The sequence below is a fragment of the Microbacterium sp. ARD31 genome, from assembly GCF_031844425.1.
The window spans coordinates 1-57,289 of sequence record NZ_JAUZVE010000033.1 but is presented as its reverse complement, the minus strand read 5'-3'; the positions used below and the strand labels follow the sequence as shown (position 1 = coordinate 57,289).

The 57,289-nt window shown below is 69.5% G+C and carries 46 protein-coding genes and 2 pseudogenes (1 of these 48 cut by a window edge); 25 read left to right on the top strand and 23 right to left on the bottom strand.

Annotated features, from left to right (window positions below; translation table 11 throughout):
* A protein-coding gene (gene speB / locus Q9S36_RS38275) for an agmatinase (protein ID WP_311290004.1) crosses the window boundary here: on the bottom strand, positions 1-40 show its 5' end (the start). Its footprint begins 932 nt before the window's first position; only the first 40 of its 972 coding nucleotides appear in the window; the start codon lies at positions 38-40; its stop codon lies beyond the left edge, outside the window.
* 100 nt (positions 41-140) lie between these two features.
* Here speB and Q9S36_RS38270 point away from each other — a divergent pair, with 100 nt between their 5' ends.
* Positions 141-1,514: an NAD-dependent succinate-semialdehyde dehydrogenase gene (locus tag Q9S36_RS38270; protein WP_311290003.1), complete on the top strand. Its 1,374-nt coding sequence runs from the start codon at positions 141-143 to the stop codon at positions 1,512-1,514.
* Positions 1,515-1,555: 41 nt separating this feature from the next.
* Here Q9S36_RS38270 and Q9S36_RS38265 read toward each other — a convergent pair whose 3' ends face one another.
* Together Q9S36_RS38265 and Q9S36_RS38260 are read right to left on the bottom strand one after the other, a co-directional pair.
* The gene (locus Q9S36_RS38265; protein ID WP_311290002.1) at positions 1,556-2,245 is read right to left on the bottom strand and encodes a TetR/AcrR family transcriptional regulator; all 690 of its coding nucleotides are present in this window, start codon (positions 2,243-2,245) and stop codon (positions 1,556-1,558) included.
* Between the two features lie 45 nt (positions 2,246-2,290).
* The gene (locus tag Q9S36_RS38260; protein ID WP_311290001.1) at positions 2,291-2,653 is read right to left on the bottom strand and encodes a cupin domain-containing protein; all 363 of its coding nucleotides are present in this window, start codon (positions 2,651-2,653) and stop codon (positions 2,291-2,293) included.
* Positions 2,654-2,715: 62 nt separating this feature from the next.
* Between Q9S36_RS38260 and Q9S36_RS38255 the strand changes: the two genes are divergently transcribed.
* Positions 2,716-4,167 carry an amidase gene (locus Q9S36_RS38255; protein ID WP_311290000.1) on the top strand — a complete coding sequence of 484 codons (1,452 nt, stop codon included), beginning with the start codon at positions 2,716-2,718 and terminating at the stop codon, positions 4,165-4,167.
* 17 nt (positions 4,168-4,184) lie between these two features.
* Positions 4,185-6,710 (top strand): CehA/McbA family metallohydrolase, encoded by a 2,526-nt coding sequence (locus Q9S36_RS38250; protein ID WP_311289999.1) that lies wholly within the window; start codon positions 4,185-4,187, stop codon positions 6,708-6,710.
* 17 nt (positions 6,711-6,727) lie between these two features.
* On the opposite strand, the gene Q9S36_RS38245 is transcribed toward Q9S36_RS38250, so the two are convergent.
* A complete protein-coding gene (locus Q9S36_RS38245; RefSeq protein ID WP_311289998.1) occupies positions 6,728-8,308 on the bottom strand; it encodes a thiamine pyrophosphate-binding protein in 1,581 nt (526 codons plus the stop codon).
* Between the two features lie 148 nt (positions 8,309-8,456).
* On the opposite strand from Q9S36_RS38245, the gene Q9S36_RS38240 reads away from it, so the two are divergent.
* Genes Q9S36_RS38240 through Q9S36_RS38225 form a run of 4 tightly spaced genes read left to right on the top strand, consistent with a single transcriptional unit; the run spans position 8,457 to position 13,344 of the window.
* Positions 8,457-9,950 (top strand): ABC transporter substrate-binding protein, encoded by a 1,494-nt coding sequence (locus tag Q9S36_RS38240; RefSeq protein WP_311289997.1) that lies wholly within the window; start codon positions 8,457-8,459, stop codon positions 9,948-9,950.
* A gap of 6 nt (positions 9,951-9,956) precedes the next feature.
* Positions 9,957-10,895 carry an ABC transporter permease gene (locus tag Q9S36_RS38235; RefSeq protein ID WP_311289996.1) on the top strand — a complete coding sequence of 313 codons (939 nt, stop codon included), beginning with the start codon at positions 9,957-9,959 and terminating at the stop codon, positions 10,893-10,895.
* Positions 10,892-11,722: an ABC transporter permease gene (locus Q9S36_RS38230; RefSeq protein ID WP_311289995.1), complete on the top strand. Its 831-nt coding sequence runs from the start codon at positions 10,892-10,894 to the stop codon at positions 11,720-11,722. The genes Q9S36_RS38235 and Q9S36_RS38230 overlap by 4 nt, the downstream gene beginning before the upstream one ends.
* The gene (locus Q9S36_RS38225; protein WP_311289994.1) at positions 11,719-13,344 is read left to right on the top strand and encodes an ABC transporter ATP-binding protein; all 1,626 of its coding nucleotides are present in this window, start codon (positions 11,719-11,721) and stop codon (positions 13,342-13,344) included. Before Q9S36_RS38230 ends, Q9S36_RS38225 begins: the two co-directional genes overlap by 4 nt.
* Positions 13,345-13,800: 456 nt before the next feature.
* On the opposite strand, the gene Q9S36_RS38220 is transcribed toward Q9S36_RS38225, so the two are convergent.
* The 6 genes and pseudogenes from Q9S36_RS38220 to Q9S36_RS38195 form a co-directional block, all read right to left on the bottom strand.
* Positions 13,801-14,982, bottom strand: coding sequence for a site-specific integrase (locus tag Q9S36_RS38220; RefSeq protein ID WP_311289993.1), 1,182 nt, complete (start codon positions 14,980-14,982; stop codon positions 13,801-13,803).
* Positions 14,983-15,236: 254 nt separating this feature from the next.
* Positions 15,237-15,635, bottom strand: a complete 399-nt coding sequence (locus tag Q9S36_RS38215; RefSeq protein WP_311289992.1) for a VOC family protein — start codon at positions 15,633-15,635, stop codon at positions 15,237-15,239.
* 544 nt (positions 15,636-16,179) lie between these two features.
* Positions 16,180-16,335 (bottom strand): hypothetical protein, encoded by a 156-nt coding sequence (locus tag Q9S36_RS38210; protein ID WP_311289991.1) that lies wholly within the window; start codon positions 16,333-16,335, stop codon positions 16,180-16,182.
* A 23-nt stretch (positions 16,336-16,358) separates the two neighbouring features.
* Positions 16,359-17,491: pseudogene (locus Q9S36_RS38205) on the bottom strand (heavy metal translocating P-type ATPase); the annotation flags it as partial.
* 89 nt (positions 17,492-17,580) lie between these two features.
* Positions 17,581-17,742 (bottom strand): annotated as a pseudogene (locus tag Q9S36_RS38200) (aldo/keto reductase family oxidoreductase); the annotation flags it as partial.
* 38 nt (positions 17,743-17,780) lie between these two features.
* Entirely contained in the window at positions 17,781-19,061 is a 1,281-nt protein-coding gene (locus Q9S36_RS38195) for a multidrug effflux MFS transporter (protein ID WP_311289990.1), read from the bottom strand.
* Positions 19,062-19,163: 102 nt separating this feature from the next.
* On the opposite strand from Q9S36_RS38195, the gene Q9S36_RS38190 reads away from it, so the two are divergent.
* The 3 genes from Q9S36_RS38190 to Q9S36_RS38180 all read left to right on the top strand — a co-directional run bounded on the left by Q9S36_RS38190 (position 19,164) and on the right by Q9S36_RS38180 (position 20,814).
* Positions 19,164-20,045, top strand: coding sequence for a helix-turn-helix transcriptional regulator (locus Q9S36_RS38190; protein WP_311289989.1), 882 nt, complete (start codon positions 19,164-19,166; stop codon positions 20,043-20,045).
* A gap of 91 nt (positions 20,046-20,136) precedes the next feature.
* The gene (locus Q9S36_RS38185) at positions 20,137-20,427 is read left to right on the top strand and encodes a hypothetical protein (RefSeq protein WP_311289988.1); all 291 of its coding nucleotides are present in this window, start codon (positions 20,137-20,139) and stop codon (positions 20,425-20,427) included.
* 93 nt (positions 20,428-20,520) lie between these two features.
* Positions 20,521-20,814 (top strand): Dabb family protein, encoded by a 294-nt coding sequence (locus Q9S36_RS38180; RefSeq protein WP_311289987.1) that lies wholly within the window; start codon positions 20,521-20,523, stop codon positions 20,812-20,814.
* A 28-nt stretch (positions 20,815-20,842) separates the two neighbouring features.
* Here the strand turns inward: Q9S36_RS38180 and Q9S36_RS38175 are convergent, their stop codons facing one another.
* Genes Q9S36_RS38175 through Q9S36_RS38165 form a run of 3 tightly spaced genes read right to left on the bottom strand, consistent with a single transcriptional unit; the run spans position 20,843 to position 27,683 of the window.
* Positions 20,843-23,101, bottom strand: coding sequence for a beta-galactosidase (locus Q9S36_RS38175; RefSeq protein ID WP_311289986.1), 2,259 nt, complete (start codon positions 23,099-23,101; stop codon positions 20,843-20,845).
* The gene (locus Q9S36_RS38170) at positions 23,098-24,411 is read right to left on the bottom strand and encodes a cellulase-like family protein (RefSeq protein WP_311289985.1); all 1,314 of its coding nucleotides are present in this window, start codon (positions 24,409-24,411) and stop codon (positions 23,098-23,100) included. The genes Q9S36_RS38175 and Q9S36_RS38170 overlap by 4 nt, the downstream gene beginning before the upstream one ends.
* Positions 24,408-27,683: a DUF5107 domain-containing protein gene (locus tag Q9S36_RS38165; protein WP_311289984.1), complete on the bottom strand. Its 3,276-nt coding sequence runs from the start codon at positions 27,681-27,683 to the stop codon at positions 24,408-24,410. Before Q9S36_RS38165 ends, Q9S36_RS38170 begins: the two co-directional genes overlap by 4 nt.
* Positions 27,684-27,788: 105 nt before the next feature.
* Here Q9S36_RS38165 and Q9S36_RS38160 point away from each other — a divergent pair, with 105 nt between their 5' ends.
* On the top strand, positions 27,789-28,652 hold the full coding sequence (locus tag Q9S36_RS38160; protein ID WP_311289983.1) for an AraC family transcriptional regulator: 864 nt from the start codon (positions 27,789-27,791) through the stop codon (positions 28,650-28,652).
* Positions 28,653-28,666: 14 nt separating this feature from the next.
* Here Q9S36_RS38160 and uidA read toward each other — a convergent pair whose 3' ends face one another.
* Positions 28,667-30,487 (bottom strand): beta-glucuronidase, encoded by a 1,821-nt coding sequence (uidA, locus tag Q9S36_RS38155; protein ID WP_311289982.1) that lies wholly within the window; start codon positions 30,485-30,487, stop codon positions 28,667-28,669.
* 203 nt (positions 30,488-30,690) lie between these two features.
* Here uidA and uxaC point away from each other — a divergent pair, with 203 nt between their 5' ends.
* Genes uxaC through Q9S36_RS38130 form a run of 5 tightly spaced genes read left to right on the top strand, consistent with a single transcriptional unit; the run spans position 30,691 to position 35,913 of the window.
* Positions 30,691-32,091, top strand: a complete 1,401-nt coding sequence (uxaC, locus tag Q9S36_RS38150) for a glucuronate isomerase (protein WP_311289981.1) — start codon at positions 30,691-30,693, stop codon at positions 32,089-32,091.
* Positions 32,088-33,497 carry a mannitol dehydrogenase family protein gene (locus Q9S36_RS38145; RefSeq protein ID WP_311289980.1) on the top strand — a complete coding sequence of 470 codons (1,410 nt, stop codon included), beginning with the start codon at positions 32,088-32,090 and terminating at the stop codon, positions 33,495-33,497. Before uxaC ends, Q9S36_RS38145 begins: the two co-directional genes overlap by 4 nt.
* Positions 33,494-34,732 carry a D-mannonate dehydratase ManD gene (manD, locus tag Q9S36_RS38140; RefSeq protein WP_311289979.1) on the top strand — a complete coding sequence of 413 codons (1,239 nt, stop codon included), beginning with the start codon at positions 33,494-33,496 and terminating at the stop codon, positions 34,730-34,732. Before Q9S36_RS38145 ends, manD begins: the two co-directional genes overlap by 4 nt.
* Positions 34,722-34,853, top strand: coding sequence for a hypothetical protein (locus Q9S36_RS38135; RefSeq protein WP_311289978.1), 132 nt, complete (start codon positions 34,722-34,724; stop codon positions 34,851-34,853). Before manD ends, Q9S36_RS38135 begins: the two co-directional genes overlap by 11 nt.
* The gene (locus Q9S36_RS38130) at positions 34,846-35,913 is read left to right on the top strand and encodes a LacI family DNA-binding transcriptional regulator (RefSeq protein WP_311289977.1); all 1,068 of its coding nucleotides are present in this window, start codon (positions 34,846-34,848) and stop codon (positions 35,911-35,913) included. Before Q9S36_RS38135 ends, Q9S36_RS38130 begins: the two co-directional genes overlap by 8 nt.
* 88 nt (positions 35,914-36,001) lie before the next feature.
* Here Q9S36_RS38130 and Q9S36_RS38125 read toward each other — a convergent pair whose 3' ends face one another.
* A complete protein-coding gene (locus Q9S36_RS38125) occupies positions 36,002-36,571 on the bottom strand; it encodes an NADPH-dependent FMN reductase (RefSeq protein WP_251453802.1) in 570 nt (189 codons plus the stop codon).
* A 142-nt stretch (positions 36,572-36,713) separates the two neighbouring features.
* Here Q9S36_RS38125 and Q9S36_RS38120 point away from each other — a divergent pair, with 142 nt between their 5' ends.
* Both Q9S36_RS38120 and Q9S36_RS38115 read left to right on the top strand, forming a co-directional pair.
* Positions 36,714-36,941: a hypothetical protein gene (locus Q9S36_RS38120; protein WP_311289976.1), complete on the top strand. Its 228-nt coding sequence runs from the start codon at positions 36,714-36,716 to the stop codon at positions 36,939-36,941.
* Positions 36,941-37,363: a TA system VapC family ribonuclease toxin gene (locus tag Q9S36_RS38115; protein WP_311289975.1), complete on the top strand. Its 423-nt coding sequence runs from the start codon at positions 36,941-36,943 to the stop codon at positions 37,361-37,363. Before Q9S36_RS38120 ends, Q9S36_RS38115 begins: the two co-directional genes overlap by 1 nt.
* 57 nt (positions 37,364-37,420) lie before the next feature.
* Here the strand turns inward: Q9S36_RS38115 and Q9S36_RS38110 are convergent, their stop codons facing one another.
* Positions 37,421-38,965, bottom strand: a complete 1,545-nt coding sequence (locus Q9S36_RS38110) for an amino acid permease (protein ID WP_311289974.1) — start codon at positions 38,963-38,965, stop codon at positions 37,421-37,423.
* Between the two features lie 163 nt (positions 38,966-39,128).
* On the opposite strand from Q9S36_RS38110, the gene Q9S36_RS38105 reads away from it, so the two are divergent.
* The 5 genes from Q9S36_RS38105 to Q9S36_RS38085 are packed head-to-tail and all read left to right on the top strand — an operon-like array spanning position 39,129 to position 44,133.
* Positions 39,129-40,484, top strand: coding sequence for a glutamine synthetase family protein (locus tag Q9S36_RS38105; RefSeq protein ID WP_251453798.1), 1,356 nt, complete (start codon positions 39,129-39,131; stop codon positions 40,482-40,484).
* Positions 40,465-41,226: a gamma-glutamyl-gamma-aminobutyrate hydrolase family protein gene (locus Q9S36_RS38100; RefSeq protein ID WP_311289973.1), complete on the top strand. Its 762-nt coding sequence runs from the start codon at positions 40,465-40,467 to the stop codon at positions 41,224-41,226. Before Q9S36_RS38105 ends, Q9S36_RS38100 begins: the two co-directional genes overlap by 20 nt.
* Positions 41,223-42,575: an aldehyde dehydrogenase family protein gene (locus Q9S36_RS38095; protein WP_311289972.1), complete on the top strand. Its 1,353-nt coding sequence runs from the start codon at positions 41,223-41,225 to the stop codon at positions 42,573-42,575. Before Q9S36_RS38100 ends, Q9S36_RS38095 begins: the two co-directional genes overlap by 4 nt.
* A gap of 47 nt (positions 42,576-42,622) precedes the next feature.
* Positions 42,623-43,402: a 3-oxoacyl-ACP reductase gene (locus Q9S36_RS38090; protein ID WP_311289971.1), complete on the top strand. Its 780-nt coding sequence runs from the start codon at positions 42,623-42,625 to the stop codon at positions 43,400-43,402.
* An 11-nt stretch (positions 43,403-43,413) separates the two neighbouring features.
* On the top strand, positions 43,414-44,133 hold the full coding sequence (locus Q9S36_RS38085; protein ID WP_311289970.1) for a GntR family transcriptional regulator: 720 nt from the start codon (positions 43,414-43,416) through the stop codon (positions 44,131-44,133).
* Between the two features lie 74 nt (positions 44,134-44,207).
* Here Q9S36_RS38085 and Q9S36_RS38080 read toward each other — a convergent pair whose 3' ends face one another.
* The gene (locus tag Q9S36_RS38080) at positions 44,208-44,840 is read right to left on the bottom strand and encodes a DUF1349 domain-containing protein (protein WP_311289969.1); all 633 of its coding nucleotides are present in this window, start codon (positions 44,838-44,840) and stop codon (positions 44,208-44,210) included.
* 83 nt (positions 44,841-44,923) lie between these two features.
* Between Q9S36_RS38080 and Q9S36_RS38075 the strand changes: the two genes are divergently transcribed.
* Positions 44,924-47,650, top strand: a complete 2,727-nt coding sequence (locus Q9S36_RS38075) for a cation-transporting P-type ATPase (RefSeq protein ID WP_311289968.1) — start codon at positions 44,924-44,926, stop codon at positions 47,648-47,650.
* A 28-nt stretch (positions 47,651-47,678) separates the two neighbouring features.
* The gene (locus tag Q9S36_RS38070; protein WP_311289967.1) at positions 47,679-48,218 is read left to right on the top strand and encodes a YaeQ family protein; all 540 of its coding nucleotides are present in this window, start codon (positions 47,679-47,681) and stop codon (positions 48,216-48,218) included.
* 3 nt (positions 48,219-48,221) lie between these two features.
* On the opposite strand, the gene Q9S36_RS38065 is transcribed toward Q9S36_RS38070, so the two are convergent.
* The 6 genes from Q9S36_RS38065 to Q9S36_RS38040 all read right to left on the bottom strand — a co-directional run.
* The gene (locus tag Q9S36_RS38065) at positions 48,222-48,917 is read right to left on the bottom strand and encodes an ABC transporter ATP-binding protein (protein WP_311289966.1); all 696 of its coding nucleotides are present in this window, start codon (positions 48,915-48,917) and stop codon (positions 48,222-48,224) included.
* On the bottom strand, positions 48,914-49,843 hold the full coding sequence (locus Q9S36_RS38060) for an ABC transporter ATP-binding protein (protein WP_311290022.1): 930 nt from the start codon (positions 49,841-49,843) through the stop codon (positions 48,914-48,916). The genes Q9S36_RS38065 and Q9S36_RS38060 overlap by 4 nt, the downstream gene beginning before the upstream one ends.
* Positions 49,844-49,854: 11 nt before the next feature.
* Positions 49,855-52,545, bottom strand: coding sequence for an FtsX-like permease family protein (locus Q9S36_RS38055; protein ID WP_311289965.1), 2,691 nt, complete (start codon positions 52,543-52,545; stop codon positions 49,855-49,857).
* Positions 52,542-54,899 carry an FtsX-like permease family protein gene (locus tag Q9S36_RS38050; RefSeq protein WP_311289964.1) on the bottom strand — a complete coding sequence of 786 codons (2,358 nt, stop codon included), beginning with the start codon at positions 54,897-54,899 and terminating at the stop codon, positions 52,542-52,544. Before Q9S36_RS38050 ends, Q9S36_RS38055 begins: the two co-directional genes overlap by 4 nt.
* Positions 54,893-56,221: a nitrate/nitrite transporter gene (locus tag Q9S36_RS38045; RefSeq protein ID WP_251453764.1), complete on the bottom strand. Its 1,329-nt coding sequence runs from the start codon at positions 56,219-56,221 to the stop codon at positions 54,893-54,895. The genes Q9S36_RS38050 and Q9S36_RS38045 overlap by 7 nt, the downstream gene beginning before the upstream one ends.
* A 54-nt stretch (positions 56,222-56,275) precedes the next feature.
* The coding region (locus Q9S36_RS38040) for an NAD(P)-dependent alcohol dehydrogenase (RefSeq protein WP_311289963.1) at positions 56,276-57,289 on the bottom strand (1,014 nt) is incomplete at its 5' end.

The window sequence follows — 57,289 nt, the reverse complement described above, 5'->3', positions numbered from 1 at the left end:
TCTTCGAGCTGTCGATCGGTCCAACGGGCTGCTGGGGCAATGTCGGTCCTCGATTCAGGTGGCGTACGGAAGCTGAGTGCCTGCACCAGCCTATCGAATGATAGGCTGGTGCGCACCACGCGACAGAAGGATGGGATCGGATGACCTACGCGATTGTCGACCCGACAAGCGGCGCGCAGGGCGACACCTACGCGACGGCGACGGGGGCGGACATCGAGAACGCGCTCGCGCTCGCCAGTGCGGCGCACAGGCTCTGGTGGAAATCGGGGTCGGTCGGAGGGCGTGCGGCTCTTCTTCGCAGGATCGCGGAGTTGCATCGCGAGAGGGCGGAATCGCTCGCGGCGATCATCACGCGCGAGATGGGCAAGCCGATCATCGAGGCGCTCGACGAAGTCGACTTCAGCGCGCGGATCTACGAGTACTACGCCGACAACGCCGCGGACATGCTTCAGGACGAACCGATCGAGCCGCGCGAGGCTGGCCGCGACGCCTTCGTCAGGTACGAGTCCCTAGGCGTCATCCTCGGGATCATGCCCTGGAACTTTCCGATCTACCAGGTCGCGCGCTTCGCAGCCCCCAACCTGGCGCTCGGCAACGTGATTCTTCTCAAGCACGCTCCACAGTGCCCGAGCTCCGCGACCGCCATCGAGGAGATATTCCGGGATGCCGGCGCGCCCGACGGCGCATATGTCAACGTTTTCCTGAGCAACGCGCAGGTCGTCGACGTGATCGCTGATGAAAGGGTGCAGGGCGTCTCACTGACCGGGTCGGAGCGCGCAGGCGCGGCTGTGGCGGCCGTCGCGGGCCAGCACCTGAAGAAGGTGGTGCTCGAACTCGGCGGATCCGATCCCTTCATCGTGCTATCCACAGATGATCTCGACGCCGTGGTCGACGACGCCGTCGGCGCGCGGCTCTACAACAACGGACAAGCCTGCAACGCCGCGAAGCGGTTCATCATCGTCGATGACCTGTACGAGGCCTTCCTCGAGCGGTTCACCGCCGCGATGCAACGCGCGACACCCGGCGATCCCGCGCGGGCAGAGACTGAACTCGGACCGCTCGCGTCGACGGCTGCGCGCGAGCGCCTCGAAGCACAGGTCGACCGAGCTCTCATTGAGGGTGCGCGGCGGCTGACGGGCGGTCGCACCGAGGGCAACTGGTTCGATCCCACAGTGCTCGTCGATGTCGGCGCTGACTCGGCCGCTTTCTCCGAGGAGTTTTTCGGTCCGGTTGCGACTGTCGCCCGCGCCGCGGACGAAGAGGATGCGATTCGCTTGGCCAACAACAGCCCCTACGGACTGGGCTCGTACGTCTTTACAGTCGATGCTGACCAGGCGATCCGTGTCGCGAATCAACTGGAGGCCGGCATGGTGTTCGTGAATACGATCGGTGAAGCGGCGCCGGAACTGCCGTTCGGTGGCCGCAAGCGGTCCGGATTCGGGCGCGAACTGGGGCGCCACGGCGCATACGAGTTCGCCAACCGAAAGCTCATCTACATCGCCCTGACGGCCTGACTCGCTGGTTCTGCTCGGGCCAACGAGTCCCGCGCTGGGGATCAGCGTGCGTGCCTGTGCAGCCTTGTCCAAAGCGCCTGACCACGGCGTCGCACGTCGGCGAGATCTGACTGGTCGGCAAGAATCGCGCGGACGACGAACGTCGCCATGTCGGCGGGCTTCGTCCGCGGCTCGCCATTGATCTTGCTCTGCGCTGCGCTCAAGGTGAGCGCGGTGATCGTCTGCCGCACAAATCGCGGGCTCGTGTCGTCTGAGAACTCGCCGGTCGCGAGGCCTGCGCGGATGAGTGCCTCGGTCTGCCGATGAAGTCGCTTGCGGAGGGACCTCTGAGTCGCGAACTCAGGCTCCGCCAGGATATGCCCGTCGTACAGGCCGACGATCGTGGTCGACACGTCCGAGATGGCGCGGGCATCCATCAGCAGGTAGGCGAAGAGTTGCGCAGCGATCGGCTCATCCCCATCGGCCGTGACGGACTGGATCTGCAGGAGCGCGAGCTCGAGGTCTCGGGAGACGAGCTCGGCGAAGATCTCGGCCTTGTTCGCGAAGTGGTAGAAGAGCGACGGCTGACGGATACCGACAGCGGTCGCGATGTCACGAGTGCTGGTGTCGACATACCCCTTGTTGGCGAACAACCGCGACGCCTCGATGAGGATGCGATCGCGGGTCGTGACCTCCGATCCTTCGTGCGCTGCATCCGTGACGCTCGCCGCGCCGCCGTCGTTCGTGGCCATCTGACGAGCGTAGCGACCGCGCGCGGTGGGCGTCATCGACTTTTACTACTCGTCAATATTCGTCACACCGACGAAGTATTTGGTGGTCGGCTCGAGGGTGTGCCAGCGACCGCGAAAGCCCTGCGGAACGACGAACGCGCTCCCCTCCGCGAACTCTCGGCGGTCGCCATGCTCATCCTCGATGGCGACGCGCCCGCGGATGATCACGCAGATCTCCGTGTAGGGCCATGCATCGAACGCGACCCAGCCCGGCTGACCTTCCCAGTAGCCGACGATGGGGTTGCTCGCGCTCGCATCGGTGCGGTACTCCGCTTCGGTCCAACCTTCAGACGCGGCGGAGTAGTCGCTGAGACCAGGGACCAACCCCTCCCCGGACTTCGAGATCGCTTTCACCAGGTGCAGACTCATCGACTTCCTCCCTATCACTTGATAGGGTACTCCTGGTCACGCCCCTTGTCGATCGGAGAGCCATGTCTTCAGCTGGAATCGCGTACTTGTCGGCCGCAGAGGCGATCTCCCAATTCGAGTCCGGCGCGTTGCGCCCGACCGAACTGCTCGAGGCGATCATCCAGCGCGTCGAGGTTGCGAACCCGCGGGTCAACGCGTTCACCGAGCTTTGGCTCGCTGAGGCGCGGGATGCGGCGGCGCACGCGGACGCGCGTTATGAGCGAGGCGACGCCCGACCGCTCGAGGGAGTCGTGCTCGCCGTCAAAGACAGCACTCCCCTCGCGGGCAAGGTGCACACGATGGGCTCGGCGCTTCTTGCCGGCAACGTCGCCGACCGGACTCATCCCGGGCTGCAGCGCCTGATCGACGCCGGAGTCGTCATGATCGGCCGCACAACGATGCCCGAGTTCGGGGAGGCCGGCAACTGCTACACCCCGCTCTGGGGTGTCACCCGGAATCCGTGGAACCTGGACTACGGCCCCGGCGGATCGTCGAGCGGTGCGGCGGCCGCGCTCGCCGCGGGCATGGCGACGATCGCCGACGGCTCCGACATCGGGGGCTCGAGCCGTATTCCCGCGTCCTGCTGCGGCGTGTACGGGTACAAACCGCCCTACGGCCGCAATCCCAACACCTACGAGGGCAGCTTCGACTCCTACCTGCAGTACGGCCCGCTTGCCCGCACAGCTGCCGACATCGCCCTGATGCAGGAGATCATCGCCGGTGTCAGCGTGGAAGACATCGGAACCCTGCGCGACACCGTCGTGCTGCCGCGCCGTTCGTCGGATCCGGCAGGGTGGCGGATCGCGTACTCCGCCGATCTCGGCTACTTCAACGTCGACGTCGAGGTGCGCGCCGCATTCGTGAGCACACTCGACCGACTCCGTGCGCTGGGCTGCGAACTGGTCGAGGTCACTCTGCCGTGGACCGAGGCCGCCTATGACGCGTGGGCGGTCATGAACTCCATCAAGGGCACTGCCGCGCGACGCGTCGCCGCCATCCCTGACGCGGACCTCACCCTGCTCTCGGACTATGCCGCAGACATGATCCGACGCGGCACCGAGTCAGATCCCGAGGATGTCGCCCGCGCGATCGAGCTGCACGTCGCGATGTACCAGGATCTCGGTCCGATCCTCGAGTCGTCGAAGGTATTCCTGTGCCCGACGACGGCGGTTCCCTCCATCCCGGCGACCCAGTCGCCGCTCTACACCGACTGGAGCATCAACGGGGTGCCGGTCACTCCGATCGAGGCCGAGGCCTGGTTCATGACGTACCCGTTCAACATGCTCAGCCAGCTGCCCGTACTGAGCATGCCGATCGGGCAGGCGAGCAACGGAGTACCCATCGGCATGCAAGTGGTGGGGCGGTCGTATCAGGACGCTGATGTCTTCGAGGTCGCGTATGCGCTCGAGGACCAGGAGCGCGAGTGGCCCCTCGCGCTCCCCGCCGACGCCGCAATGGAAGCGGCACACCCGTGACCGACTATCCGTCACCCATGACAGGGTACGAGGCGCTGGACCTCACCGAGCTCGCGAACGCCCCGGCATCGCTCCTTCAAGACCCCGACACACTCGAAATCGGCGCCACGACCCGCTTCGGACTGCCTTTCAGGCTGGGCACCGGTGGCGATCCCGAGAGAGTATTCCTCGCGGTCACGCCAGACTCTTCGGCTCGTCTCGGGGTGTCGGCCTCCGCGGAGTGGATCATCTTCGCACACGCGCTTGTGGACACCGATCTGTTCGAGGGGCGCGACCTGGGTCGCACCGCGGCCGACTACGAGATCGTCTACGACGACGGCGCCGTCGTGTCGCTGCCGATCCGCGAGCGCTTCGAGATCGCCGCGAGCCCGCGCGACCGGTTCGACCGACCCATCCCTCTCGACTGGGGGCAGAGCCCATTTCTGGCGATCCCCGAGCTCGAGCACGTGACCCCGCACCGCACGCACGGCCGCTTCGACCATGCGGGCGGTCGTGCCAAGGAGGTGCTCGATCCGTCCACGAAGCTGCCGTACACGCTTCCCTACCGGTGGTACCTCTGGCCATGGCGCAACCCGCGTCCGGATGCGGCGATCGCCGGCATCCGGTTCTCCTCCCTCGGGCCGACCGTCCTCGTCGCGGGCGTCACGCTGGGTCATCTCGACGAGGATCCGTTCGAGCGCACGACCAACCGAGACGTCCTGATCACGCTGCCCTTCGGAGCGACGAACCACGACATCGAGAAGCTCGACGTGTCGGTCGACAGGGGCACGGCGTCATTCCCCTACTGGGTGGTGACCGACGAGGCCGCGCTCGCCGAGGCGCCTGTCACGCCCGCGTGGGGGCAGTCGTGGGATTCCGAGAGCCCGCGCGTCGCCCACGTGCGGCTCACCGGCACACCCAGCGCGACCGTCACCGTCCGGTTCGATGGCGACCTCGTGGGGGCGGCCAACTGGGGCGAGCTCGTCGAGCACGGTGCGATCGCCGGCGCCGGCGCGGGATTTCGGATCGTCAATGAAGCGCGCACATGGGTGCGAACGACCGTCGTCGACGCTGACAGCGGCGAGCCGATCCCGTGCCGCGTGCACTTCCGGTCGAAAGACGGTGTGAGCTATCCACCCCATGGCCACCCGCCGCACATCAACGGCGAGCTGGCGACCTTCGCGTTCGACCTCGGCGGCGACGTGCGCTTGGGGAACAAGTCCTATGCATACATCGACGGCACATGCGAAGGCTGGCTCCCAGTAGGCCCGGTCACCGTCGAACTTGCCCAGGGATTCGAGTACGATCCGCGGCGGGTCGACCTCGAGATCGTCCAGGGCCAGGCGACTCTCGAGCTTGCGCTGCAGCGCTTCTCGCGCATCCGCGATCGCGGCTATGTGTCGGGTGACACTCACGGTCACTTCGTCTCGGCGCGGGGCGCGCAGTTCGAGGGGGCCGGCGAGGGACTCGACATCGTCAACCTGCAGCGAACACAGGGCGGAGAGCTGTTCACCGTGACCGAGGAGGTGAGGACGGGCCCGCTCACGGGGAGCGCCGGTTCGCCGATCGTGTTCGTGGGGCAGGAGAACCGCACCGGAATGTTCGGGCACGTCAACCTCCTCGGGGTGCGCACCCCCGTCATGCCGATCTCGACCGGCGGTCCCGACGAATCCGAGATCGGCACGGGGCTCGAGACCACGCTCTCGCGCTGGGCGGACGAGACCAGGGCGCAGGGCGGGATCACGGTGCTCGCGCACTTCCCGGTACCCAACGGCGAGGCCGCGACGCTCATCGCGACGAAGCGGATCGATGCCATCGAGATGATCGCGTACGACGACTACAACGTCAGGGAGTACTACCGCTATCTCAACGACGGCTACCAGGTGCCGATCGTCGGCGGCTCCGACAAGATGACGGCGGATGTTCCGCTGGGCATCGTGCGCACGTATGCGGGCGGGATGCCTGGCACCGAGGTGGACTACTTCTCCTGGCTCGCCGCCGTTCAGCGCGGCGATACCTTCGCTTCGAGCGGACCTCTCGTGGTGCTGGAGGTGGAGGGCGCGCGACCGGGATCTGTCCTGACGGGGGTCGACCTCGCACGCGTGAACGTTCGCGTCGACGTGTCGTCGGTGTTCACGCTCGATCACCTCGAGATCGTCGGCAGGGACGGCGTGCTCGCATCTGTGGATCTCGACGGTCGGCGAAGCGCCGAGGAAGAGTTCGTGCTCCCGCTGCCGCGCGACACCTGGATCTGCGCCCGCGCGTTTGCGAGCGGCGTCACTGCCGGCCGTCACCACGACGTCTATACCCGGCGGGTGGCCGCCCACACCTCGCCTGTGTACGTGTCGGGAGGTGTCGAGTATGCCATCCGCGACGCCGACACCCAGCGGTACATGGCCACGCTGATCGACGGTGCGATGGATCATATCCGGCACGTCGCCCGGCGATTCTGGCCCGGTCATGTCGGTCATCGACACGGACGCGAGGACCACCTCGCCTACTTGCTCGAGCCCTTCGAAGAGGCCCGTGACATCGTCCGGAGGCGCCTCGACCAGTGGTCGTGACGCCACCGGCGGCATCTTCAGGAGTTCATGCGGTAGCTGATCAGACGAGGAGCCTGCGAGGCTGTCGCGGCCCTGACGGCCTCCGTCAGGTCGTCGAGGCTCGTGCACAACACCGACTCGATACCGAAAGCCCGGCCGAGCGCCGCGAAGTCGGGGTTGGTGAACCGCACGCCGATCGGCGGAATGCCACGCGCGACCTCCTGCGCTTCGATCTCGGCGTATCCGCCGTTGTCGACGATCACGACGGTCACCGCCAGCTGCTCCTCGGCGACGGTCGCCAGTTCCTGGCATGAGAAGAGGAAGGCTCCGTCGCCGGCGACGGCGACGATAGGACGGTCCGAGTAGGCGACGGCGGCCCCGATCGCGGCCGGCAGGGCGTAGCCGAGCGTCGCAGACCGTGACATGTAGACGAACTGGTCAGGGCGTGCGCAGAACGCCTCGAAAGCGAGACCGGCATAGACAACCTGCGACGAATCGGCCGTCAGGATCGCGTCGCCTGGGAGGCCGGCGATGATCGCGTGGGCGGTCTCTGCATCCTCTCCGAGCTCGCCGGCGATACCCGCGCGCAGTGCCGCGACCCGGTGCCCCGCCTCCGCGCGACGCGCGGGACCGACGTCCTCGATCAGTGGCAGGAGCGCATCGATGACGCGGCCGGCGTCGCCGCGCAATCGCACTGCGGGGGAGGCGTTCCTGTCGAGCTGATTCTGCTCGATATCCACCCGGATGAGGTGTGATGCGGTGACGCGCTGCGGCCCCAGGTCGGACTCGGCGAGCTCGGTGCCGATCGCGAGGACCGCGTCACTCGCGTTGACGACATCCATCACCGAAGGCGAAGAGATGGATGACCCGACCGAAAGGGGATGAGTCTCTGCGAGCGCGCCCTTGCCGTTCATCGTGGTGACCACGACGGCGCCGAGGGCTTCTACCAGCTGCCGCAGGCCAGACAGTCCAGTCGCGCCTCCACCGGCGATGATCACGGGTTTGCTGGCAGCTCCGAGGAGCGCGGCCGCGCGCGCCAGTGAGTCCTGATCGAGCGGCGGGGTGGAGGTGCGCGCAGCCGCTCGCGAACCGGCATGTGCGGCGGGCTGGTCGAGAAGATCGAGCGGGACCTCGATGAAGACCGGTCGTCGGCGCCCCGCCCGCACGCGCCTGAGTGCTTCGGCGACGACGACCGGCACTTCCTCGGCTTCGACGATCCGGTGGCTCCAGGCCGTCATCGCGTCCCCTGCGGCGTAGACATCGCCCAGCTCGTGCAGTTCCCCCGCGTCCTTCGCCGCGCCAGAGGGGCGACCTGGGGCGATCAGGATCAACGGACGCGACTCCGCGTACGCCGTCCCTACGCCGACGAGGGCGTTCAGCACAGCGGGCCCGCTCGTGGCGATCACCAACGCGGGCTCTCCCGTCGTCTTGGCATACGCGTCAGCGGCATATGCGGCGCTCTGCTCGTGTCGCGTCGTCACGGTTCGGATGTTGCTGCGCGACAGGCCTCGGTAGAGCTCCAAGTTGTGCGTGCCTGGAATGCCGAATGCGGCGCGAATACCGGCTGCTTCGAAGAGCAGGACGAGCTGTGATCCGACTGTCTCATGGGCAGTTGTCATGCGCGGAGACTATCAGTTGATAGACAAACTGGTTACGATCGTGTTTCGAAGCTGGCGATACGCTCAAGCCCGCGCTAGCTTGGCCTTACCTATCGAGTGATAGGTCTAGTGACAAGAAGGAAGTTCGATGAAGAACAAGCGTTCGGTGATGATCATCGGCGCGGTCGCAGCTGTCGCCCTGCTGACCTCTTGCGCTGGTGGGGGAGGGACCGCGACCGATGCCGAGCAGCTCACCGTCGGTCGGGTCAAGTCGCTCGATGGGATCAGCGGTGACTCGTGCGTCGGCGGCGCATCCATCCAGACGATGCCGATGCTCTACGGTCAGATCCTCCGCCCGGCGGAGGACGGCAGTGGGCTTGCCGGCGCGATTGTGGACGACTGGGAGTACGACGAGACGGCGCTCACCTATTCGCTGACCGTGTCCGACGAGGCGATGTTCAGCGATGGTGCCGCGGTGACGGCAGAAGATCTCGCCTTCTCGATCCAGCAGTGGCGCGACGGTCAGAACAGCGGGGCGTACTACTCGTCGATCGCCGACCAGCGAGTCGTCGATGACCAGACCGTTGAGGTGCAGCTGGCGTTCGCCGACACCTTCCTGCCCGATCTGCTCTCGTGGTGCACGTCGACGCTGTACCCCGCCGACTTCGGCGGCAAGTCCGCCGACGAGTACTTTGAGGCTCCCGTCGGTGCGGGTCCGTACGTGCTCGACGAGTGGCAGAATCCCGGCCCTTCCGAGGTGCTCGAGCTCTCCGCCAACCCGCACGGCTACCTCGGTGACACCGGCCTCATCGAGCACGTCACGATCAAGACTTCGAGCGATGTCGCGCAGCAGCTGCTCGCGTTCAGAGCGGGTGACCTCGACATCATCGAGGACATCGGCTCAGATGACGTCGCTCAGCTCGATCCCGAGAACGTGATAGCCTCCGAGCCCTCCTATGCGATGGACCTGATGCTCAACGCCGCCGACCCGACCCTGGCTGATCCCCGCGTGCGGCAGGCGATCTCGCTGGGAATCGACCGAGACGAGCTCGTGTCGGCGCTTTACGAAGACGTCACTCCTGCGGTGGGTATCATCCCGACGAACATCCCAAATTCCGTGCCCGGCAGCGAGCCCCTATCGTATGATCCCGATCGGGCCACCGAGTTGCTGGCCGAGGCTGGCGTCACCGAAATTTCGGTCGAGATCGGCTATGAGAGCGGGCAGTCCAGCACCTCGAACGTCGCCAGTCTCCTCGAGCGGCAGCTGTCACAGATCGGCGTGACCGTCGTGTTGAAGCCCATCGACCAGGCAACCTCATACGCGCTTGCAGGCGCGGGCGATTTTCAGGGCCTCATGTCGGGCGTGGCCGCGATTTCGCCCAGCGCCTTCGACCCGATCGGATTCCTCATGTTCGCGTGGTACCCGTGGACAGCGTCAGACACAGCCGTGATCGAGCAGCAGTACGGGATCGGCACGTCGACGTTCGACAACACCGTGCGAGACGAAGCGGTCGCCACCGTGCAAGACGACGCATTCGCACAGTCGACCGTGATCGGGCTCTACAACCAGCCCAGCATCTTCGCCGTCTCGGATCGGGTCACCGGGTTCATCGCCACCCCGTACCGCTACTGGGAATCGTCGACGGTCCGTCTCGACGGGTAGGTAACAGTGACGCGATATCTGTTCATCCTGCGGCGAGCGGGCCAGGCGCTTGTTGTGCTGCTGGTGATCCTGATCGCGGTATTCCTGATGTTGAAGTTCGTGCCCGGCGACCCGGCTCGCCAGGTCGCCGGGCCACGAGCGAGCGAAGAGACCGTGGCAACGGTGCGAGAGGCCCTGGGACTCGACCAGCCTCTGCCCGTCCAGTTCGGTCTCTACCTCGAACGACTCGTGCACGGTGATCTCGGGGCGACGATCAACAGCGGCGTTCCGGTCGTCGATCTGATCGCGAACGCGGCGCCGGTCACGTTCAGTGTGGTTGCGCTCGCGGTCGCGATCACCGTTCTTATCGCGTCGGGGCTGACAGGGCTCAGCACGCGGCGCCCCGGCTCGACGACAGACCGCGCCACGCAGTTCCTCGCGACGGTCGGCGTCGGCGTTCCCTCCTTCCTGATGGGCATTCTGCTTTTGATGTTGTTCGCCGTCGTACTCGGCTGGTTCCCCGTCGGCGGGTGGAGCCGAGATCCGCTCGGTCAACTCCAGTCCGCATTCCTCCCCGCCCTCACACTCGCCCTTGCTGTCGCCCCTGTGCTCTACGCGAGCATGCGCTCGGCGATTCTCGGTGTGCGTCGAATGGATTATGTGGATGCTGCCCGATCCGTAGGGCTTAGGGGATGGAGCCTCTCCCGGCACTTTGAGTTCCGCAACGCGGCGATTCCTCCGGTCGCGTTGCTCACCTCAATGGCGTCGATCATGCTCTCTGGCGCCGTCGTGGTCGAGGCCACCTTCGGGCTGCCAGGCCTGGGGCTGGCTCTCGTCGAGGGCGCGCGGATGAGGGATTTCAACGTGGTGCAGGGTCTCACATTGGTGTTCGCGCTTGCGGTCCTCTGCATCAATGTGCTGGGCGACGTACTTCTCGTCGTGCTCGATCCGAGGGTTGACCTGTGACCGCCGCCATCGCCACCGCTCGCAGCCAGCGCATTCGCCTGCCTCTCTCCGCGATCATCGCCGGCGCGTTCCTGGTGATCCTGCTCGCCACCTCGATCGGCCTGGCGTTCTGGGGGCCCGACCCGAACGCCTATGACCTCACGGAGAAGTTCCAGCCGCCGTCGCTCGAGCACCTGCTCGGCACTGACCAGTTCGGACGCGATGTCCTCCTCCGCGTCCTGAGTGCGGCGAAACTCGACCTGCTGCTCGCGGCGCTGGGCACGGTCATCCCGGCCGTGATAGGAACCGTGCTGGGAGCGGTCGCCGGCTACCGCGGCGGTGCGCTCGATTCGTCGGTCATGCGCATCGCGGATATCATCCAGGCATTCCCGCAGTACATCCTGCTCGTCGCGCTGACCTTGATGCTCGGCGCGGGCTGGCAGGCGTTCATCGTCGGCGCGGCGATCGCGGCATGGGTGACGTATGCCCGTCTGGTGCGCGGGGTGGTCCTGCAGCTCAAGAAGCACGAGTTCATCGAGTCTGCACGCGCCGGAGGCCTGAGCGGCACACGAGTCCTGTTCCGGCACGTCATCCCCAACGCGGTTCCGCAGGCCGTGACATTCGCCGCGAGCGACTTCGTCCTGGCACTCGCCTTCCTCTGCTCACTCGGATACCTGGGGCTCGGGGTGCAGCCGCCCAGCATCGAATGGGGCCAGATGATCGCGGAAGGACAGAGCTTCCTCCAGATCTACTGGTGGATCGCTCTCGGGCCCGGCCTCGCGATTCTGGCGGTGGGCATCTCGATGCGCGCGATCGCCACTGCTGCAGAGGGGGTGCTGGCGAAATGATGATCGACGCTCAGACTGTGCTCGACGTGCAACGACTCAGAATCCGTCGCCAGTCCGCGGACAACAGCGCGACCCTTGTCACAGACGTGTCCTTGCAGCTGCGCGCGGGCGAGATCTTCGGCGTCGTCGGAGAATCGGGCTCCGGCAAGAGCCTGACTCTGCGGGCCATCGCAGGGCTGTTGCGCCCCGGCCTCGAGGTCGACGGATCCATCGACCTGCATGGTCACCGGGTCGGCATGGTGTTCCAGGAGCCGATGACCGCGTTGAACCCGACCATGCGTGTCTGGGATCTCATCACGCTCGCGCCGAGAAAGCGTCACGGCTGGTCCAAGAGTCGCGCTCGCCAAGAAGCGGAGCGTCTGTTGCGCGAAGTCGGAATCCAGGATGCGGAGACCAAAGCAGACTCGTGGCCGCACCAGCTCTCGGGTGGCCTCCGGCAGCGCGTGCTGATCGCCATGGCGCTCGCGAACGAGCCAGACATCCTGCTCTGCGACGAGCCGACGACCGCTGTCGACGTCCTGGTGCAGCAGCAGATTCTCGAGTTGCTCCGCTCCGTCCAACGCGATCGATCGCTGTCGATCATCTTCGTTTCCCACGATCTGGCGGTCATCGAGCATCTTTGCGACCGGGTGGCGGTGATGCGCGACGGCGTCATCCTTGAGCAGGGCGATATCGAGGCGGTCTTCCGACACCCTGAGGATCACTACAGTCGCGCGCTCATCGAGTCCATGCCCACACTCGAATCAGACAAGTCGCGAGAACTGCCGACCGTCGCGTCGGTGACCGCGGGCAGGGCACCGGCCGAGTTGGCCGCCCCGACGACCTCGGGCGTCGGCGCCGCCGTCGAGCTGCGCGGACTGTGCGTCTCATACGAACGCCGTCGTCGACGTCGCACGCCTGACGTCGTGCAGGACGTCACGCTCACCATCGAGGCGGGCACGACTCTGGGTCTGGTCGGTGCGTCGGGGTCGGGCAAGTCCACGGTGGCGCGAGGGGTTGCCGGGCTGCTGCGTCCCGCCGCTGGTGAGATCGTCATCGACGGCACCTCAATGCGATATCCGCGATCGCCTGCCGACGCGCAGACCGTGCAGATGGTGTTCCAGGACCCATCCGCCGCGCTGAACCCCATGCGATCGGTCCAGCAGACCCTCGAGGAGCTTCTTGCCGTGCATCGCCTCGTACCCGCCGCGCAGCGCGGGGCCCGCGTGCAGGAGTTGCTCGAGATGGTCGAGCTGCCGGGCCGCTATGCGAGTGCGTATGCGGCACAGCTCTCAGGTGGGCAGAAGCAGCGCGTCGGCATCGCGAAGGCCCTGGCGCTCCAACCGAGAGTGCTCATTGCAGACGAGAGCGTCGCCGCGCTCGATGTCTCGGTGCAGGCCTCTGTGCTCAACACCCTCCGGCGACTTCAGCGCGAACTCGGGCTTACCATGCTGTTCATCTCTCATGACCTGGCTGTCACGAGATTCGTCAGCGATCGGATCGCGGTCATGTATCGCGGGCGGATCATCGAGGAGGGCCCCGCCGACCAGGTCGTCCTGAATCCTCACGAGGAATACACGATGCGGCTTCTTGCGGCAGCGGAGTTGCCGCGTGCGTCCGCGGGGGGTCGGCCAGAACGCTGATCCGGGCGGATGCCGGCGCCGGAAGCGCACTGTGACGCTTGCGGCGGATATGGCAACTTGATGGACGATGACGGACCCTCGAGGGGGCGGACTGGTGAGCCCGCACATCGAACCTGGACCGCAGAGTGTCCCAGAGCGGGAGTTCGATCCCTCCGTCCTGGCGGGAACAGAAGCGGGAACATACGCAATGAAACGAGTGTGACTCGATGGAGCGTCTGAGAACTTCGAGTGCTGATTTCCTGCGGTTCTGAGACCTCATGTGATCCCTGTGACCTCATCCGGTATGGGTTCAAATCCCACCGTCACCGCCACTTGAAACCCCCGCAGAGCCCTTGTAAACACTGGGATCGCGGGGGTTTTGCTTTACCCGTAATGGCCAAGTGAGAAAGAAATGGGAAAGAACGTCTTTCTCACGAGGCCGCAGGGATGGTGCGGGCGTTCGGGCCGACCCGATCGTCAGCGGCCGAGTTCGCGACGACCGAGGCTGGGCGCGCGATACCCGGCCGGCCCGCTTTCGCGGTGCTCTGCATCGCTGTGCTCTGCGACAGTGACGATGCGCTGCGAGTTGCGGGCACGGCTCAGGGCTTCGGCGACGTAGTCGAGGTCGTCGTCGAAGAGGTCGGCGTAGGTGTCGAGGGTCATTGCGGCGCTGGCATGGCCGAGCATCCGCTGCACGGCCTTGACATTGGCGCCTGCGCTGATCGCGAGGCTGGCGGCGGTGTGGCGGAGGTCGTGAGGGGTGACCTTCGGGAAGTCGGGGTCGACCTGCTGGGCGCGGCGCACGGCCGCGGCGAACCAGCCGTTCTGGGAGTTGGGAAGTCGGAGGTGCTCGTCGCCGGAACCGAAGAGGAGTTGGTGAGGCGCCTTGCCTCGCAGGTTGATGCGGATAGCGGGATCGAGGAAGTCAGGGTACGGCACCGACCTGCTGGCGTGTGTCTTCGGGGTTCCGGTGTGGACCGCGCCATTCACCATCACGGCGTTCTCTTGCACGTGAACCCGGCGGCGGAGCGGGTCGACATCGCGCGCGCGCAGGCCCGTTGCCTCGCCCCAGCGCAGACCGGTGTAGGCGAGGAACAGGATGAGGTCGGGGTGCCCTGCCTCGGCGGCGAGATGTTCCACGTTGCGGTGTGAGAGGTAGACGCGCCGTTTGGGCTGCTTGCGCGGAAGCTTCATCCCGCGGATGGGATTCTCGCCGAGTCGGCGGTCGCGGACCGCGACGTCGAGGATCGAGGCCAGGATGCCGTAAGCACGAATGACGGTGGTCGCGCCTCGCTTCTCACTCGGTTCTGTTACCCAGCTTCGTACGTTGCTGTACCGGATGTCGCTGGCGCGAACGCTTCCCCACCGTGGCTCGACGTGGACCCGCCACGTCGACTGGAGCGGATGCATGGAGGACGGCTTCAGCACAGCCCGCTGATCCTCCAACCAAATGCCTCCGAGCTCGCCGATGGTGATGCGCCCATCGCCGGGGTCGACGTACTGCTGTTGCGTTATCGCGATATCGACCTGCGAGAGGTATGACTCTGCGGCTCGTTTCGTAAGGAACCCGCGCTTCGCACCCTGGGACATGTCGGGCTTGAAGTAGCGAACGAGGTACCGCTTGCCCGCTTTGGTCTGATATGCGTGAACGCTACCCATCCGCCTGGCGGCCGACGATGTACGTCATCCCGTTCAGGCGGCCCGCAAGAAGCGGGAGCGCACGGTCTGCTCCTGGCTCCAAGGCGTGCGCGACGAGCGCCCAACATCCTTCGCGGATCAGCCAAAGCAGCTGACCCGCGAGAAGGTCACGGCTAGTGCCTGACCACGCCCCCATTAGGTGACGACCACGGAGATCGGCGGGTACATCCACGGGTCGCCGACGATCGAGTGTGCAGCCCAGGGTGTGGTTTCGCCTACTCGCGCTGAAGAAACTCCAGTCGGTTCCCGTTGTTGTCCTCGGTGTAGAAGCGTCGCATGCCTGGGAAATCGGCATCCCACGTGAAAGGCCACCCGTGTGCGTCAAGTCGCGTGGCGAGGGCGTCGATGTCGGCGACGAGGATTCCGGGATGTGCTTTCTTCTGGGGAGAGAACGCTTGCTCGACACCGAGGTGGATCTCCAGGTCGTCCGCCCGCACCCATAGCCCGCCACGCGCCGCGAGGACTGGAGGCTTTTGTACCTCAGTCAGTCCAAGGACGTCCACATAGAACCGTCGACATGCCTCCTCCCCGGAAGGCGGTAGGGCCAGCTGGACGTGATGGAGGGCGAACCGAGTGGCGGTAACGGGTGGGCTACTCCGGTCGGGCTGGGTCATCGGGCCTCCTCATGGCTGACTGGTCGGGTTGTTCGACACTAACCCTGTCCTGGCTATCGCCGGGTATCGGCTCAGAAGCGATAAGCACCAGTCGTAGTTGCTGATGCCAGCAGAGGTCCGAAGCTGGGTGCAGCACTCTTTGTGCGGGCGCGAGATCTCGATCCTTGTGGACCCCAATCGCCCGAGGAAGCTTCGCGAACGGTCGGTCCCACCGCGGAACTCCCCAGACTCAGATGGTTGGTCACCAGCCGGATCGAGCCAATCGAGCGGATGGCGGGAATGCTGGCACAGTGCGGCCGGTGCGATGAGCGCCGCTCCTGAATTTCAACCGCACGACCCACCAATCCCAGGCTCGCATTGCCGACAACGCCGGCTAGAAGCTACCCGAGGGCGAGGGTCGTTGACCGAAGCGAAGACCCGTCGGCGCCGAGGAAGTCGAACCTGAACCTCGGCCGAGCGCCGCGCAGGAAGACGCCGTCCGGATCAGCCCCAAGAAAGAAGCGTCCCGCGACAGGAGACTGTCGCGGGACGATCTCAGAGGGTGTCAGCGCATGTTGCTGCAGCAGGACGCTGACGCAGCCAGCTGGTCGGCGGGCGCAGCCTCCACGATCACGCTAGTGACCGCCTGCGTGGGGACGGTGCTGCAACAGCTGCTGCCGGACTGCACGACGGGCAGCTCCGTACGGGTGGTGTCGGTCATGGGGGTTCCTTTCGATGGATGGGTTAAGCGGATTGCTTCGCGATGCTCTTGAAGCCGCGCAGTCGCAGGCTGTTGCCGACGACGAACACGCTGGACAGCGCCATGGCGGCACCGGCGAGCATCGGGTTGAGCAGCCCGAGGGCGGCGACCGGGATGGCCGCGACGTTGTAGGCGAAGGCCCAGAACAGGTTCGACTTGATCGTTCCGAGCGTCTTGCGGGACAGACGTATCGCGTCGACGGCGCTGCGCAGGTCGCCGCGAACCAGGGTGATGTCGGATGCTTCGATCGCGACGTCGGTGCCGGTGCCCATCGCCAGGCCGAGGTCGGCCTGGGCCAGCGCGGGAGCGTCGTTCACTCCGTCCCCGACCATCGCCACGATCTTGCCCTCGCGCTGCAGGCGCGCCACCACGTCGACCTTGTCCTTCGGGAGGACTTCGGCGAAGACGTGCTCGATGCGCACTTCTGCGGCGATCCGCCGGGCGACGGCGTCGTTGTCGCCGGTGAGCAGCACAGGGGTCAGGCCGAGGGCCTTCATCTGAGTGATCGCTTCGGCGCTGGTGGGCTTGACGTGTCGGCCACGACGAGCACGCCACGCGCGATCCCGTCCCAGGCGACCGCGACGACGGTCTTGCCGTCGTCTTCGGCCTGTGCTTTGGCGAACGCGACCTCGGAGCTGAGGGCGAGCGCCCAATCCGCGAGCAGCGACTCACGGCCCACGAGCACGGCTCGTCCGTCGACGACACCTTGTACGCCTTTGCCCTCGATGTTGGCGAACCCTTCCACGGCCGGAAGGGTGCCGACCTGCTGGGTGGCGGCCTTCGCAATTGCCTGTGCGATCGGGTGCTCGGAGGCGTCCTCCAGGGCACCTGCTACACGCAGCAGCTCGTCGGGGTCGGTGCCGGGCTCGGCGATCACGTCGAGGAGGGTCATCTTGCCTGTGGTGACGGTGCCCGTCTTGTCCAGCACGATCGTGTCGACGGTGCGGGTCGATTCGAGCACTTCCGGGCCCTTGATGAGGATGCCCATCTGCGCGCCGCGGCCCGTGCCCACCAGGAGTGCGGTCGGGGTGGCAAGGCCCAGGGCGCAGGGGCATGCGATCACCAGGACCGCGACAGCTGCGGTGAAGGCGGCGGCGACAGGGAACCCGGCACCCAGCACGAACCGGTTGCGGCCAGTGCCGGGGACGGATCCATCGGGACCGATGAGGACTTCGATCAGGCCGGCCTTCAACGACGCGCAGATGCGCCGCCGTATACGTCGGCGTGGTCGAAGAAGTCGATGCTGACGTCACGGGCCGCGCTCACGAGCTGCCTGATCTCGTCGTCGGGCTTCTCCGCGATCCGCATCAGGCCCAGGACGACGTTCGGCGCGTCGATGTCGGTGTGCGGCAGGGTGATCCGTTTCACAGAAGCTCCTCCAGATCAGCGGCGATTCGGTTCTCACCCTATGACTCCTGGTGTGGCCTTGGGCTCAGTGGGTTTGCGCCGGGGGTGGAAGAGACAAGGGCGGCGGCCGCGGCATCCGTGCCCTTGCGGCCGATGAGCAGCAGGCAGGATGCCGCGGCGAGCAGTACGGCGACGGTGGTGGTCAGGCCCAGGGGAAGGATGCTGAGCGCCCCGGCGACGCCGACGAACGGTGCGGCGATTCCACCGAAGCCGAACCGCACCATGCCCAGCAGGGAGGACGCGGTGCCGGCCATCTGCGGATAGTCCGTCATCGCGAGCGTCGTGGCCGGGGGCGCGGTCATGGCGACGCCGCTGGACAGGGCGAACAGCGAAGCGATCACGACCCAGAGCGGCATCGGCGAGAGGCCGGCGATGAGCAGACCGAGGGCGCCGAGGCCGGTGACGGCTACCCCGACGGCAAGGGTCCCCGCGATGCTCCAGCGCTCGGCGGTGCGCCCGGCGAGGTAGCCGAACAGCATGTGGCCGGCCGAGTTCAGCCCGAAGGCGGCGGCGTACCACTGGGGCGAGAGCCCGTAGATGTCCTGCAGCACGTAGGTGGAACCGGCGAGGTAGGCGAACAGCGCCGCGTACAGGAACCCCTGGTTGAGGACCGCGCCGAGGAAGATCCGGTCGGCGATGAGGGTCCGGTAATCGCGGAGGGTTCGCGCGAGCCCTCCCGACGTGCGCCGGCCTAAGGGCAGTGTCTCGCCGAAGCCGATGAGGGCCGCGACGAGGATCGCGACGCCGATGACGGCGAGGAACACGAAGAGGCCGCGCCAGTCCGTGAAAGTGTTCAGCAGGCCGCCCAAGAGCGGGCCGACGATGGCGGCGAAGCCGCCGATCACGGTGAGGCTGCCGTAGAAGCGGGTCAGGGCGCGGCCAGAGAACACGTCCCGCCCCGCGGCGATCGCGATGACGATGCCGACTCCGCCGGCGAGGCCCTGGACCAGCCGCGCCAGAATGAGCAGCTCGATCGATGGACTCAGTGCGCACAGTGCCGAGGTGACGATGTACGCCACGATCCCCACGAGCAGGATGCCGCGACGGCCGAATCTGTCGGACACGGGGCCGGCGATGAGCTGACCGGCGGCCAGCCCGATCAGGCACGCGGTGACCGTCAACTGGGCGACCGAGGTCGTCGCCGCGAGCTCGATGGTGAGCGCCGGGAGCGCCGGGAGATACAGGTCCATGGAGATCGGGCCGAACACCGTCAGCAGCAGGAGCAGCGCGGGCAATCCGCGGCGCACAGCCGTCGCGGGCGGGGGTGGGATCTCTGGCATGCTCCTCAGTCTCAGCGCCACGCGCGTGGAGAGGGAGTCACTGGCGAGAGGTGTACCGGCAGGGCATCCCATCTCGGCGGGGTGTCGGCCTAGCCTGAGCGCATGGACAATCGAGACGAGGTCCGCGAGTTCCTGATGTCCCGCCGTGCCCGGGTGTCTCCGGATGCCGCGGGCATCACTGCCGGGTCGAACCGACGCGTGGCGGGGTTGCGCCGCAGTGAGGTCGCGGCTCTGGCCGGCGTCAGCGTCGAGTACTACGCCAAGCTGGAGCGCGGAAGCATCGCCGGGGCATCGGGAGCCGTACTCGACGCCGTGTCGCGGGCCCTCCAGCTCAACGACGCCGAGCATGCGCACCTCTTGGACCTCGCCCGGAATGCCGACGGCATCCCCTCTTCCGGGCGTCACCGCCGTCGGACGACCAAGGCCGGGCCGCCGCGAGCCAGTCTCGAGTGGGCGCTCGCGGCGGTCACCGACGCCGTTGCGGTGGTTCGAGACCAACGGCAGAACCTCGTCGCCTTCAACGACCTCGGCAGGGCGTTCTACTCGCCGCTCATCGGGGACGGCGGACGGACACCGAACTTCGCGCGCTTCCAGTTCCTTGATCCCGCCGCCCGCGACTTCTACCCGGACTGGGATCTCTTCGCGGACATGTGCGTCGCGGTCATCCGCGCGGAGGCCGGCCGCGACCCGCACGACAAGGGCATTCAGGACCTCGTCGGTGAGCTGTCCACTCGCAGCGATAGCTTCCGCGCGCTCTGGGCGGCGCACAACGTCCGCACCCACGGGACCGGCACGAAGCGGTTCCACCACCCTGTCGTCGGCGACCTCACGCTGGTTTACGAGGAACTGGCGATCACCGCCGACCCCGGTCACGTGCTGCTGATCTACAGCGCCGAGCCTGGCTCGCCGTCGGCCGAGCGCCTGCGGCTGCTGGCTTCGTGGGCGGCGAACCCCAGCACGTCCTCGCCGAGCGCTTCGTCCTGATCGGCCGGGCGCGTCATTGCCCTGCACTTTTTGCTAGCCCATCTAGGTACCCTGGTAGTGCATCGACATGATGCGTCCGGTCGGAGGTGGCATGAAGATCCACAGGGTTCGCGTCGACGGCCAGACCTTCGTTCTGCGCCCCGATCAGGACATCGCCGCACTGAAGCGAAGGGTCGTCCGAGCCGCGCGCGAAGGCGCCGGCTTCGTCAAGTTCAAGACGATCGGCCGATCCACCATCAGTGTGCTGATCACCTCACATGTGGGCGTGAGATTCGAAACGATCCACGCAGTCGCAGAGCAGGTCGAGGAGTGGGAGCAGCATCCTCCCAGCATCGATCTCGACATCCCCGAGCATCTGCTCGACTACGAGCAGGTGCTCTGAATCGGGTTGCCTGCCGTGGTCGTGCCGCGAGACGGGATCTGAGGCGATCTCCGTAAGGTGGGGAGGTCGATTCGATTCTTCGCGGAGGTGCACATGCCCGTCACGCACGTGGTGCTCATCACCTGGGCGGATCACGCCGACGGCTCGGCGCGGGAGGCGGTTCGCGAGGCGATCCGGTCTCTCCAGGATCGGGTTCCCGGCGTGGACGATCTTCGAGAAGGCGAAAGCATCAGCCCTGAGGGGCTGGAATCCGGTTTCGAGTACGGTTTCGTCATCACCTTCCCGGATGCCGCGGCGCGGGACGCCTACCTGCCGCACCCGGAGCATCTCGCCGTCGCGGAGGAGATCCGCCGATCTTCGGCCAAGGTGCTGGTCTTCGACATCTGAGGCGGCCCGTCCACCGCTCCTCCCGCGGCTAAGGAGCGAGCCCGACACGGTGGTGCGGCGCGCGGATCAGCGTCGCCGACAGCATGTCAGCGCGCCCGGCGACGCGGTCGGCTCGCACACGCCGGTCGACGAAGAAGTCCGCGTCGCCGTTCCACGGCAGGATCTCGATCCGCAACGGCGAGGCCGTGAGCTGCGGCAGAAGCCGCGCATCGATCTCCCACGGGCGCCCGTACCAGAACTGATCCGACACCAGCTCGTCACCCACCCAGGCGCGGGCGACGTCCCCCGCCCACTCGAGCGACACGATCTGGGCCCCGGCGAAATCGTCGTCGAGTGGCACATCGACCTCGAAGACGGCCGCGGCGGCGTACTCGGCGTCGCGCGGGGCGCTGTACCGGTCGGCCGGTCCGCCCCTGCGTGTCTCGGGCAGCGATGTCGCGGCGGCGACCTGACGCACGACGAGGGATGCCGGGGCGTCCACCGCCGGGAGGGCCAGACGCTGGAAGGGGCCGACCCGTCCCGCGGATCCCTCGAGAGCGGGGATCGTCAGGACCTCGCTCGCGGCGCCCCAACGCTCGAGCGTGGCGTGGTCGTCGGCGAACGTCAGACCGCCGTCCCACAGCGCCACGACCCGCTCGCCGGCGATCGACCCCGCCCACACACGCGAGCCCGACGCCGCGTCCAGGATCACCAGGCGCGTGGTGCCGACGGTGATGACCGCCTCCGGCCCGGGCGCGGCAGTGAGAGTCCACCGAGCGCCGTGCTCTGTCCCGAGCGCTCGGGCGCCCACGACGGCGGCGTCACCGCTGTCGATGTCGAGTTCGACGGGCACCCCGTCGGTCGCGCGGAAGATCGCGACCAGCCCGGCATCCGTCTCGACCTGGGTGACGGGCTGCACGGTCCCCGTGAGCGAACGGACGTCGCCATAGGGCTGGCCGACCGGCCATACGAAGGCGGTGCCCGCGGGGATGCCGGTGGGCACCGCCGGGAGCATCACGCCGTCCGCGAGGGCGAGCTGGAAGTCCACCACGTCGTCGGATGGCGCCGCAGCCGGTCGGTGGTTGGTGCCGAAGACGAAGCCCCTGCCTTCGGACACGCGAACCGAGACGGGCATGCCCGTCTCAGCGGGATCCGGGAACTTCCACGGAAGCTCGAGCAGCTGCGCACCCCACTGCTGCAGGAACAAATGCTGCGCGCGCAGCAGGTGGTAGTGCGGGCGGAGGGTTCCCGCCGAGCCGATCGGGGCGTAGAAGTCGTAGTCCTTGCGCGGGAGGTCGTTGGGATAGCCCGAATCCTGCGTCTCCTGCATCCCCGTGAGCGTGCCCGTCGGTTGCACAGTGCCGTGATAGACGTAGTAGCCCTGCCAGGCCGAACCGCTGCCCAGCTTGGTGAGCGCGAGCGCGTCGATGTCGGCCGCGTCCACCCGTGGCCGCCGGTGGTAGGCGACGGCCATCCCGCCGCCGAGCTCGCAGGTGAGGAACGGGAAGCGCCGATCGTCGCGCCCATTCGTGGGTGGTGCGAGGCGTACATCCGCGCCGACCGACAGGTCGTCCCGGACGTCGCTGAAGGTGAAGTGCGCCGCCGAGAAGTCCGGCAGCTCGACGTCGGATTCGTCCCAGAACCCGTCGGAATAGCCGCCGTACACCGAGATCAGCGCATCTTGCGGCACCTGCGCGCCGCCCCACCCGGTCGCAACCCAGAACGGAACGTGCATGCCCGCGTCTTCGGCGATGTCGCGAAGCGTCGCGAGATGTTCGGGCTGGTCGTACAGCTCGTTGTCGACCTGCACGGCCACGATCGGGGCGTCTGGGTGCGCGTCGTCGCGGAACAGCCCGCGCAGCTGCGACGCGATGTCGGCGTACCAGTCCCGCACGTGCTCGAGATAAGCGGGGTCGTTCGTCCGATGGGCGATCGGCAGCTCCTGAAGCCAGTCGGGGAATCCGCCGTTGCGGGCCTCGCCGTGCGCCCACGGGCCGACGCGCAGGACGACCTCCAGGCCCGCGCGCCGGGCGGTCTCGACGAATCGCCGGATGCCGAGGTGACCCTCCCAACTGCGTCGACCGCGCTGCTCCTCATGGAGGATCCAGATGAGGTAGGTCGCGACGAGGTCGACGCCGCCCGCCTTCATCTTCCGCAGCTCGTGTTCCCACCGCTCGGGCACGTCGCGGCTGAAGTGGTACTCGCCAGACACCGGGAACCACCGCCGGCCGTCTCGCATCAGCGAGACGGCGTCGATCGAGAGTCCGGCTCCGCCCTGCCGTGCGCGCGGGTCGATGGCGACGGTCATGATGGCGTGCTCCCTGTGATCCGGCGGTTCTGTGCGCTCTGCCACTCTCGCAGCTGCCACATCGGGTGGTGCGGTGCGGCGTTCGAGGACAGCACGACACCCCATACGCCGTGTTCGAGCGCGGTCGTCACGCCGTGCTCGGCGAGCGCTCGGCCGGTCTCGCCCTCTTCGAACGTGCCGTGCAGGGGGGTGTACCCCACCCAGCCCTCGCCGACCAGTGCGGGGATGCCGTGCCACCGCGCCCACTCCGCGACGGCGATCACCCTCGACTCGATCTCGCGCCGCATCACGTGCTCGTAGGGGCCGTAGTGCTCGTCGAGCCACGCGTCCCAGGCCGCCGGGTCGATCCAGTCGTAGCCGTAGATCATCTGGTCGGTGACCACGGTCGCGCGGTACTTCCATCCGGCGGCGCGCCCGTACTGCTCGAACGTGGGGGCGTCGGGCCGGAGCAGACGTCGGAGCGCGGCGTTCGGGAAGCCCCCGGTCCCCTCGGACCGGATGTCGATCCGCTGCTGCAGCGCGTCGAGCACGCCGTAGCTGTACACGTGGAACTGCGCCGCCCCGAGCCCCTCGGGCACCTGATGCATGGCGAGGTGGGGCGGCTTGCCGTAGCTGGCGGTGATGAGAAGGTCCGGATGCCGCGCCCGCAGCCGCTGCACCTCGTGCGCTCCGCCGTCGGCGAGAGCCGGGAGTATCGAGAAGTCGACTTCGTTGTGGAGCTCGACGAGCGCGATGCGCTCGCGGTGGCCTTCGTCGGTCAGCCAGTCGATCATCCGCTCCCACGCGTGAGAGAGGACGCGGTAGCGGTCGCCGAGCGGGATGGCGTCGATGGCCTCGAACCACCGTGGCGACGCGGCGAAAGCGGGCGACTGCTGCAGTTCCCAGCTCGCGAGGATCACGACCAGGCCGTGCCGCGCGGCAGCCGTGAACAACGCGAGCAGCCGTTCCCGCAGATCGAGCTCGTATCCTCCCGGCGCGTCGTACCACCGGGTGCGCCGACCGAAGTATCCGCCGTCGGGGGCTGGCCCGAGGCCCTCGATCCGCAGCGACGCCGCGAGGTCATCGAGTCCGAGCGCCCCGAAGAGGAGCAGCGGCGCCGCGCAGATGCGGATCGCGTTGTACCCCAGTGAGGCGGCGTCGGCGCACGCGGAGTCGAGATCCGCGTAGGGCTCGCCGTCGCCGGCGCGGGTGTACCACGAGAAGTCCCACAGCGTGATGGCCAGACGCTCGGGCAGGTGCGCGGGTGTGGCGCCGGTGAGGCCCGTCGTCCCGGTGGCGACCGTCCCTGATCCCAGGTAGCGCTCGGTCATGCTCTGTCGCCTTTCGTCGTGCCGGCGAGCGTGCGGATGCGCCGACCCTCGGCGGCGAGGGCCCGCAGCCGGTCCGCCTCGTCGGCGCGTGCTGCCGCCGTATCGACGTCGAACAGCAGCAGCTCCGGAAGCGAGGTCGCGAAGTAGTCGACAGCATCCTGCGACCGCGCCAGGTCATCCGCCCGCCGTTCGAGCGCGGACCAGATCTCTTCCGCCGCCGCGTCTTCGCCGAGGCGGAGGTGCGCAACGCCGACCCAGTAGTCCGCTTCGACCGGGGGTCGAGGAGCCACCGCGTGCGGTGTGCCGCTGCAGGCGCCCCACCACGCCGCGGTCGCGGCATCCCGGTCACCCGTGGCCAGCAGCGCGTCGCCCCACACGACCAGGCGCTCGGCCAGCGGAGCAGCGGGGTGGCGCCCTTCTCCGAGGTGGGCGGGCACTCGGATGCCGTCTTCCATCAGCCTCGCCGCGGCAGTCGGGTCGGTCCGGATGAGGTCGCGCGCGATCTCGCACGAGGCGCGGTCGAACGCCGCGATCACCCGCCCTTCACCGCCCTCGAACGGGCGGAAGGTGCGCGCGGTGAGGATGTCCCAGGCCTCCGCGATCCGGCCCACCTCGAGGAGCAGCGTGACGTACGCCAAGGCGAGATCGTCGCGCTCGAGCAGGAGATCGGGCTGCTGCTCGAGCAGCGTGAGGCGCTCGACCGGTGACAGCCCGCGAAGCCTGCCGAGGACGTCCCTCTCGAGGACGAGGCGAGCGTCGCGCCGCAGCGTCAGCGCGTGCGCGAAAGCCCGGTCGGCGGCGTCTTTGTCGCCGCCCGATTCCACGCTTGCGAGAGCGAGGTTGCGCCACGTGACCGGGTCGTCCGACCCGCCCGCGGTCGCGGCCGTCAGGTGGGGAAGCGCGTCGTGGATCCGCCCGGCATCCAGCAGCCACATGCCCAGGAGTGTGTGCGCGCGGAGGTCGTCGGCGTCCGCGTCGACGGCCGATCGGAGCGCGTCGTACTGGTCGAGACCCGCGGGGAAGGCGTACGCGGCATCGGCTTCCCTTGCCTCTCGTCGCGCCTCGCGTGCCTGATCTCCGAGTCCCTGCGCGTCGAGCCACACCGCGCGCAGGTAATGGCGCAGCGGTTCGGAATTGCCGAATGCGCCGAGCGTGGGGGAGGGGAAGGCGGGTCCGGCGGTCGTGCGCACCGCGTCGTCCCATGCGCCGGCGCGGGCGAACTCGGTGGCGACGTCGAGCGGGGTTCGGGGATCGACGACGTCGAGTGCCCCGGCGAGGGCGGCGGTCGCGGCATCCAGCGGATCGGTCCGTCGGAGCTCCGCCAGCCGCCTGGCTGCTTCGCCGTCGTGTCCCTGCCGCCGCAGGGCGAGCACGACGATCCGCTCGGCCTCGGGAATACCTCCCGCGGATCGGGCGTGGACGATCGCGTCGGCCGCGCGCCCCGTGCGCAGCGCGACCCGGGCTCGCGCGAGGCCCGCTGCCGCCGTCCAGGCGTGGTTCCATGCGGCCTTCGCGAAGTCGGCGTCCGCGGCGACATCGTCCCCCAGCCGCTCGTGCACCAGCCCGCGGAGGTAGACCGCCTCGCCGTCGCGCGGGTTGAGGTTGCGCCGCGTCAGCCGATCGACGGTGGTGTCGAGGAGCTCCTCGGCCTCGAGGTACTGCCCGCGGCGCAGGCGCTCGGCCGCCAGCGCCGTCGCCGACCGCGAGTCCGCAGGGTCCCGCCGCAGCGCTTCTTCGAGGTAGGGGATCGGAGACCTCGTCGGGTGCCGGTACTGCGTCAGATGCACGGCGGTGAGATAGAGCTCGTCGGTCGACGCGATCTCCTCGGGAGCATCGGGCGCGGTGGCGACCCACGGGACCACGGCCTCGCCGGTCGGTCTCTCCCACGCGACGAGCACGTCATCGCCCGACCGGACCTCGACGCGGGCGACGCCCGCGACGGCGTCGACCTCGAGCAGGTGCGGCCGGGCCGGCGAGAGCGTCGTGGTGGCGGTGGTGAGGATGCCGGAATCGTCGGAGACCGTGATGACGGCGTCGTCGACGTCGCGGGTCGCAAGCACGCCGATGTGCACGAGACCGTCGGCGCCGGACACCGAGATCGCGGCATCCCGACTCGCCTGGCGGGCGGGACCGATCCGGTGGATCGGGTACCAGAACTGGCTGAAGCGCTTCGTCTCGCCGGGTGCGAGCCAGCTGAAGTCCGGCTGGTTGTCGGTGTAGACACCCGCCATCAGCTCGACGTACGGTCCGTCGTCGTCGGTCAGCTGGGCGTCCCACGCGTGGCCGATCGGACCGTCGCCCCACGTCCACTGCTTCTTGCCCGGCGAGACCGCCCGGTCCGCCCAGTGCACGAAGCCCGCCTCGGCGGCGTGATCGTAGCCGCCGAAGAAGTCGTGGCTGGTGTCGGTGATCATGTACGAGGTGGGCACCGGGATGCTGCTGTAGACGTCGAGTCGATCCGCGTCGGGTTCGACGTCGCGCACGAGGGCCGGGTAGTCCACTCCGTAGTACGGCCGGTCCGCGCGGGGGAACGCGGTGATCGCGCGGCGGGCGTGGTCGGCGACGTACCGGACGTCGTCGGGGAAGAAGGATTGGTATCGCTCGTGCGCGCGGGCGGCGACGTTCGCCCACCAGAGGAAGGTCTGCGCAACGTCCGTCCGGTTGTGGAGGACGACGTCGGCCTCGACCAGGGAGGATCCGCCGCGAAGGCGGACGCCGTGCGTGCCGCGCATCCGCTGCAGCGGATCCAGGTCGGTGTGCCACACGACGACGGAGTCGTCCGCCTCGCGTTCGATGCGCCAGTCGACCGGGAGGAAGGTCGCCGGGCGGTGGTGCTGCGGCCAGTTGAACTCGACCCCGCCCGAGATCCACGGTCCCGCCAGGCCGACCAGCGCCGGCTTGATCACGTTGTTCCGGTAGAAGAAGTCGTAGCCGGCGACCTTGTCGTACCCGATGTGGATGCGCCCGCCGATCTCGGGGAGCAGCAGCAGCCGGACGTAGGCGTTCTCGAGGTGCACGGCCTTCCATGCGCGGGGGGACTTCACGTGCGCCACGGTGTCGATCATCGGCATCGGGTACACCCGCCCGCTCGACCCCTGGTAGACCCGCCGTTCGAGAAAGAGCGGGTACGGGTCCGGTGTTCCGGGCTCGTAGGTGTCGATGATGACGTCTTCGCTCCAGCAGGCGACTCCACCCGCGTCGAGCAGAGCGCGCTGATCATCCGGTGCGTCGGGCAGGACGATGCGGCTCGCGGCGTCGGGGTCCCGGTTCATCAGGCCAACGTATGTGGCGGCTCGCGAGGTGACCATGGCTGATCGGATGCTGCGCCTGGACGATCCGCTGGTTCATCGCCGCGTGAGGGGTGCCATGATGTCGGGATGGAGCGCGGCGACGGGTTCGAGCGGGAACGGCTGACCGTCGTGCCTCGCCCGCTGGTGGACGCGGCGCTCGCGCGACCGGTCACCCGTCGGGCCGTCGTCACCGACGCGGGTTGCTTCCCTCGCGCGCGATCGCACGGCAGGCACCGCCCTGAAGGTGCCGCCGAGACGATCGTGATCGTCTGCGTGGCCGGCGAGGGGTGGCTGGAAGCCGCCGGACAGCGTCAGCGCGTAGGACCATCGACCGCGATCGTGATACCGAGCGGGGTGGGGCACTCCTACGGGGCGAGTGAGAGCGATCCATGGACGATCTGGTGGTGTCATGTGCGAGGCAGCGACATCCCGGAGCTCGTCGGGGCCGCCGGCATCCGGCACGACCGTCTCACGCTGTCGTTGCGTGCGCTCGACCGCATCACCGCGCTGCTGGACGAGATCTCCACCTCCCTCGCCCGGGACTCCACGCCCGCGACCCTGCTGGCCACGTCCGGCATGGTCTGGCGGCTGTTCACCCAGCTCGCCGTCGACCGGCTGCTGCCCGAAGAGGGCACCCCGCTTCAGCGGGCGCTGCGCTATCTCGAGCAGCGGGTCGACGGGCGGGTGCAGGTCGCGGAGCTGGCCGCGATGGTGGGGGTGTCGCCCTCGCACCTGACCGCGCTGTTCCGCGAGGCCACCGGCGGAGGCGTGCTGGCCCACCACATCGCCCTCAAGATGGCGCACGCGCGAAGCCTCCTCGACGGCACGACGCTCGCGGTGGGCGAGATCGGCAGGCGGGTGGGGATGCCGGACCCTTTCTACTTCTCTCGCCAGTTCACGCGCGTGCACGGCCTGAGTCCGACCGCGTACCGCGCGACCCGCAAGGGGTGAGCGACCGCGCCGCCTCAGTCCTGGGGTGTCGCGCGGGTCGTGCTGCCGGTCCAACGCTTGCGCAGCTGATGCGCGACGGCCTTGGGCCGACGGTCGCGCGTGAAGGCCCCTTTGCGATTGCCGTCGGCCCTCACGATCGCGAGGCTGGTCTGGAAGTCCGCGAAGTTCCACAGGTGCTCTCCCTGGACTCCGTCGTGCGCATCGAAGACCTCGGTGTACATCTCCACCAGCTCGGTCTGGAACTCCTCCGACCACATCGCGCCGGAGAGGGTGTGCAGACCGGCGATCGTGTCCGCCCCGAACTCGGTGACCAGGATCGGCTTGCCGGTCTTCTCCCACTCCGCGAGCTCGGCGTGCAGGGCGTCGCGGGCGGCATCCAGATCGCCTGACTGCGTGTACCACCCGAAGTAGCGGTTGATCATGATGACGTCGCTGAGCGCCCCGAGCAGGCACTGACCGGCGGGGGAGAACTGTACATTGACGAATCCGACCGGCCGCGTCGGATCGAGCTCGCGGGTGAGCTCGAACAGCGGCGTGAAGTACTCGACGGCCTCGGGCGTGTGCGACTCGGGCTCGTTCGCGATCGACCACAGCACCACGCTCGGGTGGTTCTTGTCGCGGGCGACGAGTTCGCGGATGTGCTGCGCGTGCGCACGTTGGGTGTCGTCCGAGACATAGTCGGGCCCGTAGACGCGGTCGATGTTCGCGCCGATGACGTTGCCGACGGTGGCGTTCATGCCCACCGCTGCGGTCTCGTCGATGACCACGATGCCGTGGTCGTCCGCGTAGTCGAGGAACTCCTCGGCGTACGGATAGTGCGACGTGCGGAACGAGTTCGCCCCGATCCACTTCAGGATCTCGAAGTCGTGCACCATGTCGACGTCCGAGTGGCCCTTGCCCTGGACGAGGTGGTCTTCGTGCATCCCGAACCCGCGGAAGTAGAACGGCTCGCCGTTGATCAGGAACTCGTGGCCGCGCACCTCCACGGTGCGGACCCCGACGCGCTGGGGGTACTCGTCGACGAGCTCGCCGCCGCGTCGCACGCGCACCACGAGGGTGTACATGCCGCCCGTCCCCGGTGTCCACAGGGTGGCGTCGTCGATGCGAAGGGATGCTGCGCCTCCGGTCCCGCGCGAAACCACGCGTCCTGCCTCGTCGACCAGCTCGGTCTCGATCTCGGCGACATCGGCATCGATCCCGGCGAGGGCGACCTCGTAGTCGACGATGCCGGTCACCGGGCCGCGGACCGGGTCGCCATCGACGCGCGTGACCACCGTGACGTCGTCGACGAAGGTGACGGGTGTCGTCGAGAGCCACACCGACCGGTGCAGACCCGCGTAGTTGAAGAAGTCGTGCATCTGCTTCTGGCGGGGGCCGTGCGCGGTGTCGACCACGAACCCGGGCGGGAGGGTGTCCCACCGCAGGCGGTTGTCGACGGCGACGGTGATCCTGACGGGCTCGCCCGGGGTGACGGCGTCGGTGATGTCGGCCTCAAACGGGAGGTAGCCGCCCTCGTGGTCTACGACCTCGCGGTCGCCGACCCACACGGTCGCGCGGTGCGTGGCAGCGTCGAATCGCAGCACGATGCGCTGCCCGGACCACGTCCGGGGGAGGACGGTCTCGGTCTGGTAGAACACCTCGCCGACGTAGTCGTGGAGGGTCCGTCCGGGGACGATGTCGTTGTAGCTCGCCGGCACGGGCATGGTGATCGCCTCGGCCAGTGGGCCCCCGAACCACCCCGCGGAGCGGCCGACGCCGTCGGGGTCGGTGCGGAAGCGCCACAGTCCGTCGAGGCGGCGTCGCTCGCGGGTGCGGGTGTCTTTCGGCTGCAGCATGCTGCCTATCCCTTCGTCGTGAGCCCGGCGGTCGACGCCCCCTCTACTTCACGGCGGTGATCCCCAGTGACCCGTAGTGAACATATCGCGATCCGCAACCGATTGACAACAATCGCGTCTGGAGCCCGCTAGGCCCCGTGAAAAGCGTCACTCGGAGCGGAAATCGGTTGACAGACCCGGGTGGACTCGATCACGCTTGAGTCATGTCGAAGACGATCCGCCCGCAACTCTCGCGCCTATTCCCCGCTGACGGTCCTGCGAGAGAGGTCGCCGAGGAGCTGTACGCCGAGGTCGCCACGGCGCCGATCCTGTCGCCCCACGGTCACGTCGAGCCGTCGCTGTTGGCCGAAGATGCGGCGTTCCGGAATCCGACCGAGCTTCTCGTCTCGCGTGATCATTACGTCACCCGCCTGCTGCACTCGTTCGGAGTCCCGCTCGCCGAGCTCGGGGTCGCCGGGGCTCCCGCCGACCCCCGTGAGGCATGGCGGACGCTGGCTTCGCATTGGCGCAAGTTCACCGGCACCGCCAGCGCGTACTGGATCACCCACGAGCTGGAGACCCTCTTCGGCGTCGACGAAGAGCTCGCTCCGGACTCGGCCGATCGCATCTACGACCGCATCGACGAGGCGCTTCGCCGCCCGGAGTTCCGCCCCCGCGCCCTCTTCGAGCGGTTCGAAATCGAGGTGCTCGCCACGACGGACGACCCCCTCGACGATCTCACCGTCCACCGACGCCTGGCCGACGACCCCACCTTCTCCGGTCGGGTGCTCCCGACCTTCCGTCCCGACGCCTATCTGGACCCCGCCGGCGCCGATTTCGCCGACCGGGTGGAGCGACTGCTCGCGACCACGGCGCAGCCCCACAGCTTCGCCGGGTACCTGCGAGCCCTCGAGGAGCGCCGGGCGCATTTCGCCGCGCACGGCGCCGTCTCTGCGGATCACGGGGTGTACGAGCCGTTCACGACCGACCTGGACGCCGCCGATGCGGAGCAGCTGTTCCGACGGGTGGCCCGAGGGGGAGCGGATGCCGCGGACGCACGCCTCTTCCGCGGCCACATGCTGTTCCAGATGGCGCGGATGAGTGTCGCCGACGGCCTCGTCATGACGGTGCACCCCGGCGTGCACCGCAACCATCACCCCGAGACGCTCCGGGCGCACGGCGCCGACACCGGCCACGACATCCCGGTGCGCACGGAGTACACCGAGAACCTCCGGCCGCTGCTGCAGGCCTTCGGCACCGCGCCGGGGTTCCACCTGGTGCTGTTCACCGTGGATGAGACGGCGTTCTCACGCGAGATCGCCCCGCTCGCCGGGTTCTACCCGAGCGTCTTCATCGGTGCGCCGTGGTGGTTCCTCGACGCCCCCGACGCCATGATGCGCTGGCGTGCCGCGACCACCGAGACGGCGGGGCTCTACCGATCGAGCGGCTTCATCGACGACACCCGCGCCTTCCTGTCGATCCCCGCCCGCCACGACACCGCCCGCCGCGTCGACGCCGCCTTCCTGGCGCGCCTGGTCGTCGAGGGGCGCGCCACGCTCCCGACGGCACGGCGGATCGCCCGCGATCTCGTCGACGCCATCCCGCGAGAGGTGTTCAAGCTGTGATCGCCACCGCCACCCCGCTCACACGGAAGGCCCTCGCCGAGCGCGAACCCGGCCGCGTCGAGGCGCCCCCCGTCCGCATCGTCCACCTCGGGCTCGGGCACTTCTTCCGGGCTCACCAGGCGTGGTACACCTCCCGCGCCGCGGACGCCGGTGCATGGGGCATCGCCGCCTTCACCGGTCGCTCCGCCCGCATCGCCGAAGACCTGACCGCGCAGGACGGCCTGTTCGCGCTCGTCGAGCGCGGCCCCGTGGCCGACCGCGTCGAGGTCGTGACCAGCCTCGTCGAGGCGGTCCCCGGTGTCGACGTGACCCGGCTCGCCGACCTGCTCGCCGACCCGCGCGTCGCGATCGTCACCCTGACCATCACCGAGAGCGGCTACCGCCTCCGGCCCGACGGCGGACTCGACCTCGACGACCCGCTGGTGCGCGCCGACCTCGAGCAGCTGCGCTCCGCGTCGCCGCGGCCCGAGACCGTGCTCGGTCGGCTGCTCTTCGCGCTCGACGCGCGTCGTCGGGCGGATGCCGGTGCGATCGCGATCGTGTCGTGCGACAACATCCCCGACAACGGCTCGTTCCTCGCCGCGGGCCTCGCCGCCCTCGCCGAGCAGGTCGACGCGTCACTGGCCGCCTGGATCAGCACCCATGTCTCGTTCGTGAGCACCTCCGTCGACCGGATCACCCCTCATATCGACGAGGCGCCGGCCGCCGTCGCCGAGGCGGGGTGGGTCGACCGCGCGCCCGTGGTCACCGAGCCGTTCGCCGACTGGGTGCTCGCGGGCGACTTCCCCGCCGGGCGGCCCGACTGGGAGAGCGCCGGGGCCCGCTTCGTGGACGACATCGAGCCCTGGGAGAACCGCAAGCTGTGGCTGCTCAACGGTGCCCACAGCATCCTCGCTTTCGCGGGACTGCGCCGCGGGCTCCACACCGTGGCCGACGCCATCGCCCACCCCGAGTGCCGTGCTCTGGTCGAGGCCTTCTGGGCCGAGGCTGTGCAGAACCTGCCGCCGGGAACCGAGCACGTGGCGTACCGGGCGCAGCTTCTCGAACGCTTCGCCAACCCGCGCATCGTCCACCGGCTCGGCCAGATCGCCGCCGAGGCGACCACCAAGGCGCAGTTCCGCTTCGCGGCAGTCGCCGAGCGCTCGGTGCGCGCCGGACGAGAGCCGGCCGGGTCGGCCGCGGCGCTCGCGGTGTGGATCGACTGGGTGCTCGCCGGTGACCTCGCCCCGGACGCGCGCGCCGACGACGTGCGTATCGCAGCGGCCTCGGACGATCCCATCACGGCACTTCTCGCGCTCGTCTCGCCCGACTCCGCCGCATCGCCCGGCCTCGTCGCGCAGATCGACGCGGCTCTCTCGGCCGTCACCACAAGCATCCCCCTCACCCACGAAGGAGCACGTCAATGATCATCGACAAGGCCGAGGTGATCGTCACCAGCCCCGATCGCAATTTCGTCACCCTGCGACTCACGACCGACGAAGGTCACGTCGGGCTCGGCGACGCCACCCTGAACGGGCGCGAGCTCGCCGTCGTCGCCTACCTGCGCGAGCACGTCGTGCCGCTGCTCATCGGCGCCGATGCTTCGCGCATCGAGGACACGTGGCAGTTCCTCTACCGCTCCGCCTACTGGCGACGCGGACCCGTCACGATGGCCGCCAGCGCGGCCGTCGACATGGCGCTGTGGGACATCAAGGGCAAGGCCGCCGGGATGCCGGTGTACCAGCTGCTGGGCGGCGCGTCGCGCAACGGGCTGATGGCCTACGGGCACGCGTCGGGCAAAGAGCTGCCCGAGCTGTTCGACTCCATCCGCGCCCACCAGGAGCAGGGGTACAAGGCGATCCGGGTGCAGACGGGTGTGCCGACCCTGAAGGCGATCTACGGCATCGCCGCTCAGGGCGCCGATGTCGGCGACGCCACCGTCCGCTACGACCACGAGCCCGCCCGGCGCGGAGCGAAGCCGATCGAGGAGGACTGGGACACCCGCGCCTACCTCAACCACCTGCCCGGCGTCTTCGAGGCCGTCCGCAACGAGTTCGGCCCCGACATCCCGCTGCTGCACGACGGCCACCACCGCATGACCCCCATCCAGGCTGCACGCCTGGGGAAGGACCTCGAGCCCTACGACCTGTTCTGGCTCGAGGACTGCACGCCCGCCGAGAATCAGGAGGCGCTGCGGCTGGTGCGCCAGCACACCACCACGCCGCTCGCGATCGGCGAGATCTTCAACACGGTGTGGGACTTCAAAGACATCATCCGCGACCAGCTCATCGACTACGTGCGTGGCGCCGTCACCCACATGGGCGGCATCACCCCGCTGAAGAAGACCCTCGACTACGCCGCGATGTACCAGATCAAGTCGGGCATGCACGGCCCCACCGACATCTCCCCGGTCGGCATGGCCGCGGCCATGCACCTGGGCCTGGCCATCCACAACTTCGGAATCCAGGAGTACATGCAGCACGGACAGCGCACCGACCAGGTGTTCCAGCAGTCCTTCACGTGGACCGACGGCTACCTGCACCCCGGCGACAAGCCCGGCCTCGGTGTCGACCTCGACGTGGACGAGGCCGGCAAGTACCCGTACGCGCAGGCATATCTGCCCTACAACCGGCTGCTCGACGGCACCGTCCATGACTGGTGAGAAGGTCGATGCCCCGCGTGACGCCGCGCTGTTCGCCGCGCGTGCCGCGGCGCGCGAGAATCACTTCATGGCCCCCGCACTCCTGACGTCGCAGCCGGCGACCCTCGAAGCCCATGGCTGACGCCGAACCGGCGCCCGGGCCGTCACCGGACGGCATCCCGCTCGCCGTGATGGAACGCATCCGCAAGCGCGGCGGATCCGCGACCATCTACGACATCGCCGAGCTGGCCGGGGTGAGTCCGTCCACCGTCTCGAGGGCGCTGTCGACCCCGGGTCGCATCAGCCAGAAGACCGAGGCGAGGATCCGCGACGCCGCCGCGCGGCTGAACTTCCGCGCGAACCCCATGGCGCGGGCGCTCAACACCGGCCGCAGCCACACGATCGCGCTCGTGGTCGCCGACATCACCAACCCGGTCGTGTTCGGCATCGTGCGCGGGGCCGAGCAGGCCGCCAGCGCGGCGGGCTACACGCTTGTCGTCGCCGAATCGCAGGAATCCGATGTCGCCGAGGCCGAGACGATCGAGCGGCTGCTGCCGAGCGTCGACGGCCTCATCCTCGCCACGACCCGGCTCGGTGACGATGCGCTCGCCGCTGTCGCGGCGCGAAAGCCCATGGTGCTGATCAATCGCGCGGTCACCGGCGTCGACAGCATCCTGCCCGATGTGGATCACGGCGTCGGGCAGCTGATGACGCACTTGAGCGGGCTCGGCCACCGCTCCATCGCCTACGTGTCGGGCCCTGAGACGTCGTGGATCAGCGGTCGACGGTGGGAGCGCATGCTCGAGCACGCCGAGGGGCTCGGGATCGCGCTGGTCGAGATCGGGCCGGTCGCTCCGACGATCGAGGGCGGGCGCGACGCGATCCGACGGGTCCGGGCAGCGCGGGTGAGCGCCGTCGTGGCCTTCAACGATCTGATCGCGATCGGGCTCATGCAGGCGGCCGCCGAGAGCGGGGTCATCGTGCCGCGCGATCTCAGCGTCACCGGGTTCGACGACATCTTCGGCAGCGAACTCGTCGTGCCGGCCCTCACCACCGTCCGCTCCCAGCTGGAGCTGGCCGGTCGGCGCGCGGCCGACAACGTGCTCGCCCATCTCGCCGCCGACCCGGCGGCTGCTGTCGATGGCGGGCTGCTCCAGACGGAACTCGTCATCCGGGCCTCCACGGGCGCGGCCTCTTCGTGACGGCGCCTTGGTGACGGTGGAGCCCGTCACTCCCTCATGAGCCGGCACGCGGCCCGCAACGGATGCCGGCCGCGCGCCAGGGGCCGGGTCAGTCTCGGGGGAGGACCGTGAGCACGCGCTCGATGTGATCGCGGAACTCGGTCATGTACTCGCGGAGGAAGGTCTCGAGCCCTTCGTCCTTCACCTCGCCCTCCGGGGTGAACACCTCGTCGGAGAACTGGATGTAGGCCTCGGGCGCGGTCATCTGCCGGGCGTTGCAGTAGCTGAGCACGCCGCGCAGGCTCTGCTGCGCCACGGCGGTGCCGATCTGACCGACCGATGCGCCGATCACGGCCGCGGGGATGTGGTCGAAGGAGTTCTCGCCCCACGGGCGCGAGGCCCAGTCGATGGCGTTCTTGAGGGCACCCGGTATGGAGCGGTTGTACTCGGGCGTGAGGAAGAGGAGCGCGTCCGAAGCGGCGATCGCCTCTTTCAGCGCCGTCGCCTCGGCCGGGTAGTCGCTGTCGAAGTCGGGGCTGTAGAGGGGGAGGTTGCCGATCGGAATCTCGGAGAACTCCAGATCCTTCGGCGCGAGACGGATGAGCGCCTTCGACAGTGTGCGGTTGATGGATGTCGACGACAGGCTTCCCACGAAGTAGCCGACCTTGTGCGTGACCATCAGTCATCCTTCCGTTCGGGGTCCGCCTCGCATGAGCCGGTCGCTCCAGCATCCGCCTCGGCGCTCTCCCCGCGCGAGGGCTTGCGCACGTCCGTGATCTCTGCCATTGCCGCCGCGATGCATGATGCGTGATGATTGATGCATGAGAACCACGGTCACGATCGATGACGACGTCCTGGCCGCGGCGAAACAGTTCGCCGCGGCGCGGGGCCTCACCCTCGGAGAAGCCCTCTCGCAGCTTGCGCGGGCGACCTTGACCGAGCGCAGGCGCCACAGCACCCGGAACGGCGTCGTCCTGCTGCCGGCACCGGCGACAGCGGGCAAGGCGACCCTCAAGGACGTCAACGAGCTGCGGGACGAAGCCACCTGATGGCGCATCTGCTCGACGTGAACGTGGTCATCGCGCTGATCGACCCGCTCCACGTGCACCATGAGCGCGCGCACCGCTGGTTCTCGAAGCGGGAAGGCCGGTGGCACACGAGCCCGACTGTGCAGAACGGCGTGATCCGCGTCGTGAGCAACCCGAAGTACCCGAACAGTCAGCCGGCTCCGGTGGTGCTGGCGAGTCTGGCGAGCCTTGCGGCGCATGCCGACCACGTCTTCCTCCCCGACGCGGTCAGCCTCCTCGACAGTTCGGTTCATACGGAGCGGCTGCTGTCGAGCTCGCAGGTGACCGATACCTATCTGCTGCACCTCGCGGCGTCCAACGACGCGCGCCTGGCAACCTTCGACACCCGGATCGTGACGACCGCGGTGCCCTCCGGCGCCGAGGTCGTGTTCACCGTGCCGTGAGCGCGCCAGAGCCCTCCGCGCATCCCCAGTCGCGCGGAGGGCCGACAGCGGCGTCCCCTACCGCTTGTCGCCGAAGACCTCGCCTTCCATGGCGTCGTAGCCCTCCTCCTGCGGGTCGCCGTGCCGGCCGCCCGACAGTGCGTATTCCTCTTCGGGCGAGAGCACGAGGCGGTGGCGGAAGAAGAGGGCGAAGCCGGCGAGGATGATGATGTACACCACCACGATCGCGATGATCGCCGGCAGGAACGTCGGGTTCAGCAGGAACCCCACGAAGATCAGCGCGGCGATCACGGCGGCGATGACGGCGCCGGGGATGCCCCACGGGCTGCGGTAGGGCCGCTCGACGTCCGGAAGCTTCTTGCGCAGGATCACGAACGACACCATCTGAAGGAAGTACGCCAGCACGGCGCCCCATACGGCGATGTTCAGCACGATCGCACCGGCGACGGCGCCCGCTCCTTCGTTGAACGCCGCGAGGGTGTCGAGGATGGCGAGGGCGATGAAGCCGATGACGGCGCCGACCAGGAGCGACACCCATGGGGTGCGTCGCTTGCCGGTGAGCGACAGGAACTGCGGGTAGTAGCCGGCGCGCGAGAGCGAATACATGTTGCGTCCGTAGGCGAACATGATGCCCTGCAGCGAGGCGAGCAGTCCGACCAGCGCGAGCAGCGCCAGCACGGCGGCGGCTTCGTCTCCGACGATGGCGCGGAAACCGTCCAGGAGCGGTTCGCCCGCGACGCCGGTCGCTTCGGCGCCGATGACGCCCGTGTTGAGGAACAGCACGAGCAGGCCGGTCACGATCAGGGTGCCGCGCGCCCAGAATCCGGCGCGGGGGATGTCGCGCACGGGGTTGTGCGACTCCTCGGCCGCGAGCGGGAGCTCTTCGATCCCCAGGAAGAACCACATCGCGAACGGGAGGGCGAACAAAATCGGCAGCACGCCGTGCGGCAGGAACTCCGTCTGGCCGGGGTCGGGCGCGATGTCCCACAGGTTCGCCCACTGGAAGGCGCCCGAGGCGAGGGCCATGATCGAGAAGACCACGATGATCCCGATCGAGATCACCGAGACCACGATCGCGAACTTGAACGAGATCGCCGCGCCCGCCGCGTTGAGCCCCACGAAGGCGGCGTAGAGGATCGCCCACCACACCCAGGCCGGCAACGAGACGCCGAGCAGCTCGCTCGTGATCGCGTCGGCGTACGAGGCCGAGAAGTAGACGATGACGGCGGTGGTCGCGACGTACTCGATGGTCTCGGCGGCGCCCGTGACCAGGCCGCCCCAGGGTCCCATCGCCGACCGCGCGAAAGAGTAGGCGCCGCCGGTGTGCGGCATGGCGGCGGCCATCTCTCCGATCGAGAAGATCATTCCGTAGTACATGACGACGAGGATCGCGAAGGCGATCAGCATCCCGCCGAAGCCGGCGAAGTCGATGCCGAAGTTCCATCCCGAGAAGTCGCCCGAGATGACCGCGGCCACAGCGAGGCCCCACAGCCCCCAGATGCCGGCGCTGCGGGTCAGCCCCCGCTTCTCGAAGTAGTCCTTGCCTGCACGCGTATAGGTCGCTCCTGCGACCTTCGCGTTGACCTCGCTCGACCGTGACATCTGTCCTCCGTGCGCTCGCGCTCGACGCTGGGGTGCGCGTCTGGGCACGATTGTGGCCCTAATGGTTGGCTGTGTCTACCTTTCAGGAGGGAAATCTCGTTACAGTGGACGCGCGCACGGCCGGTCGGATCCCCCTCGGCGGCGTGAGGTGAGGAGACGACGGATGCCGGGAAACCTCAGCGTCTCGCAACTGGACGCCGCCATCGCCGAGGGCGAGATCGACACCGTCATCGTCGCCTTCGCCGACGCGCAGGGACGCCTCGTGGGCAAGCGGGTGTCGGCCCGGCTGTTCCAGGAGGAGGTCCGCGACCACGGCGCCGAAGCCTGCAACTATCTGCTCTCGGTCGACGTCGACATGAACACCGTCGACGGCTACACGATGTCGAGCTGGGAGACCGGCTACGGCGACATGGTGCTGATGCCCGATCTCGAGACGCTGCGCCGGGTCCCGTGGATGCCGGGATCGGCCATGGTGATCGCCGACCTCGGCTGGCCGCAGGGCGGACCCGTCGTGCAGTCCCCCCGCGCGATCCTCGACCGGCAGCGAGAGCGCCTGGCCGAGCGCGGTCTGGTCGCGTACTCCGGCACCGAGCTCGAATTCCTCGTCTTCGACGACACGTATCGCGAGGCGTGGGGGAAGGGATACCGCGATCTGACGGCATCCACCGACTACAACGTCGACTACGACCTGCTCGCCTCGGGGCGCATCGAGCCGCTGCTGCGCGACATCCGTCTCAAGATGGACGGCGCCGGGCTCTACACCGAAGGCGTCAAAGGCGAGTGCAACCTCGGCCAGCAGGAGATCGCCTTCCGCTTCGCCGAGGTGCGCGAGACGGCCGACCAGCACACCATCTACAAGAACGGCGCGAAGGCGATCGCGGGCGACCACGGCAAGTCGATCACGTTCATGGCCAAGTTCGACCAGCGCGAGGGCAACAGCTGCCACATCCACCTGTCGGTGCGCTCCGACTCCGGTGAGGCGGTGATGGCCGGCGAGGGCCGCCACGGCTTCAGTCCGTTCATGGAGCACTGGATCGCCGGCATCCTGGCGACCCTCCGCGAGTTCACGCTGCTGTACGCCCCGACCATCAACTCCTACAAGCGGTACGTGCGCGGCTCGTTCGCGCCCACGGGAGTGGCGTGGGGCGTGGACAACCGCACGTGCGCGCTGCGCATCGTCGGCCACGGGCCCTCGCTCCGCGTCGAGAACCGGGTTCCCGGCGGCGACGTCAATCCCTACCTCGGGATCTCGGCGATCATCGCCGGCGGTCTTCACGGGATCGAGCACGAACTGCCGCTGCCGGATCCCCTCGCCGGCAATGCCTACACCGCCGGCGTGGACCACCTGCCGACGACGCTGCGCGAGGCCGCGCAGCTCTTCGACGAGTCGGCGATCGCGCGCAAGGCGTTCGGCGACGACGTCGTCGAGCACTACCTCAACCAGGCGCGCATCGAGGTGGAGGCCTATGACGCGGCCGTGACGGACTGGGAGCGGGTGCGTGGTTTCGAACGCCTCTAGTGCCCCGCCCGTCATCGGCCTGACGACCTACCTCGAGCAGGCCAAGCAGGGTGTCTGGGATGTGCGAGCGGCCTTTCTGCCGCAGCAGTACTTCGCATCGGTGACCGCTGCCGGGGGCATCGCCGTGCTGCTTCCGCCGCAGGGCGACCCCGACCCCGAGGCCGCTGCGGTTGCGGTGCTCGAGGGCCTCGACGGCCTCATCCTGACCGGCGGACTCGACGTCCAGCCCGAGCTGTACGGCCAGGACCGGCACCCGCTCACCGACCCCGCCCGTCCGGATCGCGACGCGTGGGAGCTCGCGCTCTTCCGCGGTGCCGAGGAGCGCGGCATCCCCGTGCTGGCCATCTGCCGCGGACTGCAGCTGGTGAACGTCGCCCGCGGCGGCACGCTGCACCAGCACCTGCCCGAAGCCCTCGGCACGGAGCGATACCGCATCGGCGGCGGCGTGTTCGCCGACAACATCGTCGAGGTCGCGCCCGACACCCGGTTGGCGGGGATGCTGGGGGCCGGCCCGTTCGCGGTGCACAGCTATCACCACCAGGGCGTCGACCGGCTCGGCGAAGGGCTCGTGGTCGTGGCCCGGACCGATGACGGCCTCGTGCAGGCGTTCGAGTCCGAGGGCCCGGGCTACCTCGTCGGCGTGCAGTGGCACCCCGAGGAGAACGTTGAAGACAAGAGGCTGTTCGCGGGACTGGTCGCGCAGGCCGCCGCGTACGCCCGAGCGAAGGAACCCGTCACATGAGCTTCACCCTGGTCGATCCCACCACCGGTCGCGCGTTCCGCGACGTCCCGCGGGCGAGCCTCGACGAGGTGGATGCCGCGATCGCGAGCGCGGTGGCCGCGCAGCGCGGGTGGGCCGACCTCGCCCCGGTCGCCCGTGCCGACGCGCTGCGGCGGTTCGCGAGCGTCGTCGACGCGCACGTGGAGGAACTCGCTCAGCTCGAGGTGCTCAACTCGGGTCACCCGGTCGAGTCGGCCCGGTGGGAGGCCGGACACGTCGCGCAGGTCCTGAACTTCTACGCCGGAGCACCCGAGCGGCTCTCGGGTCAGCAGATCCCCGTCGCCGGGGGACTGGATGTCACCTTCCACGAGCCGTACGGCGTGGTCGGCATCATCGTCCCGTGGAACTTCCCCATGACGATCGCGTCGTGGGGCTTCGCTCCGGCTCTCGCTGCGGGCAACGCCGTCGTCCTCAAGCCCGCCGAGCTCACGCCGCTCACCGCGCTGCGGCTGGGCGAGCTGGCGCTCGAGGCGGGCCTGCCGGAGGGGCTGTTCACGGTCGTCACCGGATCGGGGTCGCTCGTCGGCCAGCGTTTCGTGTCGCACCCTGACGTGCGCAAGGTCGTCTTCACCGGCTCGACCGAAGTCGGCGTCGACGTCGCCGCGGGGTGCGCCCGCATGCTGAAGCCGGTGACCCTCGAACTGGGCGGCAAGAGTGCGAATGTGGTCTTCGCCGACGCAGACCTCGAGCAGGCGGCCGCGGCAGCCCCCGGGGCGGTCTTCGACAATGCGGGCCAGGACTGCTGCGCACGCAGCCGCATCCTCGTGGAGCGCTCGGCATACGACCGGTTCCTCGAGCTTCTCGAGCCCGCCGTCGCCGCCTGGCGGGTGGGTGACCCGGCGCGCGATGACACGCAGATGGGACCCCTCATCTCGGCATCCCATCGCGACACCGTCGCCGGGTTCCTCGACGACGCGCGCGTGGCGTTCCGCGGAAGCGCACCCGAGGGTGACGGGTTCTGGTTCGCGCCCACCGTGGTGCTCGCCGAGCCCGGCGACCGCATCGCGCAGGAGGAGGTGTTCGGACCCGTCGTGGCGGTGATGCCCTTCGACGACGAGGCCGACGCCGTGCGGCTCGCCAACAGCACCGTCTATGGCCTCGCAGGTTCTATCTGGACCCAGAACCTGGGGCGTGCCCTTCGGGTCTCACGCGGCGTGAAGAGCGGAGTGCTGTCGGTCAACTCCCACTCCTCGGTGCGGTACTGGACGCCGTTCGGGGGGATGAAGGCCTCGGGCCTCGGGCGCGAGCTCGGCCCCGATGCCGCCGAGCACTTCACCGAGACCAAGAACGTGTTCTTCGCCGCGGACTGATCTCCGCGGCCATAGCACGAGCATCACCAGCACCAGGAGGAAGTTCCATGAACGTCGATCTCACCCAGCGCCTGCGGGACCGCGTCGCCATCATCACCGGTGGGGCATCGGGCATCGGCCTCGCGACCGCCCGCCGCTTCGCCGCCGAGGGTGCGCGCGTGGTGATCGCCGATCTGGACCCCGCCTCGGGGGAGCGCGCGGCGACCGAGGTCGACGGACTGTTCCGTCCGGTCGACGTCGCCGACGAAGCATCCGTCAACCAGCTCTTCGACTCGGTCGCCGCCGACCTCGGCAGCGTCGACATCGCCTTCAACAACGCCGGCATCTCGCCCGCCGACGACGACTCCATCGAGACGACCGAGCTGCCCGCGTGGGATCGCGTGCAGGACGTCAACCTCAAGAGCGTGTACCTGTGCTCGCGCGCCGCTCTGCGGCACATGGTCCCCGCTGGACGCGGGTCGATCATCAACACCGCCTCGTTCGTCGCGCTGCTCGGCTCGGCGACGTCGCAGATCTCGTACACCGCGTCCAAGGGCGGCGTCCTGGCGATGACGCGGGAGCTCGGCGTGCAGTTCGCCCGGCAGGGCGTCCGCGTCAACGCCCTGTGCCCGGGACCGGTGAACACGCCGCTGCTGCAGGAGCTCTTCGCCAAGGACCCGGAGCGGGCGCAGCGTCGGCTGGTGCACGTGCCGATGGGACGGTTCGCCGAGCCCGAGGAGATGGCCGCAGCCGTGGCGTTCCTCGCGTCGGACGACGCCTCGTTCATCACGGCGACCGCCTTCGTCGTCGACGGCGGGATCACCAACGCCTACGTCACCCCGCTATGAGCCCGCCCGCGATGAGCGCCGCGGGCGGCCCGCTCCCCGAGGTGAGGCGCGCGGTGTACCGGCCGGTGCGCGAGGGCAATGCACTCGAAGACACCGTCGCGCGGCTCGTGCAGACGATACGGCTCGGGGTGGTCGCACCGGGGGAGTCGCTGCCGCCGGAGCGCGAGCTGGCGCTGCGCTACGCCGTGAGCCGTGACACCGTGCGAGAGGCGATCCGCGAACTGGCCGACGCGGGCTACCTCGAGCGCCGCCGCGGGCGTTACGGCGGGACGTTCATCGCCGATCCGCTGCCCCAGACCGCTCCGACCCCCGTGGATGCGGCCGAGCTCGACGATGTCCTGGGTCTTCGCCGCGTGCTCGAGGCGGGGGCGGCACGCGCGGCCGCCGAGCGCACGCTCGACCCGGCGACGCGAGACGACCTGTGGCGCCGGCACGAGGCCGCCACGGCCGCGGACGAGGCCGACTACCGCCGGCTCGACACCCTGCTGCATCTGTCGATCGCCGAGATAGCGGGCATCCCGTCGCTCGTCGCGCTCGCCGCCGAGAACCGGGCGCGCGTGAACACCTGGTTCGACACGTTCCCGCTGCTGCCGCGGAACATCGAGCACTCCAACGCTCAGCACGAGCAGCTGGTCACGGCGATCCTCGCGGGCAGGCCGGATGCCGCTGAGCGGGCCGTGCTGGAGCACCTCGCCGGGTCCGAAGCGCTGCTGCGCGGCTTCCTGCTGTGACGGCAGTCCCCGGCATCCTCACCCCTGCCGTTGGTCACGGAGCCGCCATGGCTCTACCCTGTTCCGATGCGGGGTCAGGAGCCGTCGCGCATGTCGGCGAGGGAGGCTGTCGAGAACGACACGTCTGAGAAGGCCACGTCGCAGCCCTCGCCGGTGGGGGACTGGGCCTCGAACCCGAGGCGGGGCGCGACGACGTCCGCCTCGAGCGCGAAGACGCGCACGAACCGCCAGGTCACGCCGTCGAGCGACGCGTGGAAGGCGTACACGCCGCCGGCGCGCGCGATCCGCAGCCACACCGCGCCGCCCTCGACGACGAACGAGTTCGCGTCGTCCGCGACGTCGCGGCAGACGACCGAGACGACCATCGGCTCACGATCGGGGGAGTACTCGAAGCACAGCTTCGCCCAGTGCCGGTCGTCGAACCACAGCAGCAGCACCCCGGCGTCGAAGGTCGCGGCGAACTCCACCTCGACGCGTGCCCGCAGCTGGAAGTCGCCGTCCGGCACCTCGCCGAGGAGGGTCACGGCGTTGAGCATCGTCTCTGCGTTGACCTGGGCCGCGCCGGTCGGGTCGACGAAGATGTCGCTGTGCGGGGCGGCCGTGACCCGTAGGGCGGCGGAGGCGGCATCCGTGGACCATGTGGACCCCGACGACGGCGTCAGGGCGAATGGGATGCCGGAGATGTACGTGTTGCGGGAGTCGGCCATCCGCCCAGGCTACGCCGCGCCCGCACCGCGCAACCCGCGATCTGACTAGCGTGGGACTCAGCCGGCCCAGACGGGAGCCTCGAATGAGCCACACCCCCACCGCGATGCCCGCCGACGCGCCCGACGCGCACGCGATGACGGCGGAGCAGGCGCTCGCGGGCCTCGACGCGACCGTCGAGGGGCTCACCGAGGAGCGCGCCCGCGCCCGGTTGGCAGAGGTCGGCCCGAACGCCCTGGACGAGAAGGTGCCCGACCCGCTGTGGCGCAAGTTCCTGCGCTCGTTCAAGGACCGCATGATCATCGTCCTGCTGGTGGCCGCGGTGGTCAGCGCCGTCGTCGCGCGGGAGTGGGAGACGCCGATCGCGATCCTCGTCGTGGTGCTCGCCAACGCGATCCTCAACGTCTGGCAGGAGCGCCAGGCCGAGGTGAACCTCGCCGCGCTCGACGACGACGAGACCGCCACCTCCCGCGTCGTGCGCGACGGCCGCATCCGCGAGCTGCCCGACGATGAGATCGTGCCGGGCGACATCGTGCACGTCGAGGCGGGCGAGGTCGTGCCCGCCGACGGGCGCCTCATCGAGACGGCCGCGCTCGAGGTGCAGGAGGCGGCGCTCACCGGCGAATCGGCGCCGGTGGGCAAGGACGCCGACGTCGAGGTCGCCCCCGATGCCGCGCTCGGCGACCGCGGGAACGTCCTCTTCCGCTCGACCACGGTCAGTCGCGGCCGCGGGGTGATGGTCGTGACCGCCACGGGCATGCGCACCGAGATCGGCCGCATCGCCGAGATGATCGGTTCGGCGGGCGTCGAGAAGACGCCTTTGCAGCGCCGCATCGACCAGCTCGCGACCGTCTTGACGCTCCTGGCCCTCGGCGTGATCGCGGTGGTCTTCGTGATCGGGCTGGTTCGCGGCACGGAGCTGGTCGACCTGATCCTGACCTCGGTATCGCTCGCGGTCGCGACCATCCCCGAGGGGGTGACAGCGGTGGTGGCCTTCACCCTCGCGATCGGCGCGACCCGCCTCGCCCGACACGGCGCGATCCTCAAGCGGCTGTCGGCGGTCGAGACCCTCGGCAGCACCACGCAGATCTGCACCGACAAGACCGGCACCCTGACCCTCAACGAGATGACCGCGCGACGTCTCGTGGTCGCCGCCCTCGAGTTCACGATCGACGGCGAGGGCTACGCCACCGACGGCGCTGTCGAGGCCGCCGACGAGGACGCGGACGCGCCGGCCGAGCTGCTGCGCGCCGCCGCCGAGGCGATGGCGCTGTGCTCCGATGCGACCGTGCGCGACGGCGAGCTCGTGGGGGATCCGACCGAGGGTGCGCTGATCGTGCTCGCCCACAAGCTCGGCGTCGATCCGGATGCTGCGCGTCGAGGTCGTCCGCGCGTGGCGGAGCTTCCTTTCGACTCCTCCTACAAGCTCATGGGCACGTATCACGAGCGTGACGACGGGCGGGTCGATGTGTTCGTGAAGGGGGCGCCCGGCGTCGTCTTCGAGCTCGCCGAGACCGTCGCCGGCCGCGAGGGCGCACGCATCCGGCTGGCCGACGCCTACGACGACCTGCACGAGCGCACCGTCGGCTACGCGGAGAAGGGGCTGCGCACCCTCGCGGTCGCCCGCGCGACCCTGGACGCGGTGCCGGGCGACACCGACCCCGCCGCGCTGCTCGATGCCCTGCCGCCGCTGGAGCTGCTGGCGCTGATCGCCATCGTCGACCCGCCACGGCCGGACGCGCGGGACGCCATCGACGCCGCCCGCGGCGCCGGCATCGGCGTGCAGGTCATCACCGGCGACCACATCACCACGGCCGCCGCGATCGCCGAGCAGCTCGGGGTGACCGGGCGGGCGGCCTCCGGCGCCGACATCCAGGATCTCGACGACGCCGAGCTGACGCGCGAGGTGCGCGACATCGGCGTCCTCGCGCGCGTGTCGCCGGCGCACAAGATCCGGGTCGTCGAAGCGTTCCAGCGCGGCGGTCACATCGTGGCGATGACCGGCGACGGGGTGAACGACGCTCCCGCGCTCAAGCAGGCCGACATCGGCGTGGCCATGGGACGCACCGGCACGGACGTGGCCAAGAGCGCCGCGGCGATGGTGCTGCGCAACGACGACTTCGCGACGATCATCCGCGCGGTGCGCGAGGGGCGCGGCATCTACGACAACATCGTGCGCTTCCTCACCTTCCAGCTGACGACGTCGTGGGGATTCCTCCTGGTCTTCCTCGCCGCCGGCATCTTCGGCATCGCGGGGGGAGCCCCCTTCACCGCGATTCAGATCCTGCTCGTGAACCTGGTGATGGACGGCCCGCCCGCCCTCTCGCTCGCGGTCGAACGGCCCGCCGACGACATCATGACGCGCCGGCCCCGCGCGGTCGACGAGCCCCTCCTCACCCTCGCCCGGGGGCTTCGCATCGTCTTCCGCGCGGTCGTCATGGCCGCGGGGACACTCGCGGTGCTGCTGCTGCACGGCGACGGCGGCATCGCCGAACCGTCGGACGAGACCCTCACGCTCGCCTTCACGACCTTCGTGTTCTTCCAGGTGTTCAACCTGCTGAACGTTCGGGCCGGGGCGGCCACCATCTTCTCGGCGAGGCTGCTGCGCAACCGCGCGTCGTGGATCTCGCTGGGCGTCGTTGTCGCGCTGCAGGTCGCGCTGGTCTACACCCCGTTCCTTCAGGCGTTCTTCGACACCACCGCCCTCGGCCTCGTCGACTGGGCGATCGCGATCGCCGTCGCCTCGTCCGTGCTGTGGCTCGACGAGCTGCGCAAGCTGATCGCACGCCGGATGCCGGGGCGACGGTCGTGAACGGAACCGCCGCGTAGGCTCGATCGCTATGGCCCTCGGTTCGACGATGTACACCTTCACGGTCCAGCTGGCGGACGTCGACCGGGGTGTGTACGACGATCTCGCCCTGCGGGTCGCCAGGCACCCGTCCGAGACGGACGCCTACATGGTGACGCGCGTGCTCGCGTACGGGCTCGAGTACACAGAGGGCATCGCGTTCGGCGAGGGCATCTCGTCGACCGAGGAGCCCGCGGTGGTGGTGCGCGATCTCACGGGGCGGCTGCTCACGTGGATCGAGATCGGCGCTCCGGATGCCGAGCGGCTGCACCACGGCAGCAGGCTCGCCGAGCGCGTCGTCGTCTACACCCACCGCGACCCCGAGAAGGTGCGCGGTCCGTGGGCGGGCAAACGCATCCACCGCGGCGACGAGATCGTCCTGCGGAGCTTCGACCCGGGATTCGTCGACGACGTCGCCGCGCGACTGGAGCGGCGCAACGCGCTGACCCTCTCGGTCACCGAGCAGCGGATCTACCTCGAGCTCAACGGCGCGACGCTGGAGTCCGAGATCCACGAGCACCGCATCGGGTGACGCCTACGCGGTGCCGCCGCCGCTCGAGCTCGTCACGCGTCCGTCGTGCAGCTCGATGACGCGATCGGCGCGGGCCGCCAGCAGGGGATCGTGGGTGGTGACGACGGCCGCGAGGTCCTGCGTGCGCACCAGATCTTCGATGACGTCCATGATCGAGGCTGCCGTCCGCGAGTCGAGCTGACCGGTCGGCTCGTCCGCGAGCAGCACGCGCGGGCGGGCGACCACGGCCCGCGCGATGCCGACCCGCTGCTGCTGACCGCCCGACAGCTCGCCCGGTCGCTGCGCGGCGTGCGCCCCGAGACCGACCAGGTCCAGCGCCTCCGCCACGCGCGCGTCCCGTTCCCGAGGGTCGATGCGGGCGATGCGCAGCGGCAGCTCCACATTCTCGGACGCGGTCAGCACAGGCAGCAGCCCGAAGGACTGGAAGACGAATCCGACGTGTTCGCGCCGCATCCGGGCCAAGGCGTCTTCGTCCAGCGCCGTGGTCTCGACCCCACCCACCCACACCCGGCCGGCGGTCGGGAGGTCGAGGCCGCCGAGCAGGTTGAGCAGCGTGGTCTTTCCCGCCCCCGAGGCTCCGCGCACCACCAGCAGCTCGCCGGGGGCGACCGTCAGGTCGACGTCGACGCACGCGTGGACCTCGCCCGCAGGCGACGGGAAGGTGCGGCTGACGCGCTCGGCACGGATGGCCGGGGTCATCGCCCGTCCTCCTCTGCGTCGTCGGCGGCGGGAGCACCGCCGCGGTTCTCCCGCCCGGGCCAGACGCCGACGTGATCGGGTTCGAGGGCCAGTCGCACCCGCTCGCTCAAGCCGAGCGTGGCGACGAACTCGTCGGGCAGCTGCAGGCGTCCCACCCTGTCGAGCACCGCGTACTCCTCGGCCACGTGCCGCTCGGTGCCGTGCTCGTCGCGCTGCGTCGACCGCAGGACCTCGGTCGAGGTCCGCCCGTCCCGCATCTGCACGGTGCGAGCCACGTGCTCGGAGACCCCCGGGTCGTGCGTGACGATCAGGGTCGTCACCCCGAGCTCGTGGTTCACCGCGCGCATGGCCTCGAGAACGTGCGCGCTGGTGACGTCGTCGAGTTCGCCGGTGGGTTCGTCGGCCAGCAGCACGCGGGGCTCGTTCGCGATCCCGACGGCGATGGCGACCCGCTGCTGCTCGCCGCCCGACATCGCGGCGGGCGATCGATCGGCGCAGTGCGAGACCTCGAGCAGATCCAGCAGTTCGGCGACGCGGGTGCGCCGCGCCGACGCGCCCCGGACCCGTCCGGCCACGGCGAGCGCGGCGCCGACGTTCTCGGCCGCGGTGAGGTAGGGCAGCAGGTTCCGCGACGTCTGCTGCCAGACGAATCCGACGCTCGCCCGACGGAACTCCACGCGCTCCTTCTCCTTCATGGTCAACAGGTCGTGTCCCGCCACCCACGCCGCCCCCGCCGTCGGCCGGTCCAGACTCGACAGGATCGACAGGAGCGTGGACTTCCCCGACCCGGATGCGCCGACGACCGCGACGAGCTCGCCCCGCCCGATGCGCAGGTTCAGTCCCTGCAGCGCCTGCACCTCGACGCCCTGGGCCGTGAAGATGCGCACCAGGTCGACGCACAGGATGTCGGCGCTCGGATCCTCCATGGGCATGATGACTATCCTTCCTCGACGAGGCGCAGGGCGGATGCCGCCCCCACGCGGCGGCCGGCGACGACCGCGCCGGCGGTGGACACCAGTGCGATCGCCACGAACCCGCCGATCGTGACGGCGAGCGTGGCGGCATCCGCGGTGTAGAGCGGCTGCACGGTGGATCCGGTGAAGGGCCGCAGATCGACCCCCGCCAGGACGACGACGGGGATCAGCAGGCCGAACACGGTGCCCCCGACCACGGCCGCCACGGCAGGCGGCGCGATCTCCCACAGCAGAAGGGGGGCGACGCGGCGCGATGACGCGCCGAGGGTACGCAGGAGCGCGACCACGCGCTGGCGTGCGCCCGAGGCCAGGATGATCGTCAGGGCGATCGCGACCGCCGACAGCAGGGCGGCCAGAGCGGTTGCGGCGAGCAGGGCGGATCGCGTGCCCGCGACGGCGACGCCGGATCGCGCCTCCTCGCGCAGGTCTTCGATCGTGTCGACCCGGACGTCACCGAGCGTCTCCGTCAGTCGGTCCACGACCTCGCTCGGCGTCGCCGCGTCGTCGAACCGCACGAGGACGGTGCGATCGACCGGGTCGCGGCCGGCCGCCTCTGCGGCCGCCGACTCGTCGAGCACGATCCAGTTGTCGCGCGCGCCCACGGGATTCGGCCCGCGACTGACTCCGACGACCTCGACCTCGACATCCCCGACCCGGACGTCTGCCGAGTCGCCCACCAGCTCGGCCGTCGCGCCGCCGATCACCACCGGAACCGATTCGCCCGCGGGCACGACCGAGACTCCTTCGGGCAGCAGCCCGGGGATCGCCCCCTGCACCTCGCGGAGCCGCTCGCCTTCGACCACGATCGCGAAGGCGGGGCGCCGCTCGCCGTCGATGCGCAGTTCCACGGGTTCGAAGCCCGACAGCCCGGTCGCGGCGGCGACGCCATCGATGCCGCGCACCCGGTCGAGGTCGTCTCGCGTGAAGGTGTCGCCCGAGATGCGGACGTCGGCGCCCACGCGCGCTCCCGCAGCCTCGTCGATACCCGTCTGCAGCGTCGAGAGCAGCACGCCGGATGACACCGCGACCGACATCCCGACAACCAGGGCGAGAACCGGCGTGACGCCGATCGACGGTTCCCGGAGTGTGCGCGCGGCCCCCAGGAAGGCCACGAACCCCGAACGGCTGCGGGCCCGCGCGAGAATCGCGCCCAGAGGCAGGGGATACAGCCGCAACGTGATCAGGCAGGCGGTGAGGGCCAGCAGCAGCGGGGTCGCCGGGATCAGCGGGTCGAGCTGCGACGACGGACCGCGGACGAACAGCAGCACGACCGCGACGACGGTCAGGATGAGGACCACGGCCTCGGCGATCAGCCGTCGCCGGGGCGCGCCCCGCCCGACGTCGGTGCGCGTACGCCGTTCAGCAGCTGTCGGAGCCAGCACCGCGAGGATGAAGACCACCGCGAGCCCCGGCATCCCCGCCGCCACCACGCTCGCGGGCGGCAGTCCCGTCCCGTCCCGCAGGGCGTCGGCCGCGGCGACCAGCCCGATGCCGATGACGGCGGGCAGCGCGCCGACCATCAGGCCCTCGGCTCCGAGCAGCGCCCGCAGCTGAGCGTGAGAGGCTCCGCGCGCCGAGAGCAGCCGGATGCCGGCGCGACGCCGCTCGACGATCAGCCGGCACGCGAGGAGCAGCACGGCGGCCGCCACGCCCGCGGGGCCGGCGATCATCATCGCCAGGACGGCGGTGGTCGCCCCCTGCTGCGCCGTCGCCGTCTCGAGCTCGGTCGCGAGCGGCGCCTCGAAGCGGAGGGTCTGGATGCCCGGGCCGGCGGCCGGGTCGCCGAGCGTCTGCGCGGCGGCGGTGAAGCCGCGCAGCGCGGCCGCTGCCGTGTCAGCGTTCCCGGAATCCAGTGCACGGGTGCTCAACGGGTACCAGGTCGTCGTCGTCGCCCTGCCGAACATGTCCAGCATCGCCGCCTGCGCGGGGTGGACGAATGCGGTGGCGGTGACCACGCGGGGGGCGTTGCCGTCGTCGAACACGCTCGGCTCGAGGACGGACCGGACGTGCTGCCAGTAGCCGCCGTTCGGGTCGGCCGGTTCGAAGACGCCGACGAGCTCGATGTCGAAGGCGTCGACGAACACGCGCACACCGCGCACCTCGCCCACCGCCCACTGCAGCTCGTCGGCGGTGCGCGTCGACAGCACGACCTCGAGCCGACTCGAGCCGGATGCCGCGTCCACGGCCTCCTCGGGGGGCGCGGGCAGCCTCCCCTCGGCGATCGTGATCTCCTCGGCGAAGCGCGGGTCGGCGGCGAGGCTCAGCAGGTCGGGCGCCCGCCCCTCGCCCAGCGGAGTCCCGTCACTGCGGACGATGACGCGTGCCGGGTCGAGCAGCGAGGGCAGCGGATCGTCGGCGCCCTCGCGGACCCGTTCGAGTGCCGAGGTGAAACCGGCCCACACGTCGTCCGCCGCGACAGCGGCGGGGTCCAGTTGCGGGGGTTCGGGCGCGGTCGCCTCGACGTCGCGGACGGTGGCGGGCAGTCCCGCGAGGCGGTCGTCCAGCGCGGCGTCGCCGAGCGCCGACAGCGCAGCCGGGGTGGCCGCCGCGACGCTCGAGACGAGGAGGACCAGGGCGAAGACCGCCACGCCCCCGCGCAGCCCGGCGCGCAGGTGCCGGAGCAGCATCGCGGCGACCGAGAGGCGGTGACTCATCGCGCGTCCTCTCCGACGGTCGCCCGCGACGCGAGGCGTCGCACGTCTCGCGCGGTCCACGCGGCCGCGCCGCCCAGTCCGACGGCGAGTGCCGCGAGAGCGGCGACGAGCGGGATGCCGGCGATGGCCGGAGTCGCCGCGCCGACCTGCGCGACGACCGCGTCGACGAGACGCGGCACGGTCAGCGCCGCGGCGACCGCGCCGGTGCCGACGCCGAGGAGGAGGGCACCGGCCACGACGGCTGCCAGTTCGAGCATCCGCGCGTTCGCCTGGGCGCGCGCGGGCACCCCCAGTGCGCGCAGCGCCGCGACCTCGCCGCGGCGCGCGGTCGACAGCGTCTGCAGGGCGGCGATCACCCCCACCACGGCGAGGACGACCGCCGCGGCCGTCGCGATCCACCACCCCGCCACGAGCGACCCGGCGACCGTCGCCGCCACACCCGGCCGGGCTGTGGTGACCTGGCCGTCCACCATCGACTGAAGTGCCGTTGCGGCATCCGGAGTTCCCGAGGCCCACACCGAGCCGGGGGCGATGATCGACGTGCCGCGCTGCAGCATCGACAGCGTCAGCTCTTCGAGCGGCACGAAGACCGCGTCCGGCTCGGCGGCACCGGGGACGACGGGCACGACGGCGGCGACCACGATCTCACCGCGGCGCCCGGCACCCGCATAACGGAACTCGAGGGTGTCGCCCACGCCGGCGCCCAGACGTTCGGCGAGCGGAGCCGACATCGCGGCTGCGACCGGCGGTGGCCCCTCGATGGGGTGCTCGCCTCGCCACAGCACGACCGTGCCCGAGTCGGCCGAGAGCACGCCGGTGCCCTCGGCCGGTATAGAGCCCGTGGGCGACAGCGATATCTCGACAGCGGCTGTTCCCGCGCCCGCGCGCAGCGAGGCGGTCACGGCGAGCAGGCGCCACGGACCCGCCGCGCTCGGCAGGTCGGTTTCGGCGACGATGCGGATGCCGTCCCCGGCGCCTGAGGCCCGATCGAGACTCAGGGCGTCCAACCGGATCGTGGCAGGGGTTCCCCGCGCATCGAGCACGACGATCGAGAGCCCCACGCGTTCCGCGACGGCGACGCGCTCGGTGTCCAGCGTCGCCGCGAGGCGCACGCGGTCGCCATCCATGGCCAGCGGATCGATGGCCACCGTTGCGGGGCGGCTGGTCAACGCCTCCGTCAATGCGCGGGTGTCCAGGCCGGTCGCCCGGGGGATCACAGCCGCAGCCGCAGCCGCAGGCAGGGCGACGATCCCGGCGTCGGTCCCGCCGAACTCGACGGCTGCGATCAGGGCGGCCGCAGCGTCGTCCACGCCGGCCACCTCTGCCGTGTCGGCGACCAGCTGCGGCGTGACAGGATCGCCGGCCAGGTCAGCGCGAAGGTCGGCGCCGGCGCGCAGGGCTGCCGAGACCTCGGCGGTTCGGGTCCAGGTGCCGTCGTAGGCGGCAGCGAAGACCGCCTGCGCCGCCGTCAGCGCGACCAGCGCCACGACGACGGCGTAGACCGGAAGGCGACGGGCGAGCTGTCGCGTCGGCAGCGACGGCACGAGGGCGGGACCGAGCCCGCTGGAGCGGTCTGCGAGGGCCGCGAAGCCCGCGAACGCGGCGACGGAGGTGAACGCGGCGGCGAGCAGCACGACCGACGGGGCGACGACGACGATCGGATCGACGCCGCGGGTGAGCGCCGTGCCGAGCTGGGTCAGCACCACGACGACCCCCGTGCCCAGCAGCACCACCGAGGCGGCTGTGGCCGCCCGGGCGCCGCGCGCGCGGATCGTGGATGCCGGACGCCGCACCGCGAGCATGGTCGCGCCGACGACGACGGCGCCGAGTGCCGTCGATGCGGCGGCGGCGACCGGCCACGTCGACAGGCCCCGTTCGGTCCCCGCGCCCAGCGCGATGAGCACGCCCAGCCCGAGGACCCACCCCGCCGCTCCGCCCGTGCCGGCGATGATCGCGGCTTCCCGCAGTTCAATGACGAGGACCTGCGCACGCGACAGCCCGCGAGCCCGCAGCACCGCCGATTCGGCTTCGCGCGAGGCGCCGCGCAGTCCGCTCAGCCGGGCGGCCGCGGCGGCTGCGCTCAGCAGCACGACCACGACCAGGGCGGGACCCATCGAGGCCAGCGACGCGGAGCCCGCCGCGATCTGCGCGGACACATCGTCGGCGCTCATCCCGGGGCCGGCCGCGGCCCGCGCCCGGTCGGCTCCGGTGGGCAGCCAGCCGACGACGATGCAGACACCGGCGACGGCGACGGCGATGGTGGCCGCCGTGGTCGCCAGCAGCGCACGACGAGCTCCGGACCGGCGGCGGAGAAGCCGCAGCGTGCCCGGTGGGGTCGAGGGGAGATTCACCACGGGTAGTTCTCGGGCCCTCCGATGTGGCGGATCGTGCGACGGCGTTCGATGACGATCGCGATCGAGCCGAGCAGCCACAGCGGCAGCTGCGTGAGGAACGCGATCCGGAATGCGTCGAGCGAGTAGGTGTCGGGCGTGCCGGCGCCCTGCACGTCCATGGCGATGCCGATGAACAGGATGGCGATGAGTGCGGCGAGGAACCCGCCGCCGTTGACGATGCCGGTCGCCGTGCTGAGGCGGTGCGACGGATTGAAGGTGCGGGCATGGTCGAAGGCGATCATCGAGGCCGATCCGCCGGTGGCCAGGGCGACCATCAGCACGATGAGAAGCCACACCGGGGCGGGTCCCGGCCAGGCGATCACCACGAGCCAGACGACGGCCTGCAGTGCGACGGTCGGCAGGACGAGCCAGCGGGACCGGCGCGTCGGATGCCGGCTCGACAGCGCTCCGATGATGGGGCCGGCCACGATGCTGAACAGCACGAGCGAGCTCATCACGAGCGACGCCGCTGCGGGACTCAAGCCCTGCCCCGCCGTGAGGAAGGGGAATCCCCACAGCAGCACGAACGCCGTCCCCGCGAACGGGGTGGTGAAGTGCGACCAGAACCCGAGCCGCGTGGCCGGGTGCGCCCACGACTCCCGAAACCCCTCACGCAGGTCGGCCGAGGATCGCACGACCCGGATCGCCCCGGTGTCGGTGTCGACCGTGGTGTCGACCGGGTCGGCGCGCCGCTCCGGTGGTCGGTTGCGGATGATCGCGAACGTCAGGACCGCGAAGAGGACGGCCAGGCCCGCGAGGCTGCCGAACGCCACGCTCCACGAGGTCGCGTGCAGCAGCGCCGCCAGCGGAGCGACCGCCACGATCTGCCCGAGCTGCCCGATGATGCCCGTCAGCTGCACGAGCACCGGCGAGCGCTGGGCTGGGAACCAGGTGGCGATCACGCGGAGCACGCTCGGGAACACCGCGGCGTCGCCCGCGCCGATGAGCACGCGTGCCAGGATGCCGATGCCCACCGCGTCCGCAAAGGCCATCACGAGCTGCCCCACCGCCATGAGCACCATCCCGGTGGCGATCACCGGTCGCGCGCCGACGCGGTCCAGCACGAGGCCCACCGGCACCTGGAGCGCGCCGTAGACGGCCAGCTGGATGACCGCGAACATCGACAGTGCCGAGGCATCGGCGTCGAACCGCACCGCGGCGTCGACGCCGACCGACGACAACGAGGTGCGGTTGATGATCGATACGACGTAGGCGACGACCCCCACCGTCCACACGGTCCACGTGCGCCAGCCCGGCGCCTCGAGGCGGGTGGTGGGCGTCACGCGTCGTCCCGTCTGCTGGAGGGTGATGCGCCGGGACCGCGGCGCCGTTCCAGGCTAACGAAGACGTGTGGGCTCGACGACGCTCTTGATCGTCGTCGGATCTCCGGTCGAATCGAGAGCCTCCCGCACCTCGCCCAGACCGAAGGTGCCCGTCACCATCCCGTCCAGGTCCACCTGTCCCGTCGCGACGAGCGAGATCGCAGTCGGCCACGTGTTGGCATATCGGAACACCCCGGTGAGCACCAGCTCGCGGTTCTGGATCGCCGTGATCGGAAGGGCGATCTCGCTGGCGCCCATGCCCACCAGGACGACGCGTCCTCCGGGACGCACTGCCTCGATGCCTCCCCGCACCGCCGAGGCCGCCCCCGATGCGTCGACGAAGGAGTCGACCGCCGGGGCGGCCTCGGTGGGGGTGGAGACGGTGGGGTCGAAGGTGGACGTGGCTCCGAAGGCCAGCGCTGCATCTCGCCGCTGTGCCGAGATGTCCGAGACGATCACCTCGCTCGCACCGAAGGCGCGCGCCACCTGTGCGATCGCGATACCGACGGGGCCGGCGCCGGTGATGAGGACCCGGTCGCCAGGGGTGAAGCAAGCCTTGCGGGCGGTGGCGATCGCCACCGACAGAGGCTCCATGAGGGCGGCTGCGTGATCGCTGACGCTCTCAGGGACGGCGTGCGCGAAGTGGCTCTGGATGGTGACGTACTCCTGGAACGCGCCGTCCGTTCCCGGTACGGCGTAGAAGCGCATGTGCGGGTCGAGGTTGTAGTCGCCGCGCATCGTCTCCGCAGACGTCGTCGACGGGCGCTGGGGCTCGATGGATACTCGCTCGCCCACGCGCGCGGAGTCGACATCGTCGCCCACAGCCACGATGACCCCGCCGGACTCGTGTCCGAGCACGAGCGGTTCAGTGACGGTCCAGTCGCCGAGGTGACCGTCGTGGTAGAAGTGCACGTCCGATCCGCAGACACCGACCGCCGTCACGCGGACGAGGACCTCGTCGGCGCGGGGCGTGGGGACGGGCCGCTGCTCGATGATCACTCTTCCGGCTGCGACGAGAACCGCCGCGTT

Excerpts from the sequence above, each read along its gene's own strand:
- Q9S36_RS38270 (WP_311290003.1), top strand. The coding sequence starts at position 141 with ATGACCTACGCGATTGTCGACCCGACAAGCGGCGCGCAGGGCGACACC.
- Q9S36_RS38265 (WP_311290002.1), bottom strand. The coding sequence starts at position 2,245 with ATGGCCACGAACGACGGCGGCGCGGCGAGCGTCACGGATGCAGCGCAC.
- Q9S36_RS38260 (WP_311290001.1), bottom strand. The coding sequence starts at position 2,653 with ATGAGTCTGCACCTGGTGAAAGCGATCTCGAAGTCCGGGGAGGGGTTG.
- Q9S36_RS38255 (WP_311290000.1), top strand. The coding sequence starts at position 2,716 with ATGTCTTCAGCTGGAATCGCGTACTTGTCGGCCGCAGAGGCGATCTCC.
- Q9S36_RS38250 (WP_311289999.1), top strand. The coding sequence starts at position 4,185 with ATGACAGGGTACGAGGCGCTGGACCTCACCGAGCTCGCGAACGCCCCG.
- Q9S36_RS38245 (WP_311289998.1), bottom strand. The coding sequence starts at position 8,308 with ATGACAACTGCCCATGAGACAGTCGGATCACAGCTCGTCCTGCTCTTC.
- Q9S36_RS38240 (WP_311289997.1), top strand. The coding sequence starts at position 8,457 with ATGATCATCGGCGCGGTCGCAGCTGTCGCCCTGCTGACCTCTTGCGCT.
- Q9S36_RS38225 (WP_311289994.1), top strand. The coding sequence starts at position 11,719 with ATGATGATCGACGCTCAGACTGTGCTCGACGTGCAACGACTCAGAATC.
- Q9S36_RS38220 (WP_311289993.1), bottom strand. The coding sequence starts at position 14,982 with ATGGGTAGCGTTCACGCATATCAGACCAAAGCGGGCAAGCGGTACCTC.
- Q9S36_RS38215 (WP_311289992.1), bottom strand. The coding sequence starts at position 15,635 with ATGACCCAGCCCGACCGGAGTAGCCCACCCGTTACCGCCACTCGGTTC.
- Q9S36_RS38210 (WP_311289991.1), bottom strand. The coding sequence starts at position 16,335 with ATGACCGACACCACCCGTACGGAGCTGCCCGTCGTGCAGTCCGGCAGC.
- Q9S36_RS38195 (WP_311289990.1), bottom strand. The coding sequence starts at position 19,061 with ATGCCAGAGATCCCACCCCCGCCCGCGACGGCTGTGCGCCGCGGATTG.
- Q9S36_RS38190 (WP_311289989.1), top strand. The coding sequence starts at position 19,164 with ATGGACAATCGAGACGAGGTCCGCGAGTTCCTGATGTCCCGCCGTGCC.
- Q9S36_RS38185 (WP_311289988.1), top strand. The coding sequence starts at position 20,137 with ATGAAGATCCACAGGGTTCGCGTCGACGGCCAGACCTTCGTTCTGCGC.
- Q9S36_RS38180 (WP_311289987.1), top strand. The coding sequence starts at position 20,521 with ATGCCCGTCACGCACGTGGTGCTCATCACCTGGGCGGATCACGCCGAC.
- Q9S36_RS38175 (WP_311289986.1), bottom strand. The coding sequence starts at position 23,101 with ATGACCGTCGCCATCGACCCGCGCGCACGGCAGGGCGGAGCCGGACTC.
- Q9S36_RS38170 (WP_311289985.1), bottom strand. The coding sequence starts at position 24,411 with ATGACCGAGCGCTACCTGGGATCAGGGACGGTCGCCACCGGGACGACG.
- Q9S36_RS38165 (WP_311289984.1), bottom strand. The coding sequence starts at position 27,683 with ATGAACCGGGACCCCGACGCCGCGAGCCGCATCGTCCTGCCCGACGCA.
- Q9S36_RS38160 (WP_311289983.1), top strand. The coding sequence starts at position 27,789 with ATGGAGCGCGGCGACGGGTTCGAGCGGGAACGGCTGACCGTCGTGCCT.
- uidA (WP_311289982.1), bottom strand. The coding sequence starts at position 30,487 with ATGCTGCAGCCGAAAGACACCCGCACCCGCGAGCGACGCCGCCTCGAC.
- uxaC (WP_311289981.1), top strand. The coding sequence starts at position 30,691 with ATGTCGAAGACGATCCGCCCGCAACTCTCGCGCCTATTCCCCGCTGAC.
- manD (WP_311289979.1), top strand. The coding sequence starts at position 33,494 with ATGATCATCGACAAGGCCGAGGTGATCGTCACCAGCCCCGATCGCAAT.
- Q9S36_RS38135 (WP_311289978.1), top strand. The coding sequence starts at position 34,722 with ATGACTGGTGAGAAGGTCGATGCCCCGCGTGACGCCGCGCTGTTCGCC.
- Q9S36_RS38130 (WP_311289977.1), top strand. The coding sequence starts at position 34,846 with ATGGCTGACGCCGAACCGGCGCCCGGGCCGTCACCGGACGGCATCCCG.
- Q9S36_RS38125 (WP_251453802.1), bottom strand. The coding sequence starts at position 36,571 with ATGGTCACGCACAAGGTCGGCTACTTCGTGGGAAGCCTGTCGTCGACA.
- Q9S36_RS38120 (WP_311289976.1), top strand. The coding sequence starts at position 36,714 with ATGAGAACCACGGTCACGATCGATGACGACGTCCTGGCCGCGGCGAAA.
- Q9S36_RS38115 (WP_311289975.1), top strand. The coding sequence starts at position 36,941 with ATGGCGCATCTGCTCGACGTGAACGTGGTCATCGCGCTGATCGACCCG.
- Q9S36_RS38110 (WP_311289974.1), bottom strand. The coding sequence starts at position 38,965 with ATGTCACGGTCGAGCGAGGTCAACGCGAAGGTCGCAGGAGCGACCTAT.
- Q9S36_RS38105 (WP_251453798.1), top strand. The coding sequence starts at position 39,129 with ATGCCGGGAAACCTCAGCGTCTCGCAACTGGACGCCGCCATCGCCGAG.
- Q9S36_RS38095 (WP_311289972.1), top strand. The coding sequence starts at position 41,223 with ATGAGCTTCACCCTGGTCGATCCCACCACCGGTCGCGCGTTCCGCGAC.
- Q9S36_RS38090 (WP_311289971.1), top strand. The coding sequence starts at position 42,623 with ATGAACGTCGATCTCACCCAGCGCCTGCGGGACCGCGTCGCCATCATC.
- Q9S36_RS38085 (WP_311289970.1), top strand. The coding sequence starts at position 43,414 with ATGAGCGCCGCGGGCGGCCCGCTCCCCGAGGTGAGGCGCGCGGTGTAC.
- Q9S36_RS38080 (WP_311289969.1), bottom strand. The coding sequence starts at position 44,840 with ATGGCCGACTCCCGCAACACGTACATCTCCGGCATCCCATTCGCCCTG.
- Q9S36_RS38075 (WP_311289968.1), top strand. The coding sequence starts at position 44,924 with ATGAGCCACACCCCCACCGCGATGCCCGCCGACGCGCCCGACGCGCAC.
- Q9S36_RS38070 (WP_311289967.1), top strand. The coding sequence starts at position 47,679 with ATGGCCCTCGGTTCGACGATGTACACCTTCACGGTCCAGCTGGCGGAC.
- Q9S36_RS38065 (WP_311289966.1), bottom strand. The coding sequence starts at position 48,917 with ATGACCCCGGCCATCCGTGCCGAGCGCGTCAGCCGCACCTTCCCGTCG.
- Q9S36_RS38060 (WP_311290022.1), bottom strand. The coding sequence starts at position 49,843 with ATGGAGGATCCGAGCGCCGACATCCTGTGCGTCGACCTGGTGCGCATC.
- Q9S36_RS38055 (WP_311289965.1), bottom strand. The coding sequence starts at position 52,545 with ATGAGTCACCGCCTCTCGGTCGCCGCGATGCTGCTCCGGCACCTGCGC.